The organism is Nocardia sp. NPDC058658 (assembly GCF_042716665.1).
In the GTDB taxonomy this organism is placed as follows: Bacteria; Actinomycetota; Actinomycetes; order Mycobacteriales; family Mycobacteriaceae; genus Nocardia.
The window spans coordinates 340519-395030 of the sequence record NZ_JBHXRR010000001.1 but is presented as its reverse complement, the minus strand read 5'-3'; the positions used below and the strand labels follow the sequence as shown (position 1 = coordinate 395030).

Sequence of the window (54512 nt, the reverse complement as noted above, 5' to 3'; positions counted from 1 at the left end):
CCTGGATCCAGGTGAGCCAGTAGGGCGGGGTGTTCAGGGCTGAGGCGTCCATCATGCCGCCGCCGTCGTTGTCGGCACCGGGCAGCGCGAAGGTCGAGTAGGTGAGGTTCACCCCGTCGCCGATCTCTTTGTACTGCCAGCCGAAAACCGTGTTGTAGAACTCGTGCGCCTGGTCGTAGGCGGGGGTGTGCAGTTCGTTCCAGTAGTAGGCACCGTTCTGGTTGAATACCCCGCAACCATTGTGCGCCTTGGCTTCCCACACACCGAACACACCGCCTGCGGGGTCGGCCGCGATGAACATGCGCCCCACATCGAGCACGTCGAACGGTGGCATGAACACCTGCCCGCCCGCGGTGCCCACGCGTTCGGCGATCTCGTCGGCGCTTTCCGCGGCGAAATACGTCGTCCACACCGACGGCATGTCGCCCATACCTTCGGGTTTAGGCCCGATGCCCGCCGCCGGTCGGCCATCGAGGGTGGCCATGAGATACCCGCCTGCTTCGGCGGGGCCGTCCTGGACTTCCCAACTGAACAGCGTGCTGTAGAAATCGCGGGCGGCGGTGGTGTCGTCCACCTGACAGTCGATCCAGCAGGGAGTTCCCTGCGGCCAAGCTTCGTCGCGTGTCGGCATTGTTGAACGTCCTCCTCGGCGATGGATAAGAGACCGGCCCCAATCGCACCGGCATGAACTGCAGTCAACCACCAGGCACTGACAAGAAAGAGGAGCCCAATATCGCGCTGAACTGGAACAACGCGTGTTCACAGCGACAGTCCGAGCGGGCCGACGCTGGCCTGCTCAACTCGTTGCCGTTGTTACAGTTTCCGCGCCGATCGTGCGGTGGCTTGGTCAACGGTGGAGACGAACCGGTCGGGAGCGATTCATGGGTAAAAGTTCGGAACGCGGGTTCGTCCGGATGCTGGTGACGATCCTCGCGGTGGTCGTGGTGCTCGGCTGCGGTGGTGGGCCCGCCGGTGGGCAGCCCCCGGACGCACCGGCCGCGAAGTGGACCGCACTACACGACGGGCCGGGCGCCTATCCCGAGGTGCGGGTGGAACGCGGGGTGCAGCTCACGATGAGTGACGGTGTCGTCCTCAAGGCCGACGTCTACCGCCCCGCCGACGCCGCGGGCGTGATCGAGCAGAAGCCGCTGCCGGTGATCGTCAGCCTGACCCCGTATTCGAAACTCATGACCGGCCTGATCGAATCGGCCGCCGCGACTCCGGGCCTGCAGTCCACCGCCGTCGACATCGTGCGCAGGCTGAACCTGTCCACCACCCCGATCAGCGGTTTCGGTGACCTCATGCAGGCTTTGGACGGCGGCATGATCCAGACCATGCTCGGCGTCGACCGCAAACTCGTCAGCGCCGGCTACACCGTCGTCGTGGCCGATGTGCGCGGAACCGGTCTGTCACAGGGCAAATGGGACACCCTCGGTGTGCGCGAACAGCTCGACACCCGCGAAGTGATCGACTGGGCGGCGCGTCAGCCGTGGTCGAACGGGCGGATCGGGATGAGCGGCGGTTCCTATTCGGGGATCAACCAGTTGCGTGCCGCCGAGAACGCCCCGCCCGCACTGCAGGCGATCTTCCCGGTCGAACCCGGCAGCGACCTCATGCGTGACGTGGTCGCCCCCGGCGGCGGCGTCGGCACCACCTTCCTTCCGCTGTGGCTGAACTCGGTCAACCAGCTCAAACTCGTCCCCGACGTGGCCTCGATGGTCGATGGCACCTTCGACTGGACCTGGTTCAACGATCGACTCGCCGACCCCACCACCAACTTCGACCTGTTGGCTCAGTCACTGCTCACGCCGTCGCTGTCGAACATGCCGCCCGCCCTCGACGGCGCACTCGACGACACCTCCGCCTTCCGTGAGGCGATCATGGGCCACCCCGAGAACGTCACCGTGCCGACCTTCGTCTACGGCGGCTGGCACGACATCTTCGCCAACAGCGCCACCAAACTCTACGAACAGATCCCGCTGCCCGCCGGCCGCAAGCAGCTCATCGTCGGCGACACCTATCACGCCAATCCCGGTGCGGGAACCGGAGTTCCGGGCGCACCGCCGCGCCTGGACGTACTGCAGCGAGCTTGGTTCGACAAGTGGCTCAAGGACATCGACAGCGGCATCGAGGGATTCGGGCCTGTCACCGTGAAACAGCAAGGCGGCAGCTGGATCACCCTGCGGGAGTTCCCGCAGCCGGGCGTCACGCACCGTCGGGTCTACCTGTCCGCCGCGCCCAGCGGCAGCACCGAGGACAGCCTGCACGACGGCTCGCTGCGCGCCACCGCACCGACGACGACGGAAAAGCTCACCGTCGCACCGGGTGTGAACCAGGTCTGCTCGCGCGACGCGGCACAGGGTGCGGCAGGCATGACAGCCGCCTTCGACGCCTGTGCGAAGGACTCCCGCATCGCCGAACGCAACGGCCTCACCTTCACCAGCGCGCCACTGACCGAGCAGACGGTCATCTCGGGCCCGATCAACGTGCGGCTCAACACGATCCACGACGCCACCGACGGATTCTGGAACGTCACCGTCAACGACGTGTCGCCCGACGGAACCTCCACCGTCCTCACCACCGGCCAGCTCACCTCCTCGATGCGGGCCGTCGACGAACGCCGCAGCGCGCGCTCGATCAACGGCGACTTCACCGCGCCCTTCAACCCGCTCACCGTCGACCGGCTGCTCCCGGTGGACCCCGGCGTTCCCATCGACATCGACGTCGCGGTCATCCCGACCCAGGCCGTCCTGGCACCCGGACACCGGCTGCGCATCGACGTGTTCGCGGGCAACGCGCCCAAAGCGCTCCCGTTCCGCCCGATGCTCAACGCCAGCGGCCTCGAGCCCCAGCACCTGCGGCTGGACCCCGCGTCGCCGAGTTTCGTCAACCTGCCCACCGACCGCCCGATTCCCTGATCGACGCCGGGGGAGTCGCCGCCGCCGCTACCCTCGATCGAGCAGGCACGCTGTGCAGACGTTTTTCCGGACGAGGAGGTCGCTGTGGTCGAACCTGTCATCGTGGTGATGGGGGTGTCGGGGTGTGGGAAGACGACGGTCGGCGCGCTGACCGCCGATCGCCTGGAAGTCCCGTACGCCGAAGGTGACGACTTCCATCCGGTGGCCAACATCGAGAAAATGGCCTCGGGCACCCCGCTCACCGACGAGGATCGCTGGCCCTGGCTCGACACCGTCGGCGGCTGGCTCGCCGAACACCACGACACCGGCGGCGTGGCCACCTGCTCGGCGCTGCGCCGCGTCTACCGTGACCGTCTGCGCGCGATGGCGCCGGAAACCTACTTCGTGTACCTGGGCGCCACCCGCGACGAACTGCTGCGCCGGATGACCGGACGCCTCGGCCACTTCATGCCGACGGTGCTCCTCGATTCCCAGCTCGACACCCTCGAACCGCTACAACCGGACGAACCCGGCGTCACGCTCAACGCGCTGCAGCCGCCGAGCGTGCTCGTCACCGAGGCCGTCGACGCCTGGATCGCCGATCACCGCTGAAGCAGCGGATGCAGCTGCTCCACCGGCGCCAGCATCAACATCGCACCCACCACCAGCGCCGCCAGGCAGATCGCCGCGAAGAACAGCACCCACAGCACCGCGGGTAGATGGGTCAACCGGGCCAGCTGGTCGGCGTCGGAATCGGTGCGCCCCGGCTGCCTGCGCCGACCACGTTGCAGTTCGAAAACCGGCCGCACCGCCGCGGCCAGCAGGAACCACGCCGCCAGATACGCGAACGCGGCCTGCAACAGATCGCTGCCGAACCACGACACCCCGAACACCAGCGCGCCGAGCACCAGCACGGTGAGCAGTCCGTACATATTGCGCACCTTGATCAGCACCGCGGCCAACATCAACAGCGTCGCCCACAGCATCACCGTCACCCGGCCGGTGCCGAGCAGCGCTGCATAACCGAGGCCGAGCAGCGCCGGTGCGGGATAGCCGGCGGCCGCGGTGAGAATCATGCCGGGACCGGTGGGTTTGCCGCTCGACACGGTCAGCCCCGAGGTATCGGTGTGCAGGGTGATCGCGTGCAGCCTGCGTCCGGTGAGCAGTGCGATCAACGCGTGCCCGCCCTCGTGCGCCACGGTCACCGCGGCCCTGGTCAGCCGCCATAACGGGCGATATCCGACGAGGATCAACGCCACCGCCGCGGTGGCGAGCACCAACCACCAGGCGGGGGCGGGTTGCGGTGCGAGGAGACGGTCGAGCAGCGTGCTTGCGGATCCGGTGTTCACCGTCGCACTTTAGCCGTGCGCGGCGCCTGCCGTGGCACCTGCGGGTTGTCGCTCGAACAGAACCATTGCGGCACCGGCGTTTTCGACAGACACCCGTTGGCGACGCTCGTCGTGATAGCAATGGGCATGCCGATGCGCCCTCACCGCTGGACCCCGCCCCGCCCCACCGCTCGTGCGCGGCAGACCCACAGCGATCCGCCGATGCCGCCGCTCCGCTTGTTGCCGCTGCCGGGCAACGGCCCGGAGGACGTCGTCGTGCTGCCCGACGGCCGGATCGTCACCGGGACAGACGACGGTGCGATCTGGCGCGTCGACCCGGCGAGCGGCATGGTCGAGCGGATTGCTGATGCGGGTGGGCGGCCACTGGGCCTGCACGCCGATGCCGAAGGTTCCCTGCTGATCTGTGTGGCGGGTCGGGGCATCGTTCGGCTGGCCGAGGCGGGCGGTGAATTGGAAGTCGTCGTCGGTGAACTCGACGGCGAGCCGATCGCCTTCCCCAGCAACGTGATTCGCGACGACGACGGCACGATCTATTTCACGATCTCGACCCGGCGATGGCCGTTCGAGGAGTGGATGACCGACATTCTCGAGCATTCCGGCAGCGGGCAACTGATCCGCCGTGGCCCGGACGGACACCTCGAAGTGCTCATCGACGGCCTCCAATTCGCCAACGGCGTGGTGCTCGCTCCGGACCGATCCTGCCTGCTGGTCGCCGAGACCGGCGCCTACCGGATCACGCGGTACTGGCTCACCGGCCCGCGCGCCGGCACCACCGACTACGTCGCCGAGAACCTGCCCGGCTCACCCGACAACATGCTGATCGGCAGCGACGGACTGGTCTGGGTCGGCATCGTCGCGCCACGTAACCCGTTGCTGGACATGCTGTTCCCGCTCCCGGGCATCGTGCGACGCATCGTCGACGCCCTGCCCGACATCCTGACGCCCGCGCCCGCCCGCTCGGTCTGGGTGCTCGCACTCGACTTCGACGGCACCATCGTCCACGACCTGCAGCGCGAGGGCACCGACTACGCGCTGGTCACCGCCGTCGCCGAACACAACGGCACCCTTTATCTCGGCAGCCTGTCCGAACCTGCGATCGCGGTGACCAGGGTGCCGACCTGAGGTCAGCCCCGAACGCTGGACGGCACCGGATGATCCGATTCCAGCGCGGGGAGCCCGTCGATGCTGGTGGAGTTGTCGCCGGCGATGCGACGGGCAAAATCGTCGTCGGTGCGGCGAGCGTGGGCGTCGTCGAGGATGGAGCGCTCCTCGACGAGGTCCATCTTGGGCACCGACCAGCCGCACGAGTCGGCGATCCGATCCACCGAAACCACCACCACCGCACGGATTCCTGGGTGCCCGGTGCCGAAAAGCGCACGCAGCGTGTCGAATTCTGCGGAGTCGGGGCGAACGACGCGCCCGGCGCCGAAGAGTCGCAGGATCCGGGTGGTGCGGGTGAACGAGCAGAACATCACGGTGATCCGGCCGTTCTCGCGCAGGTGCGCGATCGTCTCGGAGCCGCTGCCGAACAGATCGAGATAGGCGACAGTGTGGTCGTCGAGCACGGCGAAGGTGTCGCGATAACCCTTCGGGGAGACGTTGACGTGGCCGCCGACCGAGGGCGCGGTGCCGATGAAGAACATCGGCTGGTCGGTGATGAAGGCCCGTAACTTGTCGTCGATCCGGTCGAAAACCTTGCCCATGCCGCACTCTCTCGTCCCACCGGTCGGCAGGCTCCCCGCCTCACTGTATCGACGGGCCGACCCGAGTCGCGGTTCGGTTCATGGTGAGATTTACCGCAGACGGCGACGGCACGCAGCGGCGACGATGTCACCCATGACCCAGACCGCGCCGAGTCCCGTCCACCCCGTGCAGCAGCGCTACGCCGATCCGTCCTCCGAGATTCCCGTCGAGTGGAATCCGGTGCTCGAGGTGTTGCACGCGCACAAATCGGTCCGCCGCTATCTCCCGGATCCGGTGTCGCCCAGCACTGTTCGGCTGTTGGTGTCGGCCGCGCAATCCGCGGCGACATCGTCGAACCTGCAGGTCTGGAGTGTGATCGAGGTGCGTGACCCGGCGCGCCGGGCCAGGTTGGCCGCGATCGCCGGTGGTCAGGCGCATATCGAGCAGGCGCCGGTGCTGCTGGTCTGGACGGCCGACTTCGCCCGGGTTCGTCAGCTCGCCGACGACCACGGCGCACCCTTGGACGGCGCCGACTATCTCGAATCCAGCTACGTCGGATTCGTCGACGCCGCGCTCGCCGCACAGAACGCGGTGGTCGCCGCGGAATCGCTCGGCCTCGGCACGGTGTACATCGGCGCGCTGCGCAACGACCCGGAAGCCGTTGCGGCCGAACTGAATCTGCCCGATCACGTCTTCGCCGTCTTCGGTCTGGTGGTCGGCCACCCCGACCCGGCGGAGGGCACCAGGGTCAAGCCGCGCCTACCGCAGGCGGCGGTCCTGCACCAGGAGACCTACGACCTGGCTGTTCAGCGCCAGCCGGTCGCCGAATACGAACAGCGGATCGGTGAGATCTACACCGACCAGGGCTTGCCGTTCTCGTGGACCGAGCGCACCCTGGCCCGGCTGGCTTCCAAAGCCTCGCTCAACGGCCGCCACCGTCTGCGAGAGTCCTTGGTCGCCAGGGGATTCCGGCTGCGCTGACGGTCAGCCGTTGATCGCCTTCTTCGTGAGATCGAGCGAGCGGATGCGGGCATCGAGGTCGTAGACGAGGGTGTTGAGCATGAGCTCGTCGGGGGAGGTGGCGTCGAGTAGTTGCGCCGCCTGTTCCCGCACGGTCTCCGGCGACCCCTGCAATTGCCCGGCCCGGCGCTGCTGCGCGAAGTGACGTTCGGCATCGGTGCCGGGAAAGCCAGCGGCTTGCTCGGGGGTGGCCAGCGCTTGGGGGCGCCCGGAACGCAGGTTCGCGAAGGCGAGGTCGCGGGGTGCGGCGAGCCGATCGGCCTCGGCATCGGTGTCGGCACACAACGCCGACGCGGCCACGATCGTGTACGGCTCACTCAGCGTCGGCGACGGGCGGAAGTTGTCGCGATAGAGCGTCAGCGCGGCGACGGTGTTGTCCGGCGCGATGTGATGCGCGAACGCGAACGGCAGACCGAGCGCGGCAGCCACCTGCGCGCTGTAACCACTGGAACCGAGCAACCACACTTCCGGTTCCGCGCCGAGACCAGGGCTTGCCACGATCCCGTTCGGGTCGGCGCCACGGAAGAACCCGATCAGCGCGGTGAGCTCCTGGGGAAACGCGTCCCCGCCGAGTCCTTCGGCACTGCGGCGCAGCGCACGCGCGGTCACTGGATCGGTGCCGGGCGCGCGGCCGATCCCGAGATCGATCCGTCCGGGATGCAGCGACTCCAGGGTGCCGAACTGCTCGGCCACCACCAGCGGCGGATGATTCGGCAACATCACCCCGCCGGAACCGACCCGGATCGTCGAGGTGGACGCGGCCAGATGCGCCAGCACCACCGCGGGCGCCGCGCTCGCGATGCCCGGCATATTGTGGTGCTCGGCCACCCAGAATCGGCGAAAGCCCTGCTCCTCGGCGTGCTGGGCGAAGCGGGTGGTGGCGTGCAGCGCGTCACCCGCCGTCGCATCGGACTGCACCGGTGCCAGATCAAGAACCGACAATGTGACGGCGCTCATGAGCCTCCTCGACTGTGTGTTGCCCCTATGGAGGCCAACCCGTGCCCGGCCGCCGGTATTTCCTCGCACCCGCGGTGGTGACATCAGCCACGGTTGATCAAAGCGAACTCGCCTGCCCCACCAGGGGGCGTCGTCGCCCCGTTTGCTGGAAAGCCGCTGGCAGACAAGCATTTTCTGTCATACCCCAGCGGTATCGTCGAAAGGGTCACAGAACCAGCCCGGCGCGACGGTGGCCGGGGTGCGAGAACGGGGGCACATGATGAGTGACGAAGACCGCGGCGATCTGCGGCCGCCACGCCAGCACGGAACCACCTGGCGCGAATCCGAGTACCGAATACTGGCCGACGACCTGCGCGCGGGCGCCGACCTGGCCCGTACGGCCCACACGGTCGGGCGCACCGAATCGGCGGTGCGCGCCGCTCTGCGCCACTTCGTGCCACCCGAGGAACGGGTCCCGACCGCCGACCGTGAACGCTGGATCCGCGCCCGCCTGGTCGCCGAACCGGACTGGAACTGGTGGGCCGTGGTGGTGGAAAACCACCGGCGCACCCGCAGCGGCCTGTGGTTCACTCGCCACGAACACTGCGCCCGCATCGGCTGGCGTCGCCGCACCCCCATGCCCGCACTCGCGCAGGAACTGGCCACTTCGGAACTGTCGGTCGCCGAGTTGCTGCGCTCACTCGGCTTGGTCGAGAGCATCGAGGAAGCCGCCGACCACCTCGGCGCCACCCCCGGCCTCGCCCTGGCCAAACGCGTCACCGCCCGCCGCGACGAAGCCGTCGGCGCCCGCTGGATCCTCGTCGTCGACGGCGCCGCGGGCACCACCCGCACCCGCAACGCCCCGGTCCGCCGACAGATATCCCTGCACGAAACCCGCGCCGCCGCCGAAGCCGAACGCGACCGAATCCTGTCCTGGCACACCAGAATCGGCCCCGACGACCCCGAAGCCCAGGTCTGGTGGACCATCGCCGAACGCGGCCTCGGCGCCACCGTCGGCCACACCCGCTCCGGCACCCTCGACCCCACCTCCACCCGAGGCCGAATCCGCGCCGAAGCCCTCACCGTCGGCGACATCATCCGCGTCCCGGTCCCCGACGGCGGCTACCTCCAAGACCGCATCACCGCAATCACCCACCCCGCCCCAGGCGCCCCGATCACCGTCGACCTGGCACCAGTGGCCAACTCCCGAGTCCGCCGCGTCGTCGAATTCACCCCAGATGAGGTCGTCGATGTAGTCCGCCGAGCGGAACAACACTCGGCCTAGAGGTGGGCGGCCACCGAACCCGAACACGTCGGCCGCACACCATCAGCCCGCTGACCAGTCCGTTTGTTCTACGAGAGGATTAGGAAGAAACCGGATCTGTTTCCGGTTAGTTGTGTCATTCTCGATGGCGTGACAGGGCAGAGGACGCGACGGACCCAGGTCGAACGACGCGAGGAGACCCGGCGGATATTGCTCGACGCGGCGTTCGACGCACTGGTGGAGTTCGGTTTCCGCGGGACGACCACGAGCGAGGTCGCGCATCGGGCCGGCGTTTCCCTGGGCGCCCTGCTGCACCATTTTCCGACGAAGGCCGAGTTGCTCACCGCCGATATGCGGACTCGATCACCGATCCCGAACTCGCGCAGCAGGTTCGCGGCTTCATCGGTCAGGAGATCACGCACGGCAGGGAGCATCGGGAGCTGAACGAGCGACTCCAGCAGATGGGCTATCCCACTCGCAGGGAGGAGCGCGCCACCCGGTGGGTCCTGCACGCTTACGAACGGCTGCTCTCGCCGCTGACGTGTTTGGCGATCACCGCCGCGCTGGAACATTTCACCGCGGTGTTCGCCGAGACTCTCCTCCAAGACGAGAAGGCCCAGGAACTGCTCGGCTCGACCGAGGTTCGCTCGATGCTGCTGTGGCACGCGGTCGAGGAATCAGAACATCGGGCGGTCGCCTTCGATGTCTATCGCAGCGTCGGCGGCGCGGAATTTCGCAGAATCGCGGCGATGTGCGCGATCCTCGTCCTGTTCGGCACGAGCATCGCAGTGAATTCCACCGTGTCGCTGCTCGGCGACCGCGCGACCCGCAACCCGGTCCGACTGGCCAAAAGCATTGCGGCGATACGGCATACGCCCTTCGTGTCCCGAACGGTCCGGCGTCGAGTGCGGGACTACCTGAAACCGGGCTTCCATCCCGACGACGTCGACAACAGCGCACTACTCGAACACTGGACCACCGAGCTTTTCGGTACCAACGGCTCCCTGACCGACCACCTGCACTGACGGGAGCCTGCCGGGTGGCGAATGTTGGTGGCAGACAGGAAGAATCGTCTGCATGGATTGGACCAATGTCGCGGTTGCCTCGATCACGGTCGTCGGAACGCTCGGTGGCGGCATCGTGACGCAGGTCTTCGCGATTCGCAGCAAGCGCGTCGACGCGAAGGTGCAGCGCGACAATCGAGCCGAGGAGCTGCGGGAGCTCACCCGAAAAGAGTCCACCGACGAGAAGCGGACGGTGTACGCGGACCTCAACTCCACGGCACATTCCTGCCGAGCGGCAACCCGGCACTATCTCGACGAGAAATGCGGTGGCCGCACCCCCGATCTCGCCAAGTTCGAGGCGGCCCGGGAAGCCTTGCGCGAGAGTTACTCACGGGCACAAATGGTGGTCTCAGACCGCGCGCTGGATTTCGCGTCCGAGGTGAACCGTTGCCTCGACGTCGGCCACCGTCGAACCCGACGTAGACGCCGACCTCGACGGCCGCCTCATCACCCTGAGAGCTACGCGCCACGAGTTCGTCGGGATGACTACGCCCCCACAGCTCGAATCCGCGGCGGAGGTCGACTGAAGAACAACCTGGACGCGAGATTCGGGTCCGGGGCATTGTCGTCGCCGCGAGGTCCGCAGCGTGCACCCGGACCCGCGCTCACTGAGTCTCGGAGGTGAGGCGCACCGCGCGAATCACTCTGGTACGCAGTGGAAAGTCGAACTCGCCCAGTGCAGTCTCCGGGTGCGCTCGCAGGTAAGCTCTGATCCCACTGAGCAATTCGTCCCGCTGCCGCGCGGGAATCACGGTGGTATGCGAGTAGGTGCCAATGGTGGTCGTGAGCGACTCCGCAGTGCGCGTCTGTGAATGAGGAAACTCGGCCCGCTCGAACTCGGTGAACAGCGGATGCGTCAGCCGATTTGTCGGCGGCGGCGATGACGATGGCGGGAGTGACAAGCCTTTGCGCATTGCCTTCTGCAGTCCCGCGACCCAAGGGACCCGACCATCATCGATATTCGACAACGTGGCGAACACTCCGTCATCGCGCAAGACCCGCGCGATCTCCGGAAACGCCTGCTCCCGATCGAAGAAGTGAAATGCTTGTCCGACCACGACCGCGTCGACCGACCCGTCTGCCAGCGGAATTGCTTCCGCAGTGCCCGGCAGCGCCGTGATGTCGGGAAACAAGCGAACCAGCTCGGCGCGCATCGCCTCGTCCGGTTCCACAGCGATCACCTCGGCCCCGGCGGCGAGCAAACCGCCGCTGAGCTTGCCCGTACCCGCAGCCAGGTCGAGGACGACGAGGCGGCGGTCACCGCACAGCTCCAACGCCCACCGGATCGCGGCCGCAGGATAGTCCGGGCGATGTTCGGCGTACTCGGCTGCTCGAGCGCCGAATGAACTTGCGCGCCGCGCCCACCATTCGGCCTCGTCTGCGGTCCGCTCCGTCGAACTACCCGATTCCGCCATGTTGACGACGCTAGCGGATATCGGCGGGTTCCGATCAGACCCGTTGTCGCGCACGGGCACAACGGTCAGTCGCTACCGACCGTCGTGGTGCGGCCCGGCATGGTTGCGGCTGCGACGAGCAGTACCGCGGCCATGGCCAGCATGGCGAGGAAGACCAGGTGGATGCCGTGGGCGAGTTCGGTGGGGGCGGGGTGGTCGGGGTCGTGGATGCCCGCGTTGACGATGGCGCCGAACAGGGCGACGCCGAGTGCGCTGCCGAGGGAGCGGGCGAACATGTTGGCGGAGGTGACAACGCCGCGTTCGTGCCATTGCGCGCTGGCTTGGGCGGCGATGAGGGTGGGGGAGGCGACCAGGCCCATGCCTGCGCCGATCAGGAAGCAGGAGGCCGCGATCTGCCACGGGTTCGACTGGGGGCCGACGAGCAGGGTGGTCGCGCAGCCGAGGACGGTGAGGGTGCCGCCGACCAGGCCGCAGATGCGAAAACCCCAGCGCAGATACAGTTTTCCGGACAGGGTCGCGGTGAGTGGCCAGCCGAGCGTGAGTCCGCCGACGGTGAGACCGGCGACGAGCGCGCTGGTCCCGAGCACGCCCTGGGCGAAAGTGGGCACATACGAGGTCAATCCCAGGATGACAGCACCGACCATCAGAGAGACCGTGCTGCTCGCGATCACCACCCGCCGGGTGAAGATCCACAGCGGCAGAACCGGATTCGCCGTCCGCAACTCGACGACAACGAACAGCGCCAATACCACCGCGCTGCCCGCGAACAGACCGAGCGAGACCGGCGAGGCCCACTCCCAGGCCTGACCGCCCTCGAGCAAGGCCAGGATCAAACCACCCGCACCGAGCGTGAGCAGGATCGCGCCCGGATAGTCGATCCGTTGCGTACTGCGCACCGCCGATTCGGTGAAGTGGCGCACCAACATCCACCCCGCGACAGCGCACAGCGGCAGATTGATCAGAAAGATCCACCGCCAGCTCAGATGATCGGCGAACAGCCCGCCGAGCAGCGGTCCCAACACCGCCGAACTGGCCCACACTCCCGCCAGATAACCCTGCACCTTGGCCCGCTCCGCGAGGGTGTACAGATCACCGGCGATCACCATCGTCATCGGCTGGATCGCCCCGGCGCCGATCCCCTGAATCGCCCGAAAGGCGATGAGCGCCACCATGCTTGTGGCCAGGCCGCACAGCAGCGACCCCACCGCGAACGCCGCGATCCCGAACAGGATCACCGGCTTGCGACCGACCATGTCCGCGAGCTTGCCGTAGATCGGCACCGCAACAGCCTGTGCGAGAAGGTAGATGGAGAACAACCACGGGAACATCGAGAACCCGCCGAGGGTGTCGGTGATGGTGAGGACCGCGGTCGCGATGATGGTCGAGTCGAGCGCGATGAGCCCGGTCGCCAGCATCAACGAGGTGAGAATCGCACCCCGCTCCGACCGGAAGCCGACTGCTGGGCTCGCGGTTTCAGTCGCCACCGACGTCCTTTCGTTGCTCCGACTAACAACGATTAACGTATCGGTCACATGCCACTACGCGCGCCTCGATTTCCTTGGTATGACGCGATCGGCAGGTTTCAGCTGCGTCGCGACCCCGTGACCCATACCGGCCCGGTGAGCAGCCAGATCACGGTGATCACCCCGAGGCTGCCGAACACGCCCATCAACTGCTCCCGTTGCGTAGCGTCGGCGACCGTGTAGCTCAACACCAGGGTCAGTGCGCCTGCGATGGCGGCAGCGCCGAGCCAGCGGGCGAAATCGGCCCATTCCTTGCGGGTTCGCTCCGGTCCATGCTTGGGAACCTTGACCGGGGCCGGTCCGGCGGCGAAGCGGTGAGCGAAACGCTCGTCGGCCCAGCGGATCATCCGGCCACCGAACATCACCGTGCAGCCGAGGTAGATCCCGGCGACGCGGTGAGCGAAGGTCACCTCGCCGCCGCGGTGCAGGTCGATCGCCACCGCGACCACGAGCACCACGTCGAGCACCGGCACCAGTGCCAGCGTCACCGTGCTCGCGCGCGGCAGCCGGATCACGTAACGCAGCAGCAAGCCGCCGATCACCAGCACCCAGAAGCCGACTTCGCATGCCGCGATGGTCAGTAGAACGGGATTGCGCAGTTCTTCCATATCTCCACTGTGGTGGTCGCTGGGGGCGCGGGGCGTCCCGCTTCCGGTCCTCGACCGGTCCGTCCTTCGGGGGACTCCAGGCTCGCGCCGCATGTGCTGAAATGGGCAGATGCCCCCACGTCGCACGCCCATGGACCGGCTCGGGGAGGCGTTCGACAGTTCGACCTCGGCGGCCATCGGGGTTTTCCTGGTAGGGCTGTTGCTGTGGGCCGCGGGCGGTTGGTCGTTGGTCGCCGACCGTGACCCGTATCCGCCGCTGGTGAAGGTGACACTGCTGTGCGCGGCACTGGCGATCCAGCTCACCGCGCAATGGCGACCCGCTCTCGCCTTCGGCTTGATGGTCGCGTTGCTGGCCGCGGATTTCTCGTTCGGTCCGTCGTTGCCGCTGTGGATCGCGCTGACCGATGTGATCTTCCTGGCCGTCAGTGCCGGGTCGAATCGATTGGGTGCGGTGGTCGGCTGGTTCGCGCTGATCGTGACCGTGGGTGGGGCGCTGCTGGTGCTGAGCGTGGCGGGTATTCGGGCGGGGTTGTATGCCACGCTGTTCGGTGTCGCGCTCACCTGGTCGCCGCTCGGCTACGCCCGTGCGGTCCGCGCCTCCCGGCGCATGGTCGATGCCGAACGCGACGCGGCCCGCGCCGAGCTCTCCGCCCGCGACGCGGAACGGTCCGCCGCTGTCGGCGAGGAGCGAAGGCGGCTGGCCCGCGACCTGCACGACGCGGTGGCAGGACACGTCTCCGCCGTCGCCATCCTCGCTGAAGTGGCGCAGAAGAAGCCCGGCGATCTCGCGGTTCTGCAGACGATCCGCTCGAGCAGCCTCGCCGCACTGGAGGAAATGCGCACGACCATCGACCTGCTCACCGCCCCCGACGACACTGCCGTGACCACGCGACTGGCCTCCCTCGACGGCCTGATCGACGCGGCCGAGGCAGCGGGCGGCACGGTGACCCTGCGCCGACCCGCCGACCTCGAACTCCCCACCGCGGTTGAGGCCGTCCTCACCCGGATCCTGAGCGAAACCCTCACCAACGCCACCAAACACGCACCCGGTGCGCCACTCGACATCGAATTGCGCCGCGATGCCACCCGATTGGTGATGACCGCGACGAACCCGATCCCACCGGACATCGCCCGAGGTAGTGGAAACGGACTGCGCAACATGATCTTTCGTGCGGAATCCGTCGACGGCTCCATCGCCGCGGGCTCGGAGGACGGCATCTGGCGCGTGTGCGCGCGAATTCCCTTGGGAGACAAATGACCGTCACAGTGCTGGTCGCCGACGACCACGCCACCATCCGCGCGGGACTGAAAATGCTCCTCGAAGCCTCGGGTGAGGTGCGAGTGATCGGTGAAGCGGCCGACGGCGCGGCTGCAGTCAGGCAAGCCCGTGCCCTGAGCCCCGACGTGGTGCTGATGGACGTGCGCATGCCGCGCGTCGACGGTCTGGAAGCCACCGCTGCCGTGGTCGCCGAGACCAGCGCGAAGGTGCTGGTGCTCACCACCTTCGCGATCGACGAGTACGTCCTCGGCGCGCTCTCGGCCGGTGCGAGCGGGTTCCTGCTCAAGTCCGTGGGCGGTGACGACCTGGTCAGCGCCGTCTTGGCCGTGGCCGAAGGAGACGCTGTCCTCGACCCGAAGGTGACGCGCGCGGTGATCGCCGCGCTGCCTCGCGTGGCCGAGGTTCCGCCCCCGCCCGACCTCTCCGCGCTCACCGACCGCGAACGGCAGGTCCTCGCCGGCCTCGGCGCAGGCCTGTCCAATATCCAGATCGGTACGCGCCTGCACATCGGGGAGGCCACCGTGAAAACGCACGTCTCCCGGGTGCTGAGCAAGCTCGGCGTGCAGTCACGCGTGCAGGCCGCGGTGATCGCGTCGCAGTCCGGTCTCGATCTGCCCTGACCGGAACGGGGGCGAAACAGACGATGTCCCGGTACCTCACGGGATACCGGGACATCGAGTCGGAACGGGGCTCAGCGTGCAGGTTGCGGGTCGGACTGTTCCGGACGAATCCGGCGTGATTCAAACCAATAGGTCAGGGAAACGGTGGCGTAGGAAGCCGCTACCACTGCTGCGGTCACCAGAAGAAACGCGACGAACAAGGGAATCAGGAAAGCCATGGTGCCCTCCTCGCGGTACGGTAGTCGAGCGATGAAGGTGGTGGTCAGCGCCTCGTCGCGCCGAATCTGAACGAGCCCCGCACATTCGATAGTAGGGGCACGGCGCGACACAGGCACGGCTCTGGGACTGTGACTGCGCTCATGGTTTACGCGGAGTGTCGCCCACGTCACCGAAACGCCCATGAGGTTGAATGTTCAACATATCTGGGTTCTACCGCGTCACGAGTTCTCGTCATCGGCTTCACCACGAGCAACCGACGAAGGAGCACCGATCGTGAGCATGATCCTGGCCGCAGTGCACGACACGTACGGCATCGTTGTCGCCCAGGTGGGCAATCCCACGCCGGAGGCACCGCCGATGGCCGACAAGGTGATGCAGCTGGGACGGTATTTCACCTGGATGATCCTGCTTTCCGGCGTCACCGCCATCACCTACGGCGGTGGCCGCTTCGCCTGGGAGAAGTGGAACGGCGGTGGTCTGCAGTCGCCGAAGATGATCGCCAGTGCCATGGCGGGCGGCGCGGTCGCCACCAGCGCGGGCACCATCATGAACGCCGTCATCGGGGCCTGATCCCACCGAAACCGGGTGGAAGCGCGGCCCGGGATCGGGAACAGTGGTCGGGTGACTGTTGACGTAGACACCCTCCACAGCGACGACGACCTGCACGCGGCGGGCGCGTTGTTCCGTGCGGCGATGGTGGGGTTGCCACCGCTGCCCGCGCATCGCGATCACCTGTCCGAACCCGGCCGCACGCTCGGTGCGCGCATCGACGGTCAGTTGGTCGGCACCGCAGAGGCCTACACCAGCTGGCTGGTCGTTCCCGGTGGTGCGCGTATCCCGCACGCCGCCGTCACGCATGTCGGTGTGCTGCCGACCCACACCCGGCGCGGCGTGCTCACCGCGCTGCTGTGCCGCCAGCTCGACGACATCGCCGAGCGCGGTGAAGTGGTGGCCACGCTGCGCGCGTCCGAGGGCTCGATCTACGAACGGTTCGGGTACGGCGTGGCGAGTTCCTTTGCGAGCCTTGACCTTCGACGCGGTCGAGCCCGCCTGCGCGACACCGTGCCCGCGTCCGGCCCCGTGCGGTTCGTCGAACCGGCCGACGCGTGGAAGCTGTTCCCGCAGATCTACGCGACCGCGGCGATCTCCTGGACCGGTGCGATCGACCGTCCCGAATACTGGTGGAAACTCAAGGAGCGCACTGCGGTCGAGCCCGTGTACACCGTGACGCACGGCCCCGTCGGCGCCGAGGACGGGTTCGCCCGCTACCACCCGGTCGACACCGCGAACTGGTTCCGCAGCCGCGAACGCACGATCGTCGTCGACGACTTCGTCGCGACCACCCCGCAGGCCTACCTGGGCCTGGTCCGGCACCTGCTCACGGTCGATCTCGTCGACAAGGTGACCTTCGCGTTCGCACCGGTGGACGCGCCGCTGCGGCACCTGTTCACCGATGAACGCGCGGTCGAGGTCGCGGCGGTGTACGACGAGACCTGGCTGCGGCTCATCGATGTCCACGCCGCGCTGGCCCGCCGCACCTATCGCGACGGTCCGCCGGTTGTCGTCGAGGTCGACGATGCGATCCGCACCGACAACACCGGCCGGTACCGGATCAGCGCGGACGGTGTGACCCGGGTCGACGACACCGCTGATATCAGTGTGGATGTCGCGACGCTGGGCGCGGTCTACCTGGGCGGATCCACGTGGCGCCAACTCGCCTTCGCGGGCCGGGCGGTCGAGCACCGCGCCGGTGCCGCGGATGCCGCCGACGAGCTGTTCGCCACTCCCACGTTGCCGTTCAGTGGGACGTTCTTCTGACTCGAGGGGACCACGCTGAGCGCACACTGATCGCACGAACGGTCGCGAAATCGACAATTTGCGCGAGTAATGTCCGCTGAGCGTGGTGCAGTCAGGGGCGAAACAACCGATCAGCGACCGGCAGTGGACGCAGGGTCTCGGAGATCTGCGCGACCAACTGCCACGGCCGATCGAGGTCGGTAGTCGCTTTACCGTTGGTCAGAACGGCACCCGAGAGTCCACGGTCGGGATCGGCCCAGCCGTACTGGGTGGTCAGACCGCTGCGGCCGAAGTGTGAGCCGGTGTCGCGGCCGAACTTGGACCGGCGGGCGCCGAGTTCGAACCCCGCGCGGCTCACGCGCCCGGCCAGCCCGAGCATGCGATCGGCAGGAGCGATCGCGTCGCGCAGGGTATCGGGCTCGATGATCCTCGTGCCGTCCAATTCGCCACCGCGCGCGAGGATTTCGTAGAAGCGTGACAGCTCGAAGGCGGTGGTGACCAGGTTGCCGGAGGGGAGTTCGGCGGCGAGGAAGGCGTCGTTGGTGGACTTCGATGCCTTGTCCATGTGACCGCCGAGGGCCTTGTTCGCCAGGAATCGGGCGACGCGGGGTTGCGGCGGACCGGTCTTCACGCTCGGCACGACCTGGCTCACTTCGGCGGGATCGACGCCGAAGTTGTTCCAGCGGAAGCCCAGTGGTGTGAGCACCTGCTCGGCGAGGTGTTCTCGCATCCGTTTGCCGGTGGCGCGTTGCACGAGCAGGCGTTGGATCAGACCGCTGGTGAGCGCGTGGTAGACGCGGAAACGGCCGGGCGCCCAGCTCGGCACGAGGTCGGTGAGGGCGGCGACGGCCAGTTCCTCGTCGAGGACCGCGGCGGTTCCGCTGTGCGGTGCGGTGATGAACGGGATGCCTGCCGAATGGGAGAGCACGTCGCCGATGGTGATGATGCCCTTGCGGTGGGCGGCGAACTCCGGAATGTATTCGGCTACACGGTCTTCCAGCTTGAATGCACCCTGTTCGATGAGCATGAACATCACAGTGGCGGCGACGCCCTTGGCGGTGGAGAACCCGCAGAACGGAGTGTCCGGGGTCGCCGGAATCTTCTCGGCTTCCGGACTGTCGCGCGGTGCGTTGCCCCATCCGTGACCGATCGTCCGGTTCAGCACGATCCCGCCGTTGCGGCGCAGGCACACCTGGATGGCGGGCGTGGTACCCATCGCGTACCACGCCCGCACCGACGCCCAGATCGCCTCGACATCGGCCCGCGACGAGCCGACCTCGGCCGGATCGTCCTCGTGACCGACGGTGGTCACCGCGTCCAGATCATCGGCGACCGTCACCAGCGTGGCAGGATGTGCGTTCATCGGCCCAGCCTACCGACGGTGACCTGTGACAATCCTGAGCGCTCACGACGAACTGCTGATCATGTCCTGGCCTCGGCGAGCGCCGCGTCGGTGCGAAACCGCAGATGCTCGCGCGGTGGGTTCACCGCGCACCGACCGCGGCGTCGACCGGTGTGTGCGCTGCCGCGGCGGTCACCGCGCGGCGGGCGTAGGCGCGAACATCGGCGTCCGGGTCGGCGATGGCCGACTCCAGCGCGTCGAGGGCGGCAGCGCTGTGCGGCCAGGTGGACAGGGCGAGTACTGCCGCCTTGCGGACGTCGAGGTGACGGTCGGTGAGCGCCTCACCCAATGGCACCACGCCCACCTCTGGGCTGGAACCCGCCAGCCCGCGCGCGGCGCCGACACGCACCTGCCAGGCTGAATGTCGCAGTGCCGCACCGAGTTCGGCCACATCCTCGGCCGATGTCCCCAACGCGGCGAAAGCGGTGAGTGCCGCGGCTCGGACCAGCGGATCCGGGTCGCCCGCGAGAGCCCGGATCACCTCGAGGCCGCCGTCACCGATCGAAGCGAGCCCGTGCGCGACAGCGATGCGCACCTCACGATTGACGTCACCCGCGATGGACGACACAGCCCCGGCGTCATCGAGGGAAACCAGTGCGCGCACCGCCTCGATCCTGACCCGATGATCGGAATCACCCAGTGCCGCACGGTAATCCGAGGCCGACCCCGCTCGCAGTGCGCGCAGCAGATCGACGACGGTCGCGCGAACGAGAGGGTCGGGGGAGCCGAGATGCTCGCTCAGCGCACCCGCTCCCGCGAGCACCTCCACCAGTTCCCGCAGACTCTCGGTGGCCGCCCGGCGTACCGAGGCGGCCTCGTCGCCCAGCGCCCGGACCAGTTCGTCGGCGAATCCGTCCGGGGTGTTCTCGGTGAGCACCGACAGCGCGGCCACTCGCACCACCGGATCGGGATCGGCGAGATAGGTCGAAAGATCCTCGACCACGGGTGAATCCAGTGCGAGCAGTGTCACCAGCCGAGGTGAGGAGGCAGACACCGGTGCGGTCTCGGTGCGCGCCGGAGCTTCACGCTGCGGGGCCCGCGTCCCCACCAGCTCGGGCTGTGCGATGACCTCGATGATCGGCTCGGCCGACGGCACATCGTCGAGGCCGGGCACCGGCACCAGATACGGCGCCACCGATCGCTTCACGAATTCCATCTCGCCGTCGACGGTCTTGCGCAGGTTCAGATGGAAGTTCCACGACTCGTCGTCGCGTTCGGGCAGATCCGCGCGATCGTGATAGAGGCCCCACCGTGACTCGGTCCGCGTGAGTGAACTGCGCGAAGCCATTTCGGCGCAATCGCGAATGAACTGCACCTCGACCGCACGCATTAGTTCGTGCGGTGTCTGCGCACCGATGCCGTCGACTTCGGCCCGCATCCGCTCGAAGGTCTCGACGGCGATCGACAGCTTGGCGGCTGTTTTCGGCGGCGCCACATAGTCGTTCACGAATCGGCGGAGCTTGTATTCGACCTGCGGCTGCGGCGGGCCCTCCGGCTGACGCAGCGGCCGGTAGATCAGTTCGTGCGCTTCGGCGAGTTGATCCTCGGGCAGCTCGGCAGGCGCCTCGAGTTCGGTGAGGGTCGAGGCGGCATGCGCACCGGCCAGATCACCGTAGACGAACGCACCGATCATGTAGTTGTGCGGCACGCATGCCAGGTCGCCCGCCGCGTACAGCCCGGGCACGGTGGTGCGCGCGTTCTCGTCCACCCACACCCCGGATGCGGAATGCCCACCGCACAAACCGATCTCGGAGATGTGCATCTCGATATCGTGGGTGCGATAGTCGTGGCCGCGGTTGGCGTGGAAGGTTCCGCGGGTCGGGCGCTCGGTGGTGTGCAGGATCGATTCGAGGGTCGACAGCGTCTCGTCCGGCAGGTGTGACACCTTGAGATAGATGGGCCCGCGCGCGGATTCGATCTCCTGCTTCACCTCGGCCATCATCTGCCCCGACCAGTAATCGGAGTCGACGAAACGGTCACCTTCGGCGTTGACCTGATAGCCACCGAACGGGTTGGCGACATAGGCGCAGGCGGGCCCGTTGTAGTCCTTGATCAGGGGGTTGATCTGGAAGCACTCGATCCCGGAGAGTTCGGCGCCGGCGTGATAGGCCATCGAGTAGCCGTCACCCGCGTTGGTCGGGTTCTCATAAGTGCCGTACAGGTAGCCGGAGGCGGGCAAACCGAGCCGACCGCACGGACCGGTGGCCAGGATCACCGCTTTCGCCGCCACTTCGACGAATTCTCCTGTGCGCGTGTTCAATGCGGCCGCACCAACGGCGCGCCCGGCCTGAGTGAGTACCCGCACCGGCATCAGCCGGTTCTCGATGCGGATCTTCTCCCGCATCTTCCGTTGCCGCAGAACGCGATACAGCGCCTTCTTCACATCCTTGCCCTCGGGCATCGGCAGCACATACGACCCGGACCGGTGTACCCGCCGCACCGCGTACTCGCCGTATTCGTCCTTTTCGAACTTCACCCCGTAGCGCTCGAGCCGCTGCACCATCGCGAAACCCCGTGTGGCCGTTTGATACACGGTGCGCTGGTCGACGATGCCGTCGTTGGCGCGGGTGATCTCGGCGACGTAGTCCTCCGGTTCGGCCTTGCCGGGGATGACGGCATTGTTCACGCCGTCCATGCCCATGGCCAGCGCACCGGAATGGCGCACGTGCGCCTTCTCGAGCAGCAGCACGTTCGCGCCGGACTCGGCGGCGGTGAGCGCGGCCATGGTGCCCGCGGTGCCGCCGCCGACGACGAGCACGTCGCAGTCGAGACGAATGCGGTCGGACAGGTCGGGAATGTTCACAGAGACTCCAGGATTCGGGCCCGCAGCGCGCTCCGGTCCACCGGTTCGCGCGGGTCGGGCACCTCGACGACCGCGTGCAGAGATCCGGCGCCGAGCACGGCGATCCGGTCGCCGAGCAGCAGGGCTTCGTCGAGGTCGTGGGTGACGAAAACGATCGTGGTCGGATGCGCGCGCCACGTGTCGACGAGCAGGCGTTGCATCTCCGCGCGGGTCTGGCTGTCGAGCGCGCCGAACGGCTCGTCCATGAGCACCGCGCGCGGCGAACCGGCCAGGCTGCGGGCGAGCTGAACCCGTTGGCGCATCCCGCCGGACAGGTCGCGCGGCAGATAGTCGGCGTAACCGCTGAGCCCGACCTCGTCGAGCCAGCGCTGCGAACGCGCCGCCCGCGCACTTCGTGGCACACCCCGAAGGCTCAGCGCCAGGTCGATATTGGCGCGAGCGGTGCGCCACGGCAGCAGCGCGTCGTCCTGGAACACCAGCGCGCGGTCGGCCGAGGGTCCGGTGACGGTGTCCTCGTCGGCGCGGATCACGCCGGCGGCGGGCTTGCGAAGCCCGGCGATCGCGCGCAGAAGGGTCGACTTGCCGCAGCCGGATTTGCCGACAAGGACCAGGATCTCCCCGGCGGCGATCGTCAGATCGAAGTCGCGTACAACGGTTTTGGGCCCGTAGCTGATGCGCACGGATTCGAGGCTCAACCGCATGCCGACCGAGACGGCGGGCGCGGCGGTGGTCGTGGTCATGACGCAACCTCTCGCGGCAGCCAGCGGGTCACCCGACGGCCTGCCAGTTCGACGATTCCGGAGGTGAGGAAACCGAGTACCCCGATGGTGATCATTCCGACGAACACCGCCGGGTAGTCGACGATGGTGTAGGACTGCCAGGTGCGGTAGCCGATGCCGAGGCGTCCGGAGATCATCTCCGCCGAGATCAGGCAGATCCACGCCACACCCATGCCCACCGACAGGCCGCTGAACACGCCGGGCAGGATGCCGGGCACGACCACGCGGGTCAGCACCTCCCGCCGCGACGCGCCCAGCGTGCGGATCGCGTCCTCCCAGATGGTCGGCAGTGCCCGCGTCGCATGCCGGGTGCTCACCAGCACCGGGAACAGCGAGGCGGTGAACGTGATGAACACGATGCCGGATTCGTCGCTGGGGAACAGCAGGATCGCCACCGGCACCAGCGCGATCGCCGGAATCGGGCGGATCAGTTCGGCCAGCGATCCGAACACATCGGCCAGCAGTCGCGAGCGACCCAGCCCGATGCCCGCCAGCACGCCGACAACAGCCGCCAGCCCGAAGCCGGTGACGATCCGGATCAGCGACTGCGCCACATCGAGGTAGTACTGCCCGGTGCCGAGGTGTTCGCCGAACTCGGCGACGATCTCGGTCACTGTCGGCAGGGTGTCGAACCGCAGCCCCGCTCGCACATTGCCCGCGGTGAGCACCTGCCACAGTCCGATCGCCGCCGCCACGGAGGCGACTCGGATCGTTCGCGACACCCAGACCGATCTGGCCGGTGCGTCGCGTTCGGGAAGAACGGTGGTCTCGATCGGGGCCACCTGTTCGGAAACCGTGCTCATCCGCGGACTTCCGTCACGGCCTGCTCATAGGAGACCGGTGCGGCGGCGGGACGGTTGGCGCGGTAGCGGTCGGCCGCCGCCTGCGTGGTGAACGGCAGATACCGCTCGCCCTCACGCAACCAGATGGCCTTGTCGGCGAACCAGCGCGTCCCCAGCTCGGCGTCGGGGACGTACACCGCGCGGATCGTCTTGCCCTTGGCCTTCGCCGCCTGCACCGCCCGCAACAAGCAACCGGGGTCGGCGGCAGGCTGGGGCTTGTCGGCACCGTCGACCCAGACTTCACCGGCCAGCGCCGGATCACCTACCGGCACAGCGCAAATCGGATCGGTGCCGGTCACCTTGCTCGGGTTGACCCCCGATGCCAGGGTGGCGTCGTAGTCGGTGCGGCCGGTCTCGGCGAAGGCCTTGCGCAGCGGTCCGTCCTGGACGAACGCGTCGATGTCGAGGTCGGCGAAATCACCGATCGACTTCAAGTAGTTCACGTCGTCTTTGAACGCCGCGATCAGGTTCGCCTTGAGCGTGGTGTCGAAACTGGTACCGCCGGGACCGTTGTAGAGGTACACGACCTCCTGCGGCAGACCGGAGCCCTTGGCGACGAGATCGGCTGCCTCGAAGGGCTTCTCGTTGAGGAACGTGGTCGCATCCAACTGTGCGGCCAGGAACGCCTGCAACACCTCGGGGTGATCAGCCGCATAGGCACGGCGAGCAACGACACCGTGGAACGTCGGCACGTTCAATTCCGCACCGTCATAGAGCAACTTGGCCTTGTTCTGCTGCACCAGCAGCCCCGGCCACGCCACGAACTGCGACAACGCGCTCACCTGATGCGATTCCAGCGCCGTCGCCCCGACCTGAGGCTGCTGGTTGAGCACCTCCACCCCCTTGGCCGGGTCGATTCCGGCCCGCGACAGCGCCTGCACCAGCGTGCCGTGCCCCGCCGAACCCACACTGGCCGAGATCTTCTGCCCGGCCAGATCGGTGAGCGTGCGAGCCGGTGAATCATTGGGCACCACAACCATGTTCAGCGCACCCTTGGGGTTGTACCCGGTGATCGACACCAGTTCGGTGCGTGCGCGTTCGTTGGCCTGCGTGCGAGATCCGTTGATCAGCAACGGATAATCGCCCATCGAACCGATATCGATCTTCTCGGCCACCATCTGCGCGGTGATCGGCGCGCCGGTGTCGTAGTCCTGCCACTCCACCTGATATTTCGCGCCGCCACCGTCGGTGATCTTCTGCAGCCGCTGTTCCAGGTAACCCTGCGCCTTCAGCAGTGTGCCCGCGGTGACGGTATTGATGGTCTTGGACTGGTAGCCGATGACGACCTTGACGGTGCCCGCCGGTGCGGCATCGGAACTTTCGAGCGAGCAGCCCGCCGCGGTCAGCGCGAGAGCCAGTGCGACAGGGGCGAATCGAGTGATCTTCATTGCGTGGTTCCCGGTTTCAGCGAAGCAGATAGGGCATGTTGACGGTGACGGCACCGGTGGGGCAGCGCGCCGCGCACGGCCCGCAGTACCAGCACTCGTCCACGTGCATGTAGGCCTTGCCCGAATCCTCGTGGATGGCAAGGGAATCGAGCGGGCACATGTCCACACACAGGGTGCAGCCGGTGATGCACAGTGATTCGTCGATCGTCACCGGGACGTCGGTGCGCTGGGGGACCAGTGCCATTACAGGACCTTCCATTCGGGTGTGCTGCGGGTGAGGCTGCCGCGCATGGTGATGCGGTCACCGCGCATGCGGATGTATTCGAGGTCGACGGGACGGCCGTCGTCGAGGTGGGTGAGGCGTTCGAGCATCAACAGCGGTGCGCCCGCCGGAGTGTCGAGAGTGGTGGCCGTATGCGGGTCTGCCGCAACGGCTTCCAGTGCCAGGTCGGCGGCGCCCAGCGACTGGCCGGTGACCTGCTCGAGCAGGACGAACACATCGGTCGTTTCGAGGTCGTGCGCCAGCAGTTCGGCGCCGACATCGGGCGCGAGATAGGTCAGGTCGAGGCTCAGCGGTAGATCGGCGAGGAAACGCAACCGCTCGATATAGACGACCTTGTCGCCCGGCGCCAGCTCGAGCCGGCGCGCGACCGCAGGGGGAGCGGTGATAGTGGTGGCGGCACGGACCTCGTTGCGGACGGTGCCGTGGCCCTTGAGGGTCTCCTGCAGGCCGAGTAGGGCATCGAGCCCGTGGTCGAATTTGCGGGCGGCGACCCGGGTGCCGACCTTGGGCGCACGATCGATGAGGCCTTCGTCGCGCAGCAGCGCCAGTGCCTCACGGACGGTATTGCGGGAGGTGTCGTGCTCGGCGGCGAGTTCCTGCTCGCCGGGCAGCGTGCCCTCGACCGCGCCTGCCAGGATCTGGTGGCGCAGGATGTCGGCGACCCGGCGCGCCCGATCGGCGCGCTGGCCGCGAATCGGTGTGGGTTCGGTTCTCTCGCTGACCTGCATGAACAGCGACGATAGCGGCGATTGTCGGCCCGCTTTCCCGCTGCGAATCCCACCCGAATTCAAGGGATGTTTCTACGCCGGACAGCGGTTCGCACGACCTGCGGGAATCGACCCGGAATCCGCTATTACGCCACCCCGAGCGGCGCGGACGACATTGCGATCACGTCGATCGCAATGTCGCCGCGACGGCTTTCCGGTCAGGGCTGGCCGGGGTTGAGCACGATGAACAGGCCGTGCGCCTCGGCGCAGAGGCGCTCACCGTCGTGCAGGGTCGCGCGCAGATACACCTTGCGACCGTCGCGGCGCTCGACCCACGAGTGCAGTCTCAACGCCGTGTTGAGCGGCGTGATGGACCGGTAGTCGACCGTCAGCGAGGCGGTTCGGGTGATCGCCTTGGTGTTGACGGCCGCGGCCATCCCGCACAGGTCGTCGAAGGCCAGCGCGATGTGGCCGCCGTGTGCGGCGTTGTTGCCACCGAGGTGGAAGGTGCGGAAGGTGAGGTCCGCGATCACGCCGTCGCGGCTCGCGCGGCTCACCGTGTACGGCGGCAGGGTCACGTTGCCGCGGGCGGGCAGATCGGTGCGGGTCCAGCTGGGCGAGGACCACTCGTCGACCACGGCCGCGTCGAGCCGGGCATTGAGCTGTTCCAGGGTCGCGATCGTTTCCTTGGCGAGCTCGTCGGACGGGTTGATCAGCCGCGCCCGGTCCATCAGCTCGCGGACCTGTTCGACCAGCTCGCCGTACTGCGGACCGCCGGCCAACTGCCCGAGGTCGGCGTCTCTGCTCGCCTGGATCAGCTCGGCGATCGGTCGGAAGCCGCCCTCGTGGTGCTCGGCGTCGGGCAGCTGGTGCTCGGCGTCGGGCAGCTGGTGCTCCGCGTCCGGCAGCGGGTTTCCGGCCTGTGCATTATCCATATGTAACACGTTATAGGGGCCGAGCTGGATGTTCTCGCGGGGGACCGACCGCCGGTCGATGGGTGCGGCGAGGTAGCCGGGTCCACTACGCTCGACGATGATCACCGAGCAGGTCTACACGTTGACGAAAGACGGCGAAAGGCTGGGCGCATGGGTATCGCGGCGGTTGTGTTCGACATGGACGGCGTACTGATCGATTCCGAACCCATCTGGGAACAGGTCCGCCACGAGTACGTGGTTCTCAAAGATGGCCGGTGGCAACCGGATTCGCAGAAGAAGATGATGGGCATGAGCACCGTCGAGTGGTCGAACTATATGGCCGACGACCTCGGGGTGGCGATGCCGCCCGACGAGGTGGCCTCCGACATCATCGACCTGATGGCCGACAAGTACGCCCACCAGGTCCCACTGCTGCCCGGCGCGGTCGATGCGGTGCGGCGGTGCGCGGGGTCGTGGAAGCTCGGCCTGGCCAGCTCGTCGCCCGCGACGCTGATCGATCTGGTGCTCGCCAAGTCCGGGCTGATGGACTATTTCACCTCGGTGCTGTCCACCGAAGAAGTCGGCCGGGGCAAGCCGTCACCTGATGTCTATCTGACTGTCGCGCAGCGTCTCGGCATCGATCCGAAAGACTGTACGGCCGTAGAGGATTCGACCAACGGTCTGCTCTCCGCCCACAACGCCGGAATGCGCGTGATCGCGGCGCCGCGACCGGACTTTCCGCCGGTGCCCGACGCGCTCGCCCTCGCCGACGTGGTGGTCGACAACCTCGACCAGCTCACGCCCGCGGTTGTCACCGGCTGATTCAGAAGCTGCCGGTCACGCCGTCGATCCGCTCGCGCAGGAGGTCGGCGTGGCCGTTGTGCCGGGCGTATTCCTCGATCATGTGCAGGTACGCCCAGCGCAGGGTATAGCCGTCGGGACGCCACGGCGCGTGGAACATGTGGTCGAGGGACAGTCCGGCGATGGCGGCGTCACAGGCGGTGACCTCGGCGTGGAAGGCAGTGAAAACGTCCTCGGCGGATCGTGAGGTGAGGTCGTCGAAGTCGTCGTCGGGCTTGGCCTTCGAGTAGTAGATCGGCCCGATCTGCTCGCCCGCCGCCCGCATCCGGAACCAGCTCCGCTCGACGTCGGTCATGTGACGAACGAGCCCGAGCAACGACAGCGTCGATGGCTCCACCGAGCGCGTAGCCAGCTGCTCGCCATCGAGACCGCCACACTTGCCGAGCAATGTCTGACGATGAAAGTCCAACCAGGACTGCAACATCGGACGCTCTTCGCCGTTGACCAGGGTCTTGGTCGGCTCTAGTTCGGGTGCTCTCCACGTCATCGCAGCGAGGCTACCTGCCGTCGAATCGAGCCGCAGCTCGATTTCAGCCGCTGGTGAACCGCACCGCCGATTCGCCCTCGAGATAACCGGTCGGGAGTTTTCGTCCGCACAGAACGAGCAGGAGATCCTGTGCGCGCCCGGACACTACCTCCCCTTCGCCGTAGCGGAAGTCGAGATCGGTCGCCTGTAAGGCGATTCCGCCCAGATCGACCGAGAAGTACTCGACCGAGCGCGGATTCAGCGCGTCCAGAACCATGCGCATCCGGTCGAGCGGCAACGGGTCGGTGTGGCCGAGTGCGACGGTGATGTCGAGGCCGTGGATCACATCGTGGCTCAACGCACCCGCGAATCCGCCGCCCGGTGGTTTCCACGGATGCTCGGTGTTGTCGCCGATGGCGGCCACCAATTCGGTGGTGCTCAACCGCGCGGCGTCGTCGCGGGCGACCCGATCGGCCAGGCGATCGAAATTCCCGCGCGCGGCGATCATGCCGAGGACGAACCGCGGGAGCGAGGTCCGGTACGGCATGCTCAAATGCGCGGCGACTTCCCGTACACGCCAGCCCTCGCACAAAGTGGGCTCGTCCCAGGACTCCGCGTCCAAGCCCGCCAAGAACTCGGCCGTTTCGGCGCGTTGTTGCGCGGTCGCGGCCCTGACTTCGCTGTCGCTCACAGTGGAGCCTCTCTGTCGGCAGAATTACTGTCGTCGATATAGACGCTGTACGCGTCGCCGATTCATCGGTCCGGCTGTTGGGTGGTCGCGCCGATCCGGCACACTGGCCCGATGGGTGATCAGCGCGACGACCAGCCCGAAGTCGTAGTCCACGTCGGTGATGGCTCCGACGTGCCGCACGCTGTCGACCCCACGCGGCCCGGGACCGCGGCCACCGCACCGGCCCCCGAGCACCCGTTCCTCCTGCTCACGCGCACCCCCGGTGAGAGCATCCAAGCGCGCTATCTCGACGACGGCACCTACGAACTCGAACACGCCACCGCCACCGAGCACCGCCAGCTGTTCACCACCGACGCACTCCTCGTCCGCGACATCATCTGGTCCTGGATCCAACGCGACACCTGGTGGTCGACCACCGTCGCCTGGACCACCGTCGACCCCGCCATCGCCGAACTCCACGCCCTACACGCCGAACTCTCCGACATGCTCGACGGCATCTCCCTGATGGACTCCGTCACCGACGAACTCGACCGAGCCCTGTCCCGCGCCGACGAACTTCTCGCCGACTTCGATGTCGACTTCGGCGAATAGATCCACCTGTGCACCCTGACCTGATCGCGGCCCGCGATCTCATCGACGTTCTGGGACTGGATCTTTCGGCCGCGATTCCCGAACCGGACAACGCCGAGTACGGAGCATTCGTGTCGGAAGTCGGCTGCGGATCGGTTCGACTCCGGGTCGGAAAGCTGACGCCGACGAAGGTGGGCTTGTTCGTTTCGGTGTGGCAGCGAGCCGCCGACGGATCGACGGTGCCGTTCGCTGCCGAAAACAATCCCGATCTGCTGGTGATCACGGTCCGCGAGGGCACGCGTTTCGGCCAGTTCGTCTTCCCGAGGAACGCACTCGTCGACCACGGGATCGTGTCCGTCGCCGGGCGCGGTGGCAAACGCGGGTTCCGCGTGTACCCGCCCTGGTCGGCAACCCAGAACAACCAGGCACGAAATTCGCAGAACTGGCAATGCGCCTTTTTCCTGAATCTCGACAGCGAGAACATCGACCTTCCGCTCGCCCGAAATTTCTACGGAGACGTCGTCGGCTGAGGGTTGCGTGGTGTGCTCGTGCTGAGCATGATTGTGCCCAGCATGCTGAATTTCGATCCCTCGTTCGACAGCCTCCAAGGCTTATCCGTAGGTGATGCGCTGGGCGCGCAGTTCTTCGTCCCCGGTAGTTCCGTCCCTGATCTACTCGCCGGGCGACCGCCGGTCGCGCCCTGGCAATGGACCGACGACACCGAAATGGCGTGTTCGGTCTTCGCCGAAATTCGCGACAATGAAGTCATCGACCGTGATTCGCTCGCGGCCGCGTTCGCGCAGCGCTGTGAACCGTATCGCGGCTACGGGCCCGGCACAGTTGTTGTGCTGCACGAGATTCGAGATGGGCGGCCGTGGGCCGACGCCGCGGGTGCTGTCTTCGACGGGCGTGGATCGTGGGGCAATGGTGCGGCGATGCGCGTGGCGCCGCTGGGAGCGCATTTCGCCGGTGATCCGGATCGGGGCGCCGCTCAGGCCGCGCTGTCCGCCGAGGTCACCCATCGGCACCCGGAAGCGATCATCGGTGCGATGGTGATCGCGGTGGCGGCCGCACACGCCGCCGACACGCGTGAAAAAGGCTGCGCACCAGATGAATTGATAGATGTCGTCGAGCCGTAACTGGTCGATGGCCTCACCGCACAAGGTGTGCGACGGAGTCGCGGTCTCCTCGGTCGACCGACGGCCGAAGCGGCCTATGAGCTCGGCAACGGTGCGCGGGTCAGCGCCCAGGACACCGTGCCCTTCGCACTGTGGGCGGCCGCCACCCACCTCGACGACTACCCGGCCGCTATCTGCGCGTGCGTCGAAGCAGGCGGAGACGTGGACACCACTGCCGCGATCGTCGGTGGAATCGTGGCCGCCCACACGGGTGTCGGCAACCGCGGCACGACCCACGGAATTCCCGAGGAGTGGCTCACTGCTCGGGAACCGTTGCCCGGATGGGCATTCGAGCGAGTGCCGCGAGTCGCGCGGTAGCAGTCGGACCGGGGCCAGTCGCGAGAGTGTGGTTGTCGGCGCCGAGCCGCTCGGCGGAACCGACGAACGCGTCAGTCCGCGTCGCCCTCGCACCAGTCGTCGAAGGCATCGAATTCCGCTTCGTACTGGGGTGGGATGGAGTCTTCGATGGCATCCTCGATCGGATCCCAGGCTTCATTGCAGCCCTCGGGGGCGGGTGGCCAGGATTCGATGTACTCCACCAAGGGCGATGAAGGCGGTTCGGCTTCCTCCGCCGCCGCGATACCCGCGGTGGCGAGAGTCAAAGCCGCGGCCGTACCCGCGATGGCGATGATCCGGGAAACATTTTTCATGGCATCCTCCAGTCCGCGCCGACATGTGATGTTCCGACAATCGTAGACCTCGCCACGGAGTGCTCGGCAGGTTGCCGGGTCTGCGCTGGGGCCTGTTGACTATCACGATGACACAGGCACAATCGGTGAAATCAACGGTAATCGCGACCACGGTGCTCGGATTCGGTTGTGGGTTGGCGGCTTTGGGAGTTCTTGCGCTGTGGTGGTTGTTCGGGCCGAATTCGGTCAGCTGCTACTACGCGAGCTATGAACCGAATGGTTTCGACGACGCCTTCGGTGAGATGGCGATGAAGATGGCGCCGACGTGGTGGTTGTGGGTCGGGCTCGTGGTGGCGCCGACTGTCGCAGGTACGTCGGTCGGCTTTGCTGCCACACGATTCGGGATGCGCTTTGTTCGAGCGCCGCGCTAGCGACTGCGTGAACCTCTGTGTGTCCCGAAATGGCCAGGCCTGCAAGCTGATTGAGTGGCACGTACAGTGAGAGGTGCTTGGTCTGATGTCTTCGGCGGTGGTGTACGGGGGGTGCTATGGGAACGACAGAAGTCGACCGTGTCGAGGTGGACACCGATTTCTGGGGGATGCTGGTGATCGAGCGGTTCGACGCGGGTGTACGAACATTTCTGAAGTCCGACACGGAGCTCTCGGCGGTCATCGAGCGGCGCGGACCACGAACGGACAAGCGATGCCACCTCGGTAGCCGGGATGCAGCGGCCGTGTCCGCGGTCGTGAACGGTCGTGGCTTCGGCCTCGACATCGGATCGGGAAAGTTGCTGAAACGCAGCTATCGGATCACCGCTGAGGTCGATGGGCGTTTCCTCAGCATGCGCCCCAAAGACATCGAGACGGCGACCTTTGTGAACGGCAAGCCGCATGAGATCGAGAAGGAATTCGGTGAGTTGACCGCGAAGTCGAACGGCACCGTCGACGTCGCCTGGGCGCTGCCCAAGAAGGTTCTCAACCAGGTGGTCGACCCACCGCAGCCGACTGTGGACGACGTCCTCATCGGCTACGCGATCGCTGCGGCGTTCGGCACCGGTTCACTGTCGTTCACCACGATTGTAATGGGCTTCGTCGCCGCTGCGATGCCCGGCTGAACGGTCGGTGCTGCGTCACAGCCATCCGGTGAGGTACATCAGGCCGAGGCTGGTGGTGCCGAGGGTCAGGCCGAGGATGCCGCCCAGGATGAGGGGGCGCGGGCCTGCGGTGCGTAGGCGGGCCAGGCTCAGGGAGGTGCCGATGGCGGCCAGGACGGCGGCGATGAGCCAGCTGCTGGTGGCGGCGAGGGGGTCGGTGAGCCAGGTGGGGAGGATGTTCATGGCCGCGATGACGGAGGCGGCGAGGAAGAGGATCACGAAGAGGGGGACTGCCTGGCGCAGGGAGGCGGCGGGTGCGGCTGTCTCTTCGGCGAGATGGCGGCGGCCGACGTGCAGGCCGAGGCAGAGGGGGACGATGGCGAGGCTGCGGACCATTTTCACGATGACCGCGAACTGTGCGGCACCGGCCCCGAAGATGACACCGGCGGCCAGGACCGACGACGTGTCGTTGATCGCCGTGCCTGCCCAGAGCCCGAAAGCCTCCTGTGACAGGCCGAGGGCGCGGCCCAGCGGCGGATACACCAGTACCGCGGTCACATTGAAGATGAAGATGGTGCCGAGGGCGTAGGCGACGCGTTGCTTGTCGGGGCGCAGCACGGCGGTCGCGGCGGCGATCGCGGAGGCGCCGCAGATGGTCGTGCCCACGGCGATCAAGGTCGCCGACTCCCGGTCCACCGCCAGCATTCGCCCGACGAAGAACGCCGCCACACCGCCGACGAGCAGCGTCCCGATCAACACCACCGCCGTCTCGCGCCCCACGGCCATGACCGACCCCAGCGGCAAGCCGAGACCGAGCAGCACGATGGCCACACCGAGTAGCCGTTGCCGTGCGACATCGAGGCCCGGGTCGAAAACCGTGCTCGAGCTGTGCCTCAGCACCATCCCCGCAACAGCCCCCGCACCCAGTGCCAGCACCGGAATACCGACCATCGGCAATGCCTTACCGAACGGCGTGGCGAGGCCGGCCAGGAGTGCGGCGAGGGCCAGACCGGGAGCGATAGTACGTGCGCGGTTCACCCCACCACCATCGCTGCGCGACGGATCCCCAGGTAGAGGCCGATTCCCTAGGTGCACATAAGGCTGACTTATGTGAGTCGCTGTTGATATGCATCCGGCGTAATCGCGCAATTCGTGCATCAATAATCAGTTTTCCGATTTTGAGCGGCCGTTTTGCGTGATTACGCCGGTGTGAGTCCGGGGCGACGATCGGAATCCGGTGGGAAAGGTGCGCGGATCCGTGGTTTCCTGGGGAGGTGCGGAAACGGACTCGGCTCACCATCGCCGCCGGTCTCGGCGTCCTGATGTGGGGCGAATGGGCGAATTGGCGAGCCTCCCGAAGGTTCGTAGGGCCGGGGGCGGTCGGCTCGGAGGCAATCGTCGTCCTGGGATATCGCAATGCGGGGCCGCGCGCCAACGCCATGAACCGGTGGCGGGTGCGCGCCGGGCTGCGATCAGTAGACCCCGCGGCACCCGAAACCCGCCTCGTCCTGTGCGGCGGTGCGTGCGCGGGCCCGCAGACCGAGGCGGCGCTGATGGCACGCTATGCGAGGGAAACCTGTGGCTACGTCGGTGAACTCGTACTCGAGGAGTCGAGCAGATCCACCTGGGAGAACATCGCTTTCGCGATCCCGTTCCTGAAGGACGTCGACCGCATCAAGATAGTTTCCTTGCCGACGCACGCCGAGAAGGCCCGGCAATATCTCGCCGAGCAGAGCCCGGAACTGGCCGTCCGGCTGGTGCGCGGCCAGGACTACCGCTGCGGCGAATGGCTGGCGCTCAAACCGGTGTTCGCCCTCTACAGCGTCGCCAAAAAGATCCGCCACCCCCGCACCGACGATGCTCGATCCGATCCATCACCCATAATCAGCGCATGACCCTGCCGCCCGGAACACCCGACCTGGAGGTCCTCGACCTGCTCGTGTCGGTGGCCGAGCTGGGCAGTCTCGGCGCCGCCGCCCGTCGACACGGGGTCAGCCAGCCCGCCGCGAGCATGCGGATCAGCGCACTCGAACGCCGCATGCACGTGAAGCTGCTCGATCGCGGACCTACCGGCTCCGAACTCACCGACGCCGGCCGCGCGGTGATCGCCCACGCACGCACCGTCCTCGCCGCCGTCAAAGACCTCGTCGACGACGTCGCCCGGCTCCGCGCCGCCCAGGCGCCGCGCCTGCGCATCGCCGCCTCCAAAACCATTGCCGACCACCGCATTCCGCATTGGCTCGCCGCCCTGCGCACCGACCACCCCGAAGTGGTGATCGCCCTCGAAGTCGAGAACTCCACGCAGGTCGCCGGTCTCGTGCGCGACGGCACCGCCGATCTGGGCTTCGTGGAGGGTCCACATCCACCGGCCGGACTCGGCAGCCGAGTATTGGGTGCCGATGATCTCGTCGTAGTCGTGGCGCCGAATCATCCATGGGCGCAACGGAAGTCTTCGGTCACGCTCGAAGAACTCGCAGGCACGGCCCTGCTGTGGCGCGAACCAGGTTCGGGCACCCGCGACACCGTCTGGGACCTCCTTGCCACTGCTGCCCCACCCACCGGACCGGCCGCCGAACTCGGCTCCACCGGCGCGATCGTGGCAGCCGCCAGAACCGGCATGGCCCCCGCGGTCCTGAGCCGTTTGATCGCCGCACCTGATCTCGTCACCGGCACCCTGGTGGAAGTTCCCTGCGCCGACGCCGCCCGGCTGACCCGCAAATTTCGCGCGATCTGGCGGCGCAACACCCCGCCCTCGGGGCCGGGCGAACTGCTCGTCGACCGGGCCGCGCGCCTCGAAATCACCCGCGCAGCGGTGGTGGGACTCGCCGACAACCAGGCATCGTCGCAGGTAGAAGGCTCGACGCAAAGCTGAGAACTGGCGTAACCATCCGGTAATTGCCCGAAACGTCCCTTGTAACGCGACGTTCGCAGCATTTGCCCCATGACAGCCACTCCAGCCTCCTCGGCCAGGCCTCGGCCTCCCGATCCGGGTTCGGGCAGACGCAGCGCACCGGCCCGGCGTATCCGCGACATCCTGCGCGCTCGCATCCGCAGCGGCGTCTACGGCACCCGCGCACTGCCCGCCGAAGCCCTGCTCGCCGCCGACTTCGCCACCAGCCGCAATATCGTCCGCGACGCGCTCACCCTGCTGCGCGACGAGGGCCTGATCGACCGTGTCCCCGGCGCGGGCACCTTCGTCGTCGCCGACAAGGCGGTGCAGGGCCTCGACCGGCTGCGTGGCCTCGCGGAAACCTTCGAGACCAGCAGCGACCGGGTGGTGAACCAGGTCCTGCTCGCCGAGGTCGTGCCCGCCACCCCGCCGGTCGCCGAACGGCTCGAGCTCCAGCCCGGCGATCCGGTTGTCGCGCTCGAACGTGTGCGCTACCTCGACGGCGCGCCGCTTTCCCTCGACGCCAGCTACCTCACCGCCGACGTCGGCATCCCGCTCCTGGACAAGGACCTCACCGGTTGCGACGTGTTCGGCCTGCTGGAAGCCGAACTCGGCCTGCCGCTCGGTTCGGCCGCCGTCGCGATCGAGGCGGTCGCCGCCGACCCCACCGTCGCCGGTCTGCTGCAGGTCCGCGCGGGCTCCCCGCTGCTGTTCCTGGAACGGCTCACCTACACCGATTCCGGTCGACCCGTCGATCTCGAGTACATCCGCTATCGCGGCGACCGGTTCTCCCTGTCCGGGCGCCTGGATCGCGTCCCGGTGACCCCGCGGCGCACCCGCGACAACAACGAAAGAAGTTGATCCCCATGCAGATTCCACCGCTGACCGACCGGCGAGAAATGGTCTGCGACGTTCTGATCGTCGGCGGCGGCACCGCGGGCACCATGGCCGCGCTCACCGCCGCCCGCCACGGCGCCAACGTGCTGCTCCTCGAAAAGGCGCACGTCCGGCACTCCGGTGCGCTCGCGATGGGCATGGACGGCGTGAACAACGCCGTCGTTCCCGGCAAGGCCAGCCCCGAGGACTACGTCGCCGACATCACCGTCGCCAACGACGGCATCGTCAACCAGCGCACCGTCTACGAAACCGCCACCAGGGGTTTCGAGATGGTGCAGCGACTCGAGAACTACGGCGTGAAGTTCGAGAAGGACGAGCACGGTGAGTACGCGGTCCGCAAGGTGCACCGCTCCGGCTCCTACGTCCTGCCGATGCCAGAGGGTCGCGACGTGAAGAAGGTGCTCTACCGCACCCTGCGCGCCCGCGACGTCCGATCCAAGGTGACCATCAGCAACCGGGTGATGCCCGTGCGGGTGCTCACCGTCGACGGCCGTGCGGTCGGCGCGGTCGGATTCGACACGCGCACCGGCGAATTCGTCACCATCTCGGCGGGCGCGGTGATCCTGGCGGCGGGTGCGTGTGGCCGGCTCGGCCTGCCCGCCTCGGGCTACCTCTACGGCACCTACGAGAACCCCACCAACGCCGGCGACGGCTACGCCATGGCCTACCACGCGGGCGCGGAACTCTCGGGTATCGAGTGCTTCCAGATCAACCCGCTGATCAAGGACTACAACGGCCCCGCCTGCGCGTACGTGGCCAACCCCTTCGGCGGCTATCAGGTCAACTCTGAAGGTAACCGTTTCGTCGACTGCGACTACTGGTCCGGGCAGATGATGGCCGAGGTCAAACGCGAACTCGACAGCGCCCGCGGCCCGATCTACCTGAAACTGAGCCACCTGCCCGACGCCACGATCCGCGAGATCGAAGGCATCCTGCACACCACCGAACGTCCCACCCGCGGCACCTTCCACGAAGGCCGTGGCACCGACTACCGCACCAGCGACATCGAGATGCACATCTCCGAGATCGGTTTGTGCAGTGGACATTCCGCATCGGGTGTGTGGGTCGACGAACACGCCGCCACCACCGTGCCCGGCCTCTACGCGGCGGGCGACATGGCGCTCGTCCCGCACAACTACATGATCGGCGCCTTCGTCTACGGCGACATCGCCGGGGAGCACGCCAGCGTATTCGCCCGTGGCGCAGCGCATCCGGAGCTGCCCGCCGACCAGATCGAAGCCGCCCACGAACTGATCTACCGCCCGCTACGCAACCCCGACGGCCCACCGCAACCGCAGGTCGAATACAAGCTGCGCCGCTTCGTCAACGACTACCTCCAGCCGCCCAAGGCGCAGTCGTATCTGACCCTCGGTGTCGAGGCCTTCGAACGGATGAACTCCGACATCGCCGCGATGGGCGCCCGGACACCGCACGAACTGATGCGCTGCGCGGAGGTGACCTTCATCCGCGACTGCGCCGAAATGGCGGCGCGGGCATCGTTGCGCCGGACCGAAAGTCGTTGGGGCCTTTACCATCAGCGCGCGGACTGGCCTGCCAGCAATGACGCCGAGTGGTTCTGTCATCTCAATCTCTATCGCGGTGCGAGTGGTGCGATGGAGTTCAAGACCCGCCCGGTCGCGCCCTACATCGTGCCGGTTCCGGGCTTCGTCCGGCCCGACGGTGTCGCCGATGTCGCCGCCCCCGAACTCGTCGGCGCGTGGGGTGCCCGATGAGCGCGCGACTGCTGGCCCTGCTCGATCTCGCCGACGAATGCCCGGAACTCGACGAGCTGACCCCGTTCCTCACCGACCCGGACGCGGAGGTTCGCCGCACCGCGCTGTCGGTGCTGAGTGAGACCACCGACGCCTGGGCCGAAGCGGCACCGATCTTCGCCGCCGCCCTCGCCGACCCCGATGTCGACGTGCGCCACGCCGCCATCGGTCTGCTCACCGAACTCCTCGAAGTTCTCGTGCCGGGGCCGGAATTCGATGCGGCCCTGCGCGATTGCGTCACCGCACCGGAACCGGCCGTGCGTTCGGCCGCCATCGAGGCGCTCTGGCGACACCGCAGGGTCACCGCCGACGAGCTCCGGGAATGGCTCTCGGATCCGAATGTGGCCGTGCGGCGCACGGTCGTCGGCGGCCTCACCTCGGTCGACGCCCTCGACGAACTCGCCCTCGCCGCCAGCGACGAAGACCAGAACGTGCGCATCGGCGTCGCGAAAGGGATTGCGGCGGTAGGTGATCCACGCGGCGCGGTGACACTGCTCGCCTTGGCCGCCGACCCGCAACCGCTCGTGCGGGCCGCGGCGCTGTCGAGCCTGGCAGGCACCGGTTGCGACGAACAAGCCGCCGCCACAGCCACCGCCGCCATGACCGACCCCGCCTGGCAGGTCCGGCAGGCGGCGGCGATCGCCCTGGCCGCCGCCGACCCCGAACTCGCCGCGGCACCGCTGCTGTCGGCGGTCTCCGATCCCAACCTCGACGTCCGCAAGGCCGCAGTGCGCGCACTGGCCGAGCGGATCGCCGAGCGACGTGACATCACCTCGGCGCTGCAGGCGGCCCTCGACGACCCGGACGCCGACGTCCGCGCCTTCGCCCGCATCGGCATCGCCAACTCTGGAAAGGAACTCTGATGGCCCAGGCCAATGCCCGCCTCGACGTCCCCGTCTCGGTCGACGAGGCGAAATGTATCGACGGCTGCACCCTCTGCGTGGACATGTGCCCGCTCGATTCCCTTGCCATCCACCCGGATTCGGGCAAGGCCTACATGCACGTCGACGAGTGCTGGTACTGCGGGCCGTGTGCCGCGCGGTGCCCGGTCGGCGCCGTCACCGTGAACATCCCGTTCCTGTTGCGTTGAGAGAGCCGATCATGAGCATCCGAATTCCCGCGCTGCTGCTCGGCGCTGCCGCCGTCGCTTCCCTGGCCACCGGCTGCGGCGCCGGCGACGACGGCAAGACCGTCACCGTGAACATCGGCTACCAGTCCAAGACCATCAACACCGTCACGGCGGGCACCCTGCTGCGCGATCGCGGCACCTTCGAGGCCGAACTCGCCGAACTCGGCAAGTCGAAGGGCCTCACCTACAAGGTGGAGTGGAAGGACTTCGCCGCCGGCCCGCCGCTGACCGCGCAGATGCTGGCCGGTCAGGTCGACATCGGTTCGATGGGCGACGCGCCGGTCCTGGTCAACGGCTCCAAGACCCGCGATCACGCCGACGTGAAGTCCGAACTGATCGCCGTCACCGGCTACAACCTGCGCGGCTCACTGAATCAGATTGTGGTGCCGACGGATTCGAAGGCGACCACGATCGCGGATCTGCGCGGTGAGATCGTCTCGACCAGTGTCGGGTCGGCCGCGCACGGCATGCTCGCCACCGGGCTCTCGGCCGCCGGGATGACCCTCGAGGATGTGAAACTGCTCGGTCAGGATCCCGCTGTCGGCGCCTCGGCCCTGCAGGGTGATCAGGTGGCCGCGCTGGCCCAGTTCGTGCCGTGGCCACAGAAACTCGTCTACGACGGCAAGGCCAAACTGCTCTACGACGGTGGCAGCGCCGGGATTCCGACCTTCCACGCGGTGGTCGCGAGCGAACGCTTCGGCACCGAGAACTCCGATGTCGTCACCGCGTTTCTGCGCGCGGTTCGCAAGACCACCGACTACCTGAACCAGAACCCCCTCGAAGCCGCGCAGCGCGTCGCCGAGATCACCGGGTTGCCCGCCGAGGTCGTGTACCTCTACAACGGCCCGAACGGCCTGGTGAGTTTCGATCCCACGATCAAATCGCAACAGGTGGAAGCGCTCGGCAAGCTGTTGCCGTTCCTGAAAAGCCTCGGCGCGCTCTCTGATCTGAACCTCGGCGAGTTCGTCGACGACCGGTACCTGCGCACCGTCTACGGCGCCGAGTACGACGCCGCCAGCGCATCGGTGGCCGCCCCCGCGCCACTGACCGGCACCGATACCACCTGTGGGGGAGCGGTCGACGGCCTCGCCACCGCTTCGGAGGTGTGGTTCGCCGACACCCCGAAGACCACGGTTGCCAAGACCCCGACCTGTCTGCTGCGGCAGATCGCGGCCACCGGCACCACCGTGCGCGCCGCCTACGTCCCCGACCACACCACCGGCACCCGCCTGTTCGCCGCGACCGCGAGCTGGGTCAGCGATCCCGCCGCCGGCCCCGACGATCGGCTGCTGCCCTTCGCGACCAGCGCCGCCGCACAGCAGTACGCCGCCGCCCATCCGGGCGTCACGGTGATCGATTACCAGGCAGCACTGAAGGCCCGCTAGATCCGTCACGTGAGACCAGGAGGCTCACCATGACCGTTTCCGTCAAAACCCTCGCCGCACCCATCGCGGCGCCCGAAAGCACTATCCCGCAGCCGAATTCACCCACCCGATTCACAGTGCCCCCGAAGGCGCGCAAAGCGGTCCTGACCGCGGTGCCGCTGGCGGCGTTGCTGCTGGCCTGGTATCTGCTCACCACCAATCAGGTCGTGTTCTGGTTGCGTTTCGACAAGATCCCTACGCCCGCACAGGTCTTCGAGTCGTTCCGCACGCAGCTGGGCGCGTCGACCTACTACCGCGACATCTTCTCCAGCACCCGCCGCATCCTGATCGGCTTCGGCCTGGCCACGGTGTCTGGGGTGCTGATCGGCATGGCGGTCGGGCGCTCAGCGGTGGTCAGCGCGCTCGTGCGGCCGATTCTGGAGGTGTTCCGGCCGATCCCCGCGATCGCGCTGGTGCCCCTGGCGATTCTGTTGTTCCCGACCGGTGAACAGGGCATCGTCTTCATCACCTTCTTCGCCGCGTTCTTCCCGGTCGCGGTGAGCACCATCCACGCCATGCACGCCCTGCCCAAGGTGTGGGAGGAAGCAGCGCACACCCTCGGTGCGCGGCGACGCGACATCCTGTTCCAGATCGCCCTTCCTGGTGCGCTACCCGGCATCTTCTCGGGACTGTCGGTGGCGATGGGCGTGGCCTGGATCTGCGTGATCAGCGCGGAGATGATCTCGGGCCAGTTCGGCATCGGGTACTTCACCTGGCAGTCCTACGGGCTCCTCGACTACCCGGGGGTGATCGTCGGGATGCTCACCATCGGGTTGCTCGGCTGGTTCACCGCCTGGCTGGTCGAACTGGCGGGGCGCCGGGTGAACCGGTGGCTGCCGAGGGCACAGCGATGAGCGCCGGCGCTGCGGTGCGGCTGAGCGGTTTGCGCATCGCCTACGGTGAAAGTCTCGCCGCCGAAGTGGATCTCGATATCGACGCGGGCCAGATCGTGGTCCTGCTCGGTCCGTCGGGCTGCGGCAAATCGACGGTGCTGCGTGCCATGGCCGGCCTACTGCCACCGATCGGGGGCACGGTCACCGTCGATGGTGGACCCTCGGAACAACACTGTTCGATGGTGTTCCAGGAGGACGCGCTGCTGCCGTGGCGCACCGCCCGGCGCAATGTCGAATTCGCGCTGAAACTGCGCGGGGTGTCGCGGCGCAACCGACGCATCGAAGCGCAGGAACTGCTGAACCTGGTCGGGCTCACCGACTTCGGCGATCACCTGCCCGGCGCACTGTCGGGCGGGATGCGCCAGCGCGTGCAGCTGGCCCGGACGCTGGCCGCGCAACCACGCGTACTGCTGATGGACGAACCGTTCGGCGCCCTCGACGCCCAGACCCGCGCTGACATGCAACGACTGCTGATCTCGGTGTGGCAGCAACGTCAGACCACGGTGCTGTTCGTGACCCACGATGTCGACGAGGCGCTGCTTTTGGCCGACCGGATCGTGCTGCTCACTCCGCGTCCCGCCCGGATCCAGCGCGTCATCGAGATCGACTCGCCGCGTGCGCCGGGTGCCCGCTTCGAACCCGAATTCGCGCGTCTGCGTTACGAAATCCTCGCCGCCCTCGGCGAGCCGAACGAGAAGGAACTCTCCTCATGACCTTCGTCATCGGAGCCGCCTGCGTGGACATCATGGACCGCGCCTGCGTGGAGGAATGTCCTGTCGACTGCATATACACCGGCGACCGGATGGCCTACATCCATCCGACCGAGTGCGTGGATTGTGGTGCGTGCGAACCGGTCTGCCCGGTCGAGGCGATCTACCTCGACGACGACATCCCGGCAGGCCAAGAAGGATTCGTCGCCACGAACGCCGACTTCTTCGACACGGCGCTGCCCGGCCGCGACACCGCATTGGGTTCGCCGGGCGGTGCGGGCGTGGTGGGTGATCTCGGCGTCGACACGCCGTTCGTCGCGGGATACGAGAAATGAAAGGTCCACTGCGGGTAGCGATCGTGGGCGCGGGGCCGGCCGGTATCTACGCCGCCGACGCCCTGATGAAGTCCGATGCCGACGTGAGCATCGACCTCTACGAGCGCATGCCCGCGCCCTTCGGCCTGATCCGCTACGGCGTCGCCCCCGACCACCCGCGCATCAAGGGCATCATCACCGCCCTGCACAAGGTCCTCGACAAAGACCAGGTCCGCCTGCTCGGCAACATCGACTACGGCACCGACATCACCCTCGACGACCTGCGCCAGTTCTACGACGCGGTCATCTTCTCCACCGGCGCCAACGCCGACCGCGCACTGGCCATCCCCGGCATCGACCTCGACGGTTCCTACGGCGCCGCCGACTTCGTGTCCTGGTACGACGGCCACCCCGACGTCCCCCGCTCCTGGCCCCTCGAGGCCGAGAAGGTCGCCGTCCTCGGTGTCGGCAACGTCGCCCTCGACGTCGCCCGGGTGTTGGCCAAGACCGGTGACGAGCTGCTGACGACCGAGATCCCGCCGAACGTCTACGAAGGCCTGAAAGCCAACAAGGCTCTCGAGGTCCATGTCTTCGGTCGTCGTGGCCCCGCACAGGCGAAGTTCACGCCTTTGGAGCTGCGCGAGCTGGATCACTCGCCGACGATCGAGGTCATCGTCAACCCCGAAGACATCGACTACGACGAAGGCTCCGAAGCCGCGCGTCGTAACTCCAAGCAGGTCGACATGGTCGCCAACACCTTGGAGCAGTGGGCCATTCGCGATCACGGTGATCGCCCGCACAAGCTGTTCCTGCACTTCTTCGAGTCCCCCGCCGAGGTCCTCGGTGAAGACGGCAAGGTCGTGGGTCTGCGGACCGAGCGCACCCAACTCGACGGGACCGGCAACGTCAAGGGCACCGGCAACTTCACCGACTGGGACATCCAGGCTGTGTACCGCGCGGTTGGCTACCTCTCGCAGAACATCGCCGATATCCCGTTCGACGATCGCACCGGCACCATTCCCAACGAGTCGGGACGCGTGCTGATCGACCCGGGCGCACGGGGGAGCGCGCGGTATCTGACCGGTGTCTACGTGACCGGCTGGATCAAGCGCGGCCCGGTCGGCCTCATCGGCCACACCAAGGGTGACGCCAACGAAACCGTCGCCTGCCTGCTCGCCGATCGTGCGCTCTTGACACCAGCGCCGCGACCCGACCCCGATGCGGTGATCGATCATCTGGTCGCCGCAGATATTCCGTTCACGACCTGGGAAGGCTGGTACCGCCTCGACGCCCACGAACGGGCACTGGGCGAGCCCGAAGGACGCGAGCGGATCAAGGTCGTCGCACGCGCGGACATGCTGCATGCCAGCCTGGCTCAGTGAGGAACAGCTCATGGAATTCCCGACCGAACCGCAGATCAGAACCGCGCTCGCCGGTGTCGACGATCCCGAAATCGGCCGCCCCATCACCGAATTGAACATGGTCGAGACCATCGACATCGGCGAGCGTGGCGCCGTCACCGTGCGCATCCTGCTCACCGTCGCCGGCTGCCCACTCCGGACCGAGATCGGCAACGACATCCGCGAAGCCGTGACGGCGGTGCCCGGCGTCACCGGGATCGATATCGACTTCGGCGTGATGACCGAGGACCAGCGCCGCGATCTTCGCATTCAGCTGCGTGGAACCGAGGAAACGATATCGGCACTCGCGCAACTGGATTCGCCGACCCGCGTGTACTGCGTGGTCTCGGGCAAAGGCGGGGTGGGAAAGTCCAGTGTCACCGTCAATCTGGCGGTGGCGCTGGCCCGGCGCGGTCTGCGCGTCGGCATCATGGACGCCGACGTCCACGGACACTCGGTGCCCGCGATGCTCGGCATCACCGCCACGCCCACCCTGGTGGAGCGAATGATGATGCCGCCCACGGCCTTCGGGGTGCGTGTCATCTCGATCGGCATGTTCGTCGACGACAACGCCCCCGTCGTCTGGCGCGGTCCCATGCTGCACCGCGCGCTACAGCAGTTCGTCAACGACGTGTACTGGGGCGAGCTCGACATCCTGCTGATCGACATGCCGCCCGGCACCGGCGACATCGCGATCTCGCTGGCTCAATTGCTGCCCGCCGCTAAGCTTCTCGTCGTCACCACCCCGCAACGCACCGCGGCCCGCATCGCCGAACGTGCGGGCGCAGTCGCCGCGCAGACCGGTCAGCGAGTGGCAGGCATCATCGAGAACATGTCCTGGTACGACACACCCGACGGCACCCGCCACACTCCCTTCGGCGCGGGCGGGGCCACCGCGGTGAGCCGTGCGCTGAGCGGCCTGCTCGACACCCACTGCCCCGTCATCGGCCGGATCCCGTTCGACCCGACGGTCTGCGCGGCAGGTGACGAGGGTGCGCCGTTCGTCCACACCGACCCCTCCTGCGCGCCGTCGAAAGCCGTCGGGGAGATCGCGGCAACCCTCGCGCCGATCGTGCGCCGCCCACTGCCGGTGACCCCCGTCACCCCGGCGACGGTCTGAGTTCCTGGCGAAATAGTGCGTAAGCGGAGCTGACGGCTCTAGTCTGTTACCGCTACACACTGTGGAGGTTGGATCAATGACGGTCGAGATCGTGACCGAGCCGGCGCCGGAGGATCTGTGGACCGGATCGGGCCAGGCGACCGGTGCGCCGCCGACGTCGATGATCGAGCGGATGACGCTCATCCTGGACGCGTTCGACGCCGCCACTCCCACGCTGACACTGCTGGGGCTCGCCGAACGCACCGGGCTGCCGCGCTCGACCGTGCACCGCATCCTCGACCAGATGATCCGGTTGCGCTGGCTCGCGCACACCCCGGGCGGCTACCGGCTCGGGCTGCGGGTGCTCGAACTCGGCGGGCTCGCGGCCGAGCAGAACGAGCTGCGCGAGGTGGTGGGGCCGTTGCTCTACGAACTCAGTCAGCGCACCGGAATGGTGGGCCACCTCGCGGTGCTGGACGGGCGCGAGGTGTTGTTCCTCGACCGGTCGGGTGGTCGTGGTCGGATGGTGATTCCGACCCGCGTCGGCGGCAGGCTGCCCGCGCACACGACCGCGGTCGGCAAGGCGCTGTTGGCCACGCTGGAACCCGGGATCGCGGAGGCCTCGCTGCGCGGCAACGCCGTCGCACGGACCGCGCGCACGATCGTCGACCGCGCCGAACTGCTCCGCGAACTCGCGCGCATCCGCAACCGTCAGGGTGTGGCCGTCGATACCGAGGAGTCGTTGCCCGGCGTCGGCTGTGTGGCGGTGCCGATCCGTGGCCGCGGTGTCGCGGTGGCCGCGATCTCGCTGTCTGGCACGGTCAGGGGTGAGCGCACCGCACTCGACACCGCGCGCCTGGCCCGCGCGCTCGCCGAGGTGGCCAAGGAGGCATCGCGCACCCTGGCACCTCGGCACCCGCACTAGGTGGTCTTCGCGATCGCCCTTCCGGCAGCCCGGCCCGAGAAGATGCACCCGCCGAGGAATGTCCCTTCCAGCGCGTTGTAACCGTGCACGCCGCCACCGCCGAACCCGGCGACCTCACCGGCGGCGTACAGGCCGGGGAACACCGCGCCGTCCGGGCGCAGCACCTGGGAATCGAGGTCGGTCTGCAGGCCGCCGAGAGTCTTGCGGGTGAGCACATTGAGGCGCACTGCGATGAGCGGGCCGTGGGACGGGTCGAGGATGCGGTGCGGTTTGACGACACGGACCTTGTCGCCGAGGTACTTGCGGGCGCTGTTGATCGCGACCACCTGCGCGTCCTTGGCGTAGGAGTTGGCGACCTCGCGGTCCCTGGCCACGATCTGGTGTTCGAGGGTGGCCACGTCCAGCTTCGGTCCGCGGGCGAGCTCGTTCATGCCGTCCACGAGCTCGGCCAGTGATTCGGCGACCACGAAATCGACACCGTGCTTCTTGAACGCCTCCACCGGGCCCGGCGCACCCTTGGCGAGCCTGCTGCGAGCCGTGAGTTTCAGGTCCTTGCCGGTGATGTCGGGGTTCTGTTCCGAACCCGACAGGGCGAATTCCTTCTCGATGATCGACTGGTTCAGCACGAACCAGGAGTAGTCGTAGCCGGTCGACAGGATCTGCCGCATGGTCTCGTTGGTGTCGAAGCCGGGGAAACACGGTGCGGGCATGCGCTTTCCGCAGGCGTCGAACCACAGCGACGACGGGCCGGGGATGATGCGGATGGCGTGATCGGGCCAGATCGGGTCCCAGTTGTTGATGCCCTCGGTGTAGTGCCACATCCGGTCGCGGTTGACCAGCGCGGCGCCGGCCTCCTCGGAGATGCCGAGCATCCGGCCGTCCACATAGGCGGGGACGCCGGAGATCATCGTCTCCGGGCACGGGCCGAGCCGTTCGGTGGGCCAGTTGCGGCGGATGATGTCGTGGGCGTGACCGATACCCCCCGAACTCACGAGCACCGCGGGCGCCCGGAAGGTGAACTCGCCCACCACATCCCGGTTCGATGCCTGGCCGCGGTCGGTGTCCGACGGTGCGAGGACGCTGCCGCGCACGCCGGTGACGGCACCGTCGTCGACGATCAGTTCATCGACGCGATGACGGAAAGCGAAGCGGACCTTCCCTTTTGCCTCACCCGCCAGGACCGGCTCGAGGAACACACGCAGTACTTCGGGGCCGGTGCCCCAGGTGAGGTGGAACCGGGGCACCGAGTTGCCGTGGCCGTCGGCCATGCCCCCGCCGCGCTCGGCCCAGCCGACCAGTGGGGTGAAGCGCAAACCCAAGGCGTGCAGGTAATCTCGCTTCTCGTCGGTCGCGAACCGCACGTAGGCCCGCGCCCACTCGCGGCCCATCCGGTCCTCGTCCTCGCGATCGAACCCGGCCGAACCCAGCCAATCCTGTAGCGCCAGTTCGTAGGAGTCCTTGATCTTCAGCCGACGCTGCTCCGGGCTGTCGACCAAGAACAGCCCGCCCAGCGACCAGAACGCCTGCCCGCCGAGGTTGGCGCGATTCTCCTGATCGAGCACCAGCACCTTGCGGCCGGCGAGGACAAGTTCGTGCGCGGCGACCAGGCCCGCCAGTCCGGCCCCGACGACAATCGCGTCGGGAGTGAAATCTTCGGTGGGCTCAGGCGCTGTGCTCGACATGCCACGGAACGTAGCATTGGTTCGTCGGCGGGCGGGGCCAAGTCCTGGAAAACGCCCTGACCAGCGATATTTCATTCGATGAAAGGCTCGACACGCTCATGAACGTCCGAACCCGTACCGGCGCCGCCGTCCTCACGCTCGCCGTGGTAGCCGGCCTCGGCGCCACCTCCTGCTCGAAGTCGCGCTGGTGCGAGCGCGACCTGGGCGATGTCCACGTTGCCGACTCCTACTGCGAACGCAATGTGCCGGGCTACGAATGGGAGCCCGATCACGACAAGCCCAAATACAAGAAGAAGTCCAAGAAGCACTGAGATCAGCGCGGGGCCTGGTGTGCCGCAGGCGATCCGAGATGTAACCGTGGCGCAGCCGATGCCGAGTTCGCGCCATGTGTAGGTAGGTCAGCGGGTATTCCACCATTGAGCACGCCGAATGTCATTGGGCAGGAGGCGAATCGCTCTTTCTCTATTCCTCACAACGGCGTGAGAAGGGTAGGTGGTCGTCATGACCTATCGGAAGGTAGTTCGTATCGTCGCAAGGCACACAGCGCGAGCGCTGTCGGTGTTGCTACTGGCTGCGGGAATCGGGACAGCGATGTCCCCCGGAATGACAGCGTGGGCGCAGGATTGCGCCACGATCGACGTCGTCATCGCCCGCGGCACAGTAGAACCCGGCTATCTGGGAGCTGCAGTCGGCGACCCGCTCTACGCGGTTCTGAGCGCCCAACTACCGGTGGACACCACCGCCCACCGCGTGGAATACCCCGCCGACCTCCTCGTTCCCAGTACATTCAGCGACGGCACCCGGGCAATGACCGCCCACCTGATCAACCAGGCGGCGGCCTGCCCCGACCAACGCTTCGTCCTCGTCGGCTACTCCCAGGGCGCGGTGGTCACCCACGCCGTCCTCGGCTCCGCGGCAGTCCCCGGTGCGTGGGTACTACCCCCCGAACTGTCCTCCCGCGTCGTCGCGGTCCTCCTGTTCGGCGACCCCATGCGCCTGATCGGCGGCACAGTCACCCACCTCTACGCCGACCGCACCGCAAACTATTGCGCCGCAGGCGATCCGGTGTGCGCGGGCGGAATCTTCCCGACCGCCCACGGCAGCTACGAGTGGGCCTTCGCGGCCGCGGCCGGACAGGTGAGCGCACGATTGTGAGCCCTGCTCATGGCATGACTCCGGACAGGACAGCGCCGATCTGCGCCACCGCGCGGTCGACGCTGCCTGTCGGCTGGAACAAGTGACTCAGCGTCAGGCGGACCATGATCTCGACGACCGAGGTCAGCTCGTCATCGGTTATGGACGCGAATTCGTACTGCTCGCGGACGGTGGCGGTGAGCGCGGCGACGGCCCGCCCGAGTATCGGTTCCGGGTCGCTCACCAGTGCGGGCAGCAGGGCGGTATCGCCGTCCTGACGAGCTGAGAGCACCGCCTTGATCAAGGTGTTGTCGCCCGCGGTGCGCAGCGTGTACTCGGCGGCGGCCGTCATTCCTGCGAGCGGGTCGGCCGGATGTTGCGCCAGCGTCCCGGCGACTCCGGTCAGGTAGATGCCGGTCTCGCGCTCGATGAGGGCATCCGCGAGTGCCTGCTTGGTGCCGATCTCCTTGTAGAGAACCGGCCTACTGATGCCGACCTCCTTGGCGACCCGCGACATGTTGACCGCGCCCCAGCCCTCGGCGACGACCATCGTGCGCGCGGCGTCGATCATCCGGTCGCGCAGCAACTGGCGCATTTCTGCCTGAAAGTTCGGTGGTTCTGCCACGTGATCATCCTACATGTGTTAGCTGATGTGCTTGATCGTTGACAATATGCTCATAGCTGTATCCAATCGGAACAACAAGAGCTATTGTGTAAACGAAGGCGACTTCGAGCGAGCAGATGTCCGAAGTCTCAGTGATCAGGAGAATGCCAATGACGACATCGCGAATCGGCGAGCCCGCAGCATCCACAGCACCGCCGCACTGGCGAGATCCCAAGCGATACTTGTGGCTGTTCGGGCTCGTCGCCCCGAGCGCGACCCTGTTGGCGACCGGTTTCGTGTGGGTCTTCAACCAGTTCGGCTGGCAGGCCGTGGCTCCCGTGTGGTGGTGGCTCGGGCCGATCCTGCTGTATGTGCTGCTGCCCACCCTTGATCTGTTCTTCGGGCCCGACGGCAAGAACCCGCCCGAAGAGGTGATGGAGCAGCTGGAGAACGACAAGTACTACCGCTACTGCACCTACGCCTATATTCCGCTGCAGCTGGTCAGCCTGGTGTTCGCCTGTTACCTGTGGACCGCGGACAACCTGTCCTGGCTCGGCGTAGACGGGGGTCTCGGCCTGATCTCCCAGGTCGGCCTGGCCTTCAGCATCGGCACGATGGGCGGCGTCGGCATCAACACCGCGCACGAACTCGGCCACAAGAAGGACGAACTCGAGCGTTGGCTGTCGAAAATCACGCTGGCGCAGACGTTTTACGGTCACTTCTATATCGAGCACAATCGTGGCCACCATGTGCGTGTCGCGACGCCGGAGGATCCGGCCAGCGCTCGATTCGGCGAGTCGTTCTGGGGTTTTCTGCCGCGCAGCGTGTGGGGCAGCTTGACGTCCTCATGGGAGCTGGAGCGCACCCGGATGCATCGACTGGGCAAGCGGACGTTCTCCCTGCAGAACGACGTGCTCAACGCTTGGCTCATGTCGGTGGTGCTGTGGTCGGCGCTGGTGGCGGTCTTCGGTCCGTCGATCCTGCCGTTCCTGGTGATTCAGGCGATCTACGGTTTCTCGTTGCTGGAGACGGTGAACTACCTCGAGCACTACGGTCTGCTCCGGCAGAAGACCGCCTCGGGCCGCTACGAGCGCTGCACTCCCGAGCACAGCTGGAACTCCGACCACATCGTCACCAATATCTTCCTGTATCACCTGCAGCGGCACAGCGACCATCACGCCAACCCCACCCGCCGCTACCAGATCCTGCGGCACATGGACGGCGCGCCCGAGCTGCCGAGTGGCTATGCGAGCCTGATCGGCCTGGCTTACCTGACTCCGCTGTGGCGCAAGGTGATGGACCATCGCGTTCTCGCCCATTACAACGGCGATATCACCCGGGTGAACATCCAGCCGAGCAAGCGGGCGAAGGTCCTGGCGAAGTACGGAGTGAACTGATGGCTTACCGCTGTCCCGTCTGCGATTACGTCTACGACGAGCAATCCGGCGCTCCCCGTGAGGGTTTCCCGCCCGGCACTTCCTGGTCGGAGATCCCCGACGACTGGTGCTGTCCCGACTGTGGCGTCCGTGAGAAGGTCGATTTCGAGCTGAAGGAAGGCGCGTCCCGATGAGCGACTACAAATTGTTCCAGTGTGTTCAGTGTGGCTTCGAGTACGACGAGGCCCTCGGCTGGCCCGAGGACGGTATCGAGCCCGGCACCCGCTGGGACGACATCCCCGACGACTGGTCCTGCCCCGACTGTGGTGCCGCCAAGGCCGATTTCGACATGCGGGAGGTGAGCCGCGGATGAGCGGGCGGATCGTCATCGTCGGCACCGGTGTCGCCGGTGCCACCGCCGCCCAGACCCTGCGCCGGGAGGGCTACGCCGGCGAGATCGTGCTCGTCGGCGCGGAACCCGACCTGCCGTATCGCCGACCCGCGGTCTCCAAGGAACTGCTCGCGGGCACCACGCCGTTCCAGCGGGTGGTGCTGAGGCCGGTGAAGTTCTGGACCGACAGCGCGGTCGATCTGCGTCCGGCCACGCGGGTACGCGCGATCGACACCGACAGTGCGACAGTGCGATTGAGTACCGGCGAGGTGCTCGGGTACGACAGCCTGCTGCTGGCCACCGGCGCTCGAGCGCGCACCATCGACACCGCGTCGACCCGCGTGCATACCCTGCGGACACAAGCCGACGTCGCAACGCTGCAAGGTGCGATCGATGCGGGCGGCTCGCTGCTGATCATCGGCGGCGGACTGATCGGCTGCGAAGTCGCCGCCACCGCCCGCGGTCTCGGTGCCGAAGTGACCCTGTTGAACTCCGGCCCCGCGTTGCTCGATCGGATCGTGCCGCAGGCTGTCTCGGACCTGGTGCGCGAAATCCACGTCGAGCACGGTGTCATGGTCGAGAACAGTACTACCACAACACAACTCGTCGACACCGCCGACGGCGTCACCGCCACCACCACAGACGGCCGCACCATCACCGCGACCGCCGCCCTGGTCGCTATCGGTTCGGTCCCCGACACCGCCCTGGCCGAATCCGCAGGCATCGCGGTGAACGACGGCATCATCATCGACCAGCACTACCGCACCTCGGCCCCCGCAGTCTTCGCCGCAGGCGACGCGGCAACCGGATTCAACCCGCGCCGTGGCGAATTCGAGCGCGGCCAACACTGGAACACCGCAATGTCCGACGGCGCCGCAGCCGCAAAAGCCATCCTCGGCCACCCCGCAACCCCCGCCGAAATCCCCTGGGGCTGGACCGACCAACACGGCCTGTCCATGCAATTCGCAGGCTGGATCCATCCCCACGACGACCTGGTCATCGACGGCGACCTGAACTCCGGAGACTTCCTCGCGATCGCCCTGGAGAACGGCCGCCCAGTCGGCGCCGTCGCCATGGCAAGACCGAGAGAACTTCGAGCCACCCGCACCCTCATTGCCGCGGGGGCCCCGTGGTCGCCGAGCTCATCCCTGGACCTCGTTCGATCGCGCTGAACAGCGGGCCAACCGTCTGGCCTGGGTCCAAGGCGGCGGGCATCAGCGCTACCAGGAGCCGGATCCGCCATTATCCCGGTTGCGGTCAGGAAGTGGCCGCAATGGGCTTTAGCGTGGGTTTATGGGACTTCGCGAGAGTGAGAAGCGGATTGTCGTTACTACGCCGGTGGGGCATGTGGGGGCCCGGGTCGTGCAGTTGTTGGTGCAGGCGGGGGTTCGGCCGACGGTGCTGATGCGCGATCCGGGGCGGCTCGATGGTGCGGTGCGTGAATTCGTCGACGTCGTGCAGGTTGATCAGGGGGATTCGGAGGCGGTGGTGCGGGCTACCGAAGGGGCTGATCGGTTGTTCTGGGTGGACCCGCCTGCGCTGGTGGCGGGGGATCCGGTGGCGGGGTATGCGCGGATGGGGGCTTCGGCGGCGCGGGCTGTTGTCGAGAACGGGATCGAGGCGACGGTGTTTGTCAGTAGTGGGGGCGCCGAGAAGCGGGGCGGGGCGGGGGAGATCGACGGGTTGGCGCGGACCGAGGAGTTGCTCGATGGGACCGGAGCGAATGTGGTGCATCTGCGGTGTGGCTACTTCTTCACCAACCTGCTGACTCAGCTCGATGAGATCAGGGCGGGCACCCTGTCCACGCCGTGGCCGTTGGACCACGCGATGGGGTGGGTGGACCCGCGCGATATCGGGGAGGTGGCCGCGGTCCGGCTGCTGTCGGATGCGTGGTCGGGGCGGGTCGTGCAGGCGGTGCACGGGCCGCAGGATCTGACCTTCACCGATGTCGCCGAGATCCTGGGCAGTCAGCTGGGGCACGAGGTCACCCCGATTCACCTCGCCGACAACGAGTTCCGGGAAATGCTGCGATCGGCGGGCCTCGGAGAGAGGCAGATCGATGGCATCGCGGGCATGTCGGCGGGATTGAGCTCCGGCTTCGTCGCCGAAGACCCACGCACAGTGCTCACCACCACGCCGACGACCCTCGCGGCCTGGGCGAGCACCAACCTGCGGTGAGCAACAACCGGCCGGTCGCGACATCGAACGTTGTGACCGGCCGGTTCTCAGTGGTTGCTCACCAGTGCACGCCGGGCAGAATCCGGCCCACCCTGGCAGCGGATTGGGGCATCACCATCAGCGGAGCGAACACCGGACCCAGAACGGTGAGGGCATTGCGCATCGGCTCGGCAGGTTCGACCGGCTCGGCGGGTTCGGCCACGACCGCGACCTCGCCCGGCTTCCGCTGCGCCGCAGTGGATTCCCCGAACAGACGGAACCCGGTGTGCATGATCGTGCGCTTGAGCGACGGCAAGAACATCTCGACCGCCTGGGCGAACGTGCCGACGGGTGTGTCGATGCGATCGGGGCGCTCCAGCAGTGCGCGAATCACGATGTCGGCCGCCTGATCCGGATCGGGCAGCGGCAGGTAGCGGTACACCTCGGTCGGCGCGATCATCGGGGTGCGGACGAGCGGCATCCGGACGGAGGTGAAAGTGACGCCGGCGCCACGGTTTTCGACGGCGGCGATCTCGCTGAAGTTGTCCAGGGCGGACTTGCTCGCCGCATAGGCGGCGAAGCGGGGCACCTTGGTCTGCACGGCGATCGAGGAGATATTGACGATGTGACCGAAGTGGCGTTCGCGCATCGACGGCAGCAGGCCGAGGATCAGGCGAACGGCACCGAAGTAGTTGACCGCCATGGTCCGTTCGAAGTCGTGCATGCGGTCCACGGAGTTGGCGACCGAACGGCGGATGGAGCGGCCCGCGTTGTTGATCAGGTAGTCGACGTGGTCGTGCTCGGTGAGCACCGTCTTCACCAGCAGCTCGACGCCCTCGGCATCGGTGATGTCGCACGGGTAGGCGAACGCGGTGCCACCCTCGGCGCGCACGGATTCCGCTGCGGCAGTGAGGTCTTCGACGCCGCGGGCGACCATCAGCACGATCGCGCCACGGCGAGCGACAGCGTGGGCGGTCGCCAGACCGATCCCCGAGGAAGCGCCGGTGATCAGGACGGTGCGGCCTTCGAGCTGAGGCGCGTTCGCGGCTTGCCGCCCACGATTCGGGTCGAGGTTGGCACGCCAGAAATCCCACAGGCGATCGGCGTAGGTGTCGAAGGCGGGCACGGTGAGCCCGGGCAGCTGCGCCCGCGTGGAATCGGAGATGAACTCCGCGGTGAAACCGACGTGCGGCGCCACCTCGGCGGGAATGCCCGCCTGCTCGAACAGGAAGTCGCGCACCGCATTCGCGCCTGGCACGTGACCGAGACCGCTCAGCGCACGCGCACTGCCCGGCACGGTGCCGATCCCGACCGGACCGCCCGCGGCGGTGGCCAGCGCGCGATAGATCTCCCCGAACGGTTGCGGGCGCGGGTTGACCAGGTGGAACGTGCGCCCGTCGAGACCTTTGCGTCGCACCAGGCGCACCATCGCCTC

Annotated in this window: 57 protein-coding genes and 3 pseudogenes (2 of these 60 only partly in view); 37 read left to right on the top strand and 23 right to left on the bottom strand. The window is 67.2% G+C overall.

Annotation, left to right across the window (positions count from 1 at the left end):
- Positions 1-574, bottom strand: partial view of a VOC family protein gene (locus ACFWUP_RS01870; RefSeq protein ID WP_379229770.1) — the 5' portion only. 173 nt of this gene lie to the left of the window's left edge; only the first 574 of its 747 coding nucleotides appear in the window; it begins with the start codon at positions 572-574; the stop codon falls past the left edge of the window.
- A 307-nt stretch (positions 575-881) separates the two neighbouring features.
- Between ACFWUP_RS01870 and ACFWUP_RS01865 the strand changes: the two genes are divergently transcribed.
- Together ACFWUP_RS01865 and ACFWUP_RS01860 are read left to right on the top strand one after the other, a co-directional pair.
- On the top strand, positions 882-2918 hold the full coding sequence (locus ACFWUP_RS01865; protein WP_379229768.1) for a CocE/NonD family hydrolase: 2037 nt from the start codon (positions 882-884) through the stop codon (positions 2916-2918).
- Between the two features lie 108 nt (positions 2919-3026).
- Positions 3027-3509, top strand: a complete 483-nt coding sequence (locus tag ACFWUP_RS01860) for a gluconokinase (protein WP_379230923.1) — start codon at positions 3027-3029, stop codon at positions 3507-3509.
- Here ACFWUP_RS01860 and ACFWUP_RS01855 read toward each other — a convergent pair.
- Positions 3500-4246, bottom strand: a complete 747-nt coding sequence (locus tag ACFWUP_RS01855; RefSeq protein WP_379229766.1) for a M50 family metallopeptidase — start codon at positions 4244-4246, stop codon at positions 3500-3502. The genes ACFWUP_RS01860 and ACFWUP_RS01855 overlap by 10 nt on opposite strands.
- Positions 4247-4372: 126 nt before the next feature.
- On the opposite strand from ACFWUP_RS01855, the gene ACFWUP_RS01850 reads away from it, so the two are divergent.
- Positions 4373-5368: an SMP-30/gluconolactonase/LRE family protein gene (locus tag ACFWUP_RS01850; RefSeq protein ID WP_379229765.1), complete on the top strand. Its 996-nt coding sequence runs from the start codon at positions 4373-4375 to the stop codon at positions 5366-5368.
- A 2-nt stretch (positions 5369-5370) separates the two neighbouring features.
- Here the strand turns inward: ACFWUP_RS01850 and ACFWUP_RS01845 are convergent, their stop codons facing one another.
- Positions 5371-5949 carry a pyridoxamine 5'-phosphate oxidase family protein gene (locus tag ACFWUP_RS01845; protein WP_379229763.1) on the bottom strand — a complete coding sequence of 193 codons (579 nt, stop codon included), beginning with the start codon at positions 5947-5949 and terminating at the stop codon, positions 5371-5373.
- 133 nt (positions 5950-6082) lie between these two features.
- Between ACFWUP_RS01845 and ACFWUP_RS01840 the strand changes: the two genes are divergently transcribed.
- The gene (locus tag ACFWUP_RS01840; protein WP_379229761.1) at positions 6083-6910 is read left to right on the top strand and encodes an NADPH-dependent oxidoreductase; all 828 of its coding nucleotides are present in this window, start codon (positions 6083-6085) and stop codon (positions 6908-6910) included.
- Positions 6911-6913: 3 nt separating this feature from the next.
- Here ACFWUP_RS01840 and ACFWUP_RS01835 read toward each other — a convergent pair whose 3' ends face one another.
- Positions 6914-7906 (bottom strand): LLM class flavin-dependent oxidoreductase, encoded by a 993-nt coding sequence (locus ACFWUP_RS01835; protein ID WP_379229760.1) that lies wholly within the window; start codon positions 7904-7906, stop codon positions 6914-6916.
- A 259-nt stretch (positions 7907-8165) separates the two neighbouring features.
- Here ACFWUP_RS01835 and ACFWUP_RS01830 point away from each other — a divergent pair, with 259 nt between their 5' ends.
- From ACFWUP_RS01830 to ACFWUP_RS01815, 4 genes and pseudogenes are all read left to right on the top strand, one after another.
- Positions 8166-9170 carry a hypothetical protein gene (locus tag ACFWUP_RS01830; RefSeq protein WP_379229758.1) on the top strand — a complete coding sequence of 335 codons (1005 nt, stop codon included), beginning with the start codon at positions 8166-8168 and terminating at the stop codon, positions 9168-9170.
- Positions 9171-9299: 129 nt separating this feature from the next.
- The gene (locus tag ACFWUP_RS01825) at positions 9300-9593 is read left to right on the top strand and encodes a TetR/AcrR family transcriptional regulator (RefSeq protein ID WP_379230921.1); all 294 of its coding nucleotides are present in this window, start codon (positions 9300-9302) and stop codon (positions 9591-9593) included.
- Positions 9494-10174 (top strand): annotated as a pseudogene (locus ACFWUP_RS01820) (metal-dependent hydrolase); the annotation flags it as partial. The gene ACFWUP_RS01825 and the pseudogene ACFWUP_RS01820, both read left to right, overlap by 100 nt.
- Positions 10175-10226: 52 nt before the next feature.
- Complete coding sequence (locus ACFWUP_RS01815) at positions 10227-10838, top strand: hypothetical protein (RefSeq protein ID WP_379229756.1); 612 nt, start codon at positions 10227-10229, stop codon at positions 10836-10838.
- Here the strand turns inward: ACFWUP_RS01815 and ACFWUP_RS01810 are convergent.
- The 3 genes from ACFWUP_RS01810 to ACFWUP_RS01800 all read right to left on the bottom strand — a co-directional run bounded on the left by ACFWUP_RS01810 (position 10819) and on the right by ACFWUP_RS01800 (position 13759).
- Complete coding sequence (locus tag ACFWUP_RS01810; protein ID WP_379229754.1) at positions 10819-11628, bottom strand: class I SAM-dependent methyltransferase; 810 nt, start codon at positions 11626-11628, stop codon at positions 10819-10821. The two genes, ACFWUP_RS01815 and ACFWUP_RS01810, sit on opposite strands and share 20 nt — an antisense overlap.
- Before the next feature lie 65 nt (positions 11629-11693).
- Positions 11694-13112 (bottom strand): MDR family MFS transporter, encoded by a 1419-nt coding sequence (locus ACFWUP_RS01805; RefSeq protein ID WP_379229752.1) that lies wholly within the window; start codon positions 13110-13112, stop codon positions 11694-11696.
- 98 nt (positions 13113-13210) lie between these two features.
- The gene (locus tag ACFWUP_RS01800; protein WP_379229750.1) at positions 13211-13759 is read right to left on the bottom strand and encodes a hypothetical protein; all 549 of its coding nucleotides are present in this window, start codon (positions 13757-13759) and stop codon (positions 13211-13213) included.
- A gap of 109 nt (positions 13760-13868) precedes the next feature.
- Between ACFWUP_RS01800 and ACFWUP_RS01795 the strand changes: the two genes are divergently transcribed.
- Both ACFWUP_RS01795 and ACFWUP_RS01790 read left to right on the top strand, forming a co-directional pair.
- Entirely contained in the window at positions 13869-15017 is a 1149-nt protein-coding gene (locus tag ACFWUP_RS01795) for a sensor histidine kinase (protein WP_379229748.1), read from the top strand.
- Positions 15014-15658 carry a response regulator gene (locus ACFWUP_RS01790; RefSeq protein WP_379229746.1) on the top strand — a complete coding sequence of 215 codons (645 nt, stop codon included), beginning with the start codon at positions 15014-15016 and terminating at the stop codon, positions 15656-15658. Before ACFWUP_RS01795 ends, ACFWUP_RS01790 begins: the two co-directional genes overlap by 4 nt.
- Before the next feature lie 71 nt (positions 15659-15729).
- Here the strand turns inward: ACFWUP_RS01790 and ACFWUP_RS01785 are convergent, their stop codons facing one another.
- Positions 15730-15876, bottom strand: coding sequence for a hypothetical protein (locus tag ACFWUP_RS01785; protein WP_379229744.1), 147 nt, complete (start codon positions 15874-15876; stop codon positions 15730-15732).
- A 280-nt stretch (positions 15877-16156) separates the two neighbouring features.
- On the opposite strand from ACFWUP_RS01785, the gene ACFWUP_RS01780 reads away from it, so the two are divergent.
- Positions 16157-16447 (top strand): hypothetical protein, encoded by a 291-nt coding sequence (locus ACFWUP_RS01780; RefSeq protein ID WP_174555379.1) that lies wholly within the window; start codon positions 16157-16159, stop codon positions 16445-16447.
- 51 nt (positions 16448-16498) lie between these two features.
- Positions 16499-17695, top strand: coding sequence for a GNAT family N-acetyltransferase (locus tag ACFWUP_RS01775; protein ID WP_379229743.1), 1197 nt, complete (start codon positions 16499-16501; stop codon positions 17693-17695).
- 91 nt (positions 17696-17786) lie between these two features.
- On the opposite strand, the gene ACFWUP_RS01770 is transcribed toward ACFWUP_RS01775, so the two are convergent.
- The 8 genes from ACFWUP_RS01770 to ACFWUP_RS01735 all read right to left on the bottom strand — a co-directional run bounded on the left by ACFWUP_RS01770 (position 17787) and on the right by ACFWUP_RS01735 (position 26918).
- Entirely contained in the window at positions 17787-19037 is a 1251-nt protein-coding gene (locus ACFWUP_RS01770; protein ID WP_379229741.1) for a serine hydrolase, read from the bottom strand.
- A 121-nt stretch (positions 19038-19158) separates the two neighbouring features.
- Entirely contained in the window at positions 19159-21879 is a 2721-nt protein-coding gene (locus ACFWUP_RS01765; RefSeq protein WP_379229739.1) for a fumarate reductase/succinate dehydrogenase flavoprotein subunit, read from the bottom strand.
- Positions 21876-22619 carry an ABC transporter ATP-binding protein gene (locus tag ACFWUP_RS01760; RefSeq protein ID WP_379229738.1) on the bottom strand — a complete coding sequence of 248 codons (744 nt, stop codon included), beginning with the start codon at positions 22617-22619 and terminating at the stop codon, positions 21876-21878. The genes ACFWUP_RS01765 and ACFWUP_RS01760 overlap by 4 nt, the downstream gene beginning before the upstream one ends.
- Positions 22616-23461 carry an ABC transporter permease gene (locus ACFWUP_RS01755; protein WP_379229736.1) on the bottom strand — a complete coding sequence of 282 codons (846 nt, stop codon included), beginning with the start codon at positions 23459-23461 and terminating at the stop codon, positions 22616-22618. Before ACFWUP_RS01755 ends, ACFWUP_RS01760 begins: the two co-directional genes overlap by 4 nt.
- Positions 23458-24888 (bottom strand): ABC transporter substrate-binding protein, encoded by a 1431-nt coding sequence (locus tag ACFWUP_RS01750; protein ID WP_379229734.1) that lies wholly within the window; start codon positions 24886-24888, stop codon positions 23458-23460. Before ACFWUP_RS01750 ends, ACFWUP_RS01755 begins: the two co-directional genes overlap by 4 nt.
- A 16-nt stretch (positions 24889-24904) precedes the next feature.
- Complete coding sequence (locus tag ACFWUP_RS01745; RefSeq protein ID WP_379229732.1) at positions 24905-25132, bottom strand: ferredoxin family protein; 228 nt, start codon at positions 25130-25132, stop codon at positions 24905-24907.
- Positions 25132-25899, bottom strand: a complete 768-nt coding sequence (locus ACFWUP_RS01740; RefSeq protein WP_379229731.1) for a GntR family transcriptional regulator — start codon at positions 25897-25899, stop codon at positions 25132-25134. The genes ACFWUP_RS01745 and ACFWUP_RS01740 overlap by 1 nt, the downstream gene beginning before the upstream one ends.
- A 197-nt stretch (positions 25900-26096) precedes the next feature.
- Positions 26097-26918: a PaaI family thioesterase gene (locus ACFWUP_RS01735; protein ID WP_379229730.1), complete on the bottom strand. Its 822-nt coding sequence runs from the start codon at positions 26916-26918 to the stop codon at positions 26097-26099.
- 45 nt (positions 26919-26963) lie between these two features.
- On the opposite strand from ACFWUP_RS01735, the gene ACFWUP_RS01730 reads away from it, so the two are divergent.
- On the top strand, positions 26964-27614 hold the full coding sequence (locus ACFWUP_RS01730) for an HAD family hydrolase (protein ID WP_379229729.1): 651 nt from the start codon (positions 26964-26966) through the stop codon (positions 27612-27614).
- A gap of 1 nt (position 27615) precedes the next feature.
- Here the strand turns inward: ACFWUP_RS01730 and ACFWUP_RS01725 are convergent, their stop codons facing one another.
- Together ACFWUP_RS01725 and ACFWUP_RS01720 are read right to left on the bottom strand one after the other, a co-directional pair.
- The gene (locus ACFWUP_RS01725) at positions 27616-28140 is read right to left on the bottom strand and encodes a DinB family protein (RefSeq protein ID WP_379229728.1); all 525 of its coding nucleotides are present in this window, start codon (positions 28138-28140) and stop codon (positions 27616-27618) included.
- A 43-nt stretch (positions 28141-28183) separates the two neighbouring features.
- A complete protein-coding gene (locus tag ACFWUP_RS01720; RefSeq protein WP_379229727.1) occupies positions 28184-28810 on the bottom strand; it encodes a maleylpyruvate isomerase family mycothiol-dependent enzyme in 627 nt (208 codons plus the stop codon).
- Positions 28811-28921: 111 nt separating this feature from the next.
- Between ACFWUP_RS01720 and ACFWUP_RS01715 the strand changes: the two genes are divergently transcribed.
- From ACFWUP_RS01715 to ACFWUP_RS01705, 3 genes and pseudogenes are all read left to right on the top strand, one after another.
- Positions 28922-29401 carry a hypothetical protein gene (locus ACFWUP_RS01715; protein ID WP_379229726.1) on the top strand — a complete coding sequence of 160 codons (480 nt, stop codon included), beginning with the start codon at positions 28922-28924 and terminating at the stop codon, positions 29399-29401.
- A gap of 8 nt (positions 29402-29409) precedes the next feature.
- The gene (locus ACFWUP_RS01710; protein ID WP_379229725.1) at positions 29410-29910 is read left to right on the top strand and encodes a MepB family protein; all 501 of its coding nucleotides are present in this window, start codon (positions 29410-29412) and stop codon (positions 29908-29910) included.
- A gap of 27 nt (positions 29911-29937) precedes the next feature.
- A pseudogene (locus ACFWUP_RS01705) lies at positions 29938-30876 on the top strand (ADP-ribosylglycohydrolase family protein).
- A gap of 71 nt (positions 30877-30947) precedes the next feature.
- Here the strand turns inward: ACFWUP_RS01705 and ACFWUP_RS01700 are convergent.
- On the bottom strand, positions 30948-31208 hold the full coding sequence (locus ACFWUP_RS01700) for a hypothetical protein (RefSeq protein ID WP_379229724.1): 261 nt from the start codon (positions 31206-31208) through the stop codon (positions 30948-30950).
- 107 nt (positions 31209-31315) lie between these two features.
- Here ACFWUP_RS01700 and ACFWUP_RS01695 point away from each other — a divergent pair, with 107 nt between their 5' ends.
- Together ACFWUP_RS01695 and ACFWUP_RS01690 are read left to right on the top strand one after the other, a co-directional pair.
- Positions 31316-31618 carry a hypothetical protein gene (locus ACFWUP_RS01695; protein WP_379229723.1) on the top strand — a complete coding sequence of 101 codons (303 nt, stop codon included), beginning with the start codon at positions 31316-31318 and terminating at the stop codon, positions 31616-31618.
- A 116-nt stretch (positions 31619-31734) separates the two neighbouring features.
- Complete coding sequence (locus ACFWUP_RS01690; protein ID WP_379229722.1) at positions 31735-32301, top strand: hypothetical protein; 567 nt, start codon at positions 31735-31737, stop codon at positions 32299-32301.
- A 15-nt stretch (positions 32302-32316) separates the two neighbouring features.
- On the opposite strand, the gene ACFWUP_RS01685 is transcribed toward ACFWUP_RS01690, so the two are convergent.
- On the bottom strand, positions 32317-33318 hold the full coding sequence (locus tag ACFWUP_RS01685; RefSeq protein ID WP_379229721.1) for a YeiH family protein: 1002 nt from the start codon (positions 33316-33318) through the stop codon (positions 32317-32319).
- A 236-nt stretch (positions 33319-33554) separates the two neighbouring features.
- Between ACFWUP_RS01685 and ACFWUP_RS01680 the strand changes: the two genes are divergently transcribed.
- From ACFWUP_RS01680 to ACFWUP_RS01625, 12 genes and pseudogenes are all read left to right on the top strand, one after another.
- The gene (locus ACFWUP_RS01680; protein ID WP_379229720.1) at positions 33555-34175 is read left to right on the top strand and encodes a YdcF family protein; all 621 of its coding nucleotides are present in this window, start codon (positions 33555-33557) and stop codon (positions 34173-34175) included.
- Complete coding sequence (locus tag ACFWUP_RS01675; protein ID WP_379229719.1) at positions 34172-35152, top strand: LysR family transcriptional regulator; 981 nt, start codon at positions 34172-34174, stop codon at positions 35150-35152. The genes ACFWUP_RS01680 and ACFWUP_RS01675 overlap by 4 nt, the downstream gene beginning before the upstream one ends.
- Before the next feature lie 69 nt (positions 35153-35221).
- A complete protein-coding gene (locus ACFWUP_RS01670) occupies positions 35222-36031 on the top strand; it encodes a GntR family transcriptional regulator (protein ID WP_379229718.1) in 810 nt (269 codons plus the stop codon).
- A 5-nt stretch (positions 36032-36036) separates the two neighbouring features.
- Positions 36037-38702: pseudogene (locus ACFWUP_RS01665) on the top strand (fumarate reductase/succinate dehydrogenase flavoprotein subunit).
- Positions 38702-38929 carry a ferredoxin family protein gene (locus ACFWUP_RS01660; RefSeq protein WP_378989996.1) on the top strand — a complete coding sequence of 76 codons (228 nt, stop codon included), beginning with the start codon at positions 38702-38704 and terminating at the stop codon, positions 38927-38929. The pseudogene ACFWUP_RS01665 and the gene ACFWUP_RS01660 overlap by 1 nt, the downstream one beginning before the upstream one ends.
- A gap of 11 nt (positions 38930-38940) precedes the next feature.
- Positions 38941-40353 (top strand): ABC transporter substrate-binding protein, encoded by a 1413-nt coding sequence (locus ACFWUP_RS01655; RefSeq protein ID WP_379229717.1) that lies wholly within the window; start codon positions 38941-38943, stop codon positions 40351-40353.
- 29 nt (positions 40354-40382) lie between these two features.
- A complete protein-coding gene (locus tag ACFWUP_RS01650; protein ID WP_379229716.1) occupies positions 40383-41246 on the top strand; it encodes an ABC transporter permease in 864 nt (287 codons plus the stop codon).
- Positions 41243-41998, top strand: coding sequence for an ABC transporter ATP-binding protein (locus ACFWUP_RS01645; RefSeq protein ID WP_379229715.1), 756 nt, complete (start codon positions 41243-41245; stop codon positions 41996-41998). The genes ACFWUP_RS01650 and ACFWUP_RS01645 overlap by 4 nt, the downstream gene beginning before the upstream one ends.
- Positions 41995-42330, top strand: coding sequence for a ferredoxin (gene fdxA, locus ACFWUP_RS01640; protein ID WP_379229714.1), 336 nt, complete (start codon positions 41995-41997; stop codon positions 42328-42330). The genes ACFWUP_RS01645 and fdxA overlap by 4 nt, the downstream gene beginning before the upstream one ends.
- A complete protein-coding gene (locus ACFWUP_RS01635; RefSeq protein ID WP_379229713.1) occupies positions 42327-43691 on the top strand; it encodes an FAD-dependent oxidoreductase in 1365 nt (454 codons plus the stop codon). The genes fdxA and ACFWUP_RS01635 overlap by 4 nt, the downstream gene beginning before the upstream one ends.
- 10 nt (positions 43692-43701) lie before the next feature.
- Positions 43702-44829, top strand: a complete 1128-nt coding sequence (locus tag ACFWUP_RS01630; RefSeq protein ID WP_379229712.1) for an Mrp/NBP35 family ATP-binding protein — start codon at positions 43702-43704, stop codon at positions 44827-44829.
- A gap of 76 nt (positions 44830-44905) precedes the next feature.
- On the top strand, positions 44906-45733 hold the full coding sequence (locus ACFWUP_RS01625) for an IclR family transcriptional regulator (protein ID WP_379229711.1): 828 nt from the start codon (positions 44906-44908) through the stop codon (positions 45731-45733).
- Here the strand turns inward: ACFWUP_RS01625 and ACFWUP_RS01620 are convergent.
- Positions 45730-47415: an FAD-binding dehydrogenase gene (locus ACFWUP_RS01620; RefSeq protein ID WP_379229710.1), complete on the bottom strand. Its 1686-nt coding sequence runs from the start codon at positions 47413-47415 to the stop codon at positions 45730-45732. The genes ACFWUP_RS01625 and ACFWUP_RS01620 overlap by 4 nt on opposite strands.
- A 98-nt stretch (positions 47416-47513) precedes the next feature.
- Between ACFWUP_RS01620 and ACFWUP_RS01615 the strand changes: the two genes are divergently transcribed.
- Together ACFWUP_RS01615 and ACFWUP_RS01610 are read left to right on the top strand one after the other, a co-directional pair.
- Positions 47514-47726: a hypothetical protein gene (locus tag ACFWUP_RS01615; RefSeq protein ID WP_379229709.1), complete on the top strand. Its 213-nt coding sequence runs from the start codon at positions 47514-47516 to the stop codon at positions 47724-47726.
- 190 nt (positions 47727-47916) lie between these two features.
- Complete coding sequence (locus ACFWUP_RS01610; protein ID WP_379229708.1) at positions 47917-48570, top strand: cutinase family protein; 654 nt, start codon at positions 47917-47919, stop codon at positions 48568-48570.
- Between the two features lie 7 nt (positions 48571-48577).
- Here the strand turns inward: ACFWUP_RS01610 and ACFWUP_RS01605 are convergent, their stop codons facing one another.
- Positions 48578-49174, bottom strand: coding sequence for a TetR family transcriptional regulator (locus ACFWUP_RS01605; protein WP_379229707.1), 597 nt, complete (start codon positions 49172-49174; stop codon positions 48578-48580).
- 149 nt (positions 49175-49323) lie between these two features.
- Here ACFWUP_RS01605 and ACFWUP_RS01600 point away from each other — a divergent pair, with 149 nt between their 5' ends.
- The 5 genes from ACFWUP_RS01600 (at position 49324) to ACFWUP_RS01580 (ending at position 53098) form a co-directional block, all read left to right on the top strand.
- The gene (locus ACFWUP_RS01600) at positions 49324-50550 is read left to right on the top strand and encodes an alkane 1-monooxygenase (RefSeq protein ID WP_379229706.1); all 1227 of its coding nucleotides are present in this window, start codon (positions 49324-49326) and stop codon (positions 50548-50550) included.
- Positions 50550-50723 carry a rubredoxin gene (locus ACFWUP_RS01595; RefSeq protein WP_379229705.1) on the top strand — a complete coding sequence of 58 codons (174 nt, stop codon included), beginning with the start codon at positions 50550-50552 and terminating at the stop codon, positions 50721-50723. Before ACFWUP_RS01600 ends, ACFWUP_RS01595 begins: the two co-directional genes overlap by 1 nt.
- On the top strand, positions 50720-50902 hold the full coding sequence (locus ACFWUP_RS01590) for a rubredoxin (RefSeq protein ID WP_379219407.1): 183 nt from the start codon (positions 50720-50722) through the stop codon (positions 50900-50902). Before ACFWUP_RS01595 ends, ACFWUP_RS01590 begins: the two co-directional genes overlap by 4 nt.
- Positions 50899-52092 (top strand): NAD(P)/FAD-dependent oxidoreductase, encoded by a 1194-nt coding sequence (locus ACFWUP_RS01585; protein WP_379229704.1) that lies wholly within the window; start codon positions 50899-50901, stop codon positions 52090-52092. Before ACFWUP_RS01590 ends, ACFWUP_RS01585 begins: the two co-directional genes overlap by 4 nt.
- Before the next feature lie 121 nt (positions 52093-52213).
- A complete protein-coding gene (locus tag ACFWUP_RS01580; RefSeq protein WP_379229703.1) occupies positions 52214-53098 on the top strand; it encodes an NAD(P)H-binding protein in 885 nt (294 codons plus the stop codon).
- A 58-nt stretch (positions 53099-53156) separates the two neighbouring features.
- Here the strand turns inward: ACFWUP_RS01580 and ACFWUP_RS01575 are convergent, their stop codons facing one another.
- Positions 53157-54512, bottom strand: partial view of an SDR family oxidoreductase gene (locus tag ACFWUP_RS01575; protein ID WP_379229702.1) — the 3' portion only. 678 nt of this gene lie beyond the right edge of the window; the window shows 1356 of its 2034 coding nt (coding positions 679-2034); the start codon falls outside the window, past its right edge; it ends in the stop codon at positions 53157-53159.

What these genes read in the sequence shown, in the direction of transcription:
- ACFWUP_RS01760 (WP_379229738.1), bottom strand. Translation starts at nt 22,619, where the DNA reads ATGACCACGACCACCGCCGCGCCCGCCGTCTCGGTCGGCATGCGGTTG.
- ACFWUP_RS01835 (WP_379229760.1), bottom strand. Translation starts at nt 7,906, where the DNA reads ATGAGCGCCGTCACATTGTCGGTTCTTGATCTGGCACCGGTGCAGTCC.
- ACFWUP_RS01610 (WP_379229708.1), top strand. Translation starts at nt 47,917, where the DNA reads ATGACCTATCGGAAGGTAGTTCGTATCGTCGCAAGGCACACAGCGCGA.
- ACFWUP_RS01670 (WP_379229718.1), top strand. Translation starts at nt 35,222, where the DNA reads ATGACAGCCACTCCAGCCTCCTCGGCCAGGCCTCGGCCTCCCGATCCG.
- ACFWUP_RS01580 (WP_379229703.1), top strand. Translation starts at nt 52,214, where the DNA reads ATGGGACTTCGCGAGAGTGAGAAGCGGATTGTCGTTACTACGCCGGTG.
- ACFWUP_RS01660 (WP_378989996.1), top strand. Translation starts at nt 38,702, where the DNA reads ATGGCCCAGGCCAATGCCCGCCTCGACGTCCCCGTCTCGGTCGACGAG.
- ACFWUP_RS01655 (WP_379229717.1), top strand. Translation starts at nt 38,941, where the DNA reads ATGAGCATCCGAATTCCCGCGCTGCTGCTCGGCGCTGCCGCCGTCGCT.
- ACFWUP_RS01630 (WP_379229712.1), top strand. Translation starts at nt 43,702, where the DNA reads ATGGAATTCCCGACCGAACCGCAGATCAGAACCGCGCTCGCCGGTGTC.
- ACFWUP_RS01730 (WP_379229729.1), top strand. Translation starts at nt 26,964, where the DNA reads ATGGGTATCGCGGCGGTTGTGTTCGACATGGACGGCGTACTGATCGAT.
- ACFWUP_RS01785 (WP_379229744.1), bottom strand. Translation starts at nt 15,876, where the DNA reads ATGGCTTTCCTGATTCCCTTGTTCGTCGCGTTTCTTCTGGTGACCGCA.
- ACFWUP_RS01850 (WP_379229765.1), top strand. Translation starts at nt 4,373, where the DNA reads ATGCCGATGCGCCCTCACCGCTGGACCCCGCCCCGCCCCACCGCTCGT.
- ACFWUP_RS01690 (WP_379229722.1), top strand. Translation starts at nt 31,735, where the DNA reads ATGGGAACGACAGAAGTCGACCGTGTCGAGGTGGACACCGATTTCTGG.
- ACFWUP_RS01800 (WP_379229750.1), bottom strand. Translation starts at nt 13,759, where the DNA reads ATGGAAGAACTGCGCAATCCCGTTCTACTGACCATCGCGGCATGCGAA.
- ACFWUP_RS01625 (WP_379229711.1), top strand. Translation starts at nt 44,906, where the DNA reads ATGACGGTCGAGATCGTGACCGAGCCGGCGCCGGAGGATCTGTGGACC.
- ACFWUP_RS01840 (WP_379229761.1), top strand. Translation starts at nt 6,083, where the DNA reads ATGACCCAGACCGCGCCGAGTCCCGTCCACCCCGTGCAGCAGCGCTAC.
- ACFWUP_RS01845 (WP_379229763.1), bottom strand. Translation starts at nt 5,949, where the DNA reads ATGGGCAAGGTTTTCGACCGGATCGACGACAAGTTACGGGCCTTCATC.
- ACFWUP_RS01810 (WP_379229754.1), bottom strand. Translation starts at nt 11,628, where the DNA reads ATGGCGGAATCGGGTAGTTCGACGGAGCGGACCGCAGACGAGGCCGAA.
- ACFWUP_RS01650 (WP_379229716.1), top strand. Translation starts at nt 40,383, where the DNA reads ATGACCGTTTCCGTCAAAACCCTCGCCGCACCCATCGCGGCGCCCGAA.
- ACFWUP_RS01600 (WP_379229706.1), top strand. Translation starts at nt 49,324, where the DNA reads ATGACGACATCGCGAATCGGCGAGCCCGCAGCATCCACAGCACCGCCG.
- ACFWUP_RS01815 (WP_379229756.1), top strand. Translation starts at nt 10,227, where the DNA reads ATGGATTGGACCAATGTCGCGGTTGCCTCGATCACGGTCGTCGGAACG.
- ACFWUP_RS01750 (WP_379229734.1), bottom strand. Translation starts at nt 24,888, where the DNA reads ATGAAGATCACTCGATTCGCCCCTGTCGCACTGGCTCTCGCGCTGACC.
- ACFWUP_RS01740 (WP_379229731.1), bottom strand. Translation starts at nt 25,899, where the DNA reads ATGCAGGTCAGCGAGAGAACCGAACCCACACCGATTCGCGGCCAGCGC.
- ACFWUP_RS01635 (WP_379229713.1), top strand. Translation starts at nt 42,327, where the DNA reads ATGAAAGGTCCACTGCGGGTAGCGATCGTGGGCGCGGGGCCGGCCGGT.
- ACFWUP_RS01615 (WP_379229709.1), top strand. Translation starts at nt 47,514, where the DNA reads ATGAACGTCCGAACCCGTACCGGCGCCGCCGTCCTCACGCTCGCCGTG.
- ACFWUP_RS01595 (WP_379229705.1), top strand. Translation starts at nt 50,550, where the DNA reads ATGGCTTACCGCTGTCCCGTCTGCGATTACGTCTACGACGAGCAATCC.
- ACFWUP_RS01830 (WP_379229758.1), top strand. Translation starts at nt 8,166, where the DNA reads ATGAGTGACGAAGACCGCGGCGATCTGCGGCCGCCACGCCAGCACGGA.
- ACFWUP_RS01725 (WP_379229728.1), bottom strand. Translation starts at nt 28,140, where the DNA reads ATGACGTGGAGAGCACCCGAACTAGAGCCGACCAAGACCCTGGTCAAC.
- ACFWUP_RS01695 (WP_379229723.1), top strand. Translation starts at nt 31,316, where the DNA reads ATGACACAGGCACAATCGGTGAAATCAACGGTAATCGCGACCACGGTG.
- ACFWUP_RS01745 (WP_379229732.1), bottom strand. Translation starts at nt 25,132, where the DNA reads ATGGCACTGGTCCCCCAGCGCACCGACGTCCCGGTGACGATCGACGAA.
- ACFWUP_RS01675 (WP_379229719.1), top strand. Translation starts at nt 34,172, where the DNA reads ATGACCCTGCCGCCCGGAACACCCGACCTGGAGGTCCTCGACCTGCTC.
- ACFWUP_RS01790 (WP_379229746.1), top strand. Translation starts at nt 15,014, where the DNA reads ATGACCGTCACAGTGCTGGTCGCCGACGACCACGCCACCATCCGCGCG.
- ACFWUP_RS01620 (WP_379229710.1), bottom strand. Translation starts at nt 47,415, where the DNA reads ATGTCGAGCACAGCGCCTGAGCCCACCGAAGATTTCACTCCCGACGCG.
- ACFWUP_RS01770 (WP_379229741.1), bottom strand. Translation starts at nt 19,037, where the DNA reads ATGAACGCACATCCTGCCACGCTGGTGACGGTCGCCGATGATCTGGAC.
- ACFWUP_RS01715 (WP_379229726.1), top strand. Translation starts at nt 28,922, where the DNA reads ATGGGTGATCAGCGCGACGACCAGCCCGAAGTCGTAGTCCACGTCGGT.
- ACFWUP_RS01590 (WP_379219407.1), top strand. Translation starts at nt 50,720, where the DNA reads ATGAGCGACTACAAATTGTTCCAGTGTGTTCAGTGTGGCTTCGAGTAC.
- ACFWUP_RS01865 (WP_379229768.1), top strand. Translation starts at nt 882, where the DNA reads ATGGGTAAAAGTTCGGAACGCGGGTTCGTCCGGATGCTGGTGACGATC.
- ACFWUP_RS01860 (WP_379230923.1), top strand. Translation starts at nt 3,027, where the DNA reads ATGGGGGTGTCGGGGTGTGGGAAGACGACGGTCGGCGCGCTGACCGCC.
- ACFWUP_RS01585 (WP_379229704.1), top strand. Translation starts at nt 50,899, where the DNA reads ATGAGCGGGCGGATCGTCATCGTCGGCACCGGTGTCGCCGGTGCCACC.
- ACFWUP_RS01700 (WP_379229724.1), bottom strand. Translation starts at nt 31,208, where the DNA reads ATGAAAAATGTTTCCCGGATCATCGCCATCGCGGGTACGGCCGCGGCT.
- ACFWUP_RS01645 (WP_379229715.1), top strand. Translation starts at nt 41,243, where the DNA reads ATGAGCGCCGGCGCTGCGGTGCGGCTGAGCGGTTTGCGCATCGCCTAC.
- ACFWUP_RS01780 (WP_174555379.1), top strand. Translation starts at nt 16,157, where the DNA reads ATGATCCTGGCCGCAGTGCACGACACGTACGGCATCGTTGTCGCCCAG.
- ACFWUP_RS01795 (WP_379229748.1), top strand. Translation starts at nt 13,869, where the DNA reads ATGCCCCCACGTCGCACGCCCATGGACCGGCTCGGGGAGGCGTTCGAC.
- ACFWUP_RS01755 (WP_379229736.1), bottom strand. Translation starts at nt 23,461, where the DNA reads ATGAGCACGGTTTCCGAACAGGTGGCCCCGATCGAGACCACCGTTCTT.
- fdxA (WP_379229714.1), top strand. Translation starts at nt 41,995, where the DNA reads ATGACCTTCGTCATCGGAGCCGCCTGCGTGGACATCATGGACCGCGCC.